Origin of the sequence: Azospirillum humicireducens, from assembly GCF_001639105.2 — a bacterium.
Lineage (GTDB): Bacteria > Pseudomonadota > Alphaproteobacteria > Azospirillales > Azospirillaceae > Azospirillum > Azospirillum humicireducens.
Genome location: NZ_CP028906.1, coordinates 587,368 through 630,433, shown reverse-complemented (window position 1 = coordinate 630,433; position 43,066 = coordinate 587,368). Strand labels below are relative to the sequence as shown.

38 protein-coding genes and 4 pseudogenes (1 of these 42 cut by a window edge) are annotated in these 43,066 nt (G+C 67.8%); 26 read left to right on the top strand and 16 right to left on the bottom strand.

What is annotated here, in order from left to right:
- Together fliI and A6A40_RS27350 are read left to right on the top strand one after the other, a co-directional pair.
- A pseudogene (gene fliI / locus A6A40_RS27355) lies at positions 1–584 on the top strand (flagellum-specific ATP synthase FliI); the annotation flags it as partial.
- Complete coding sequence (locus A6A40_RS27350; protein ID WP_108548955.1) at positions 581–1,018, top strand: flagellar export protein FliJ; 438 nt, start codon at positions 581–583, stop codon at positions 1,016–1,018. The pseudogene fliI and the gene A6A40_RS27350, both read left to right, overlap by 4 nt.
- 41 nt (positions 1,019–1,059) lie before the next feature.
- Here the strand turns inward: A6A40_RS27350 and dnaE are convergent, their stop codons facing one another.
- A complete protein-coding gene (gene dnaE / locus A6A40_RS27345; protein WP_108548954.1) occupies positions 1,060–4,551 on the bottom strand; it encodes a DNA polymerase III subunit alpha in 3,492 nt (1,163 codons plus the stop codon).
- 134 nt (positions 4,552–4,685) lie between these two features.
- Between dnaE and A6A40_RS27340 the strand changes: the two genes are divergently transcribed.
- The 6 genes from A6A40_RS27340 to A6A40_RS27315 all read left to right on the top strand — a co-directional run bounded on the left by A6A40_RS27340 (position 4,686) and on the right by A6A40_RS27315 (position 9,925).
- Positions 4,686–5,327 (top strand): hypothetical protein, encoded by a 642-nt coding sequence (locus A6A40_RS27340; RefSeq protein ID WP_108548953.1) that lies wholly within the window; start codon positions 4,686–4,688, stop codon positions 5,325–5,327.
- 83 nt (positions 5,328–5,410) lie between these two features.
- A complete protein-coding gene (locus A6A40_RS27335; RefSeq protein ID WP_108548952.1) occupies positions 5,411–6,292 on the top strand; it encodes an EamA family transporter in 882 nt (293 codons plus the stop codon).
- Between the two features lie 112 nt (positions 6,293–6,404).
- Positions 6,405–6,719: a YgaP family membrane protein gene (locus tag A6A40_RS27330; RefSeq protein ID WP_108548951.1), complete on the top strand. Its 315-nt coding sequence runs from the start codon at positions 6,405–6,407 to the stop codon at positions 6,717–6,719.
- 208 nt (positions 6,720–6,927) lie between these two features.
- Complete coding sequence (gene ggt / locus A6A40_RS27325; protein WP_108548950.1) at positions 6,928–8,724, top strand: gamma-glutamyltransferase; 1,797 nt, start codon at positions 6,928–6,930, stop codon at positions 8,722–8,724.
- A gap of 242 nt (positions 8,725–8,966) precedes the next feature.
- Positions 8,967–9,362 (top strand): hypothetical protein, encoded by a 396-nt coding sequence (locus tag A6A40_RS27320; protein WP_108548949.1) that lies wholly within the window; start codon positions 8,967–8,969, stop codon positions 9,360–9,362.
- A 170-nt stretch (positions 9,363–9,532) separates the two neighbouring features.
- On the top strand, positions 9,533–9,925 hold the full coding sequence (locus tag A6A40_RS27315; RefSeq protein ID WP_236784081.1) for a hypothetical protein: 393 nt from the start codon (positions 9,533–9,535) through the stop codon (positions 9,923–9,925).
- Positions 9,926–9,960: 35 nt separating this feature from the next.
- Here the strand turns inward: A6A40_RS27315 and A6A40_RS27310 are convergent, their stop codons facing one another.
- Complete coding sequence (locus tag A6A40_RS27310; RefSeq protein ID WP_108548948.1) at positions 9,961–11,022, bottom strand: HD domain-containing phosphohydrolase; 1,062 nt, start codon at positions 11,020–11,022, stop codon at positions 9,961–9,963.
- Entirely contained in the window at positions 11,019–11,453 is a 435-nt protein-coding gene (locus tag A6A40_RS27305; RefSeq protein ID WP_108548947.1) for a response regulator, read from the bottom strand. The genes A6A40_RS27310 and A6A40_RS27305 overlap by 4 nt, the downstream gene beginning before the upstream one ends.
- A gap of 297 nt (positions 11,454–11,750) precedes the next feature.
- Here A6A40_RS27305 and A6A40_RS27300 point away from each other — a divergent pair, with 297 nt between their 5' ends.
- The 6 genes and pseudogenes from A6A40_RS27300 to A6A40_RS31915 all read left to right on the top strand — a co-directional run.
- Complete coding sequence (locus tag A6A40_RS27300; RefSeq protein WP_108548946.1) at positions 11,751–12,473, top strand: LuxR C-terminal-related transcriptional regulator; 723 nt, start codon at positions 11,751–11,753, stop codon at positions 12,471–12,473.
- A gap of 202 nt (positions 12,474–12,675) precedes the next feature.
- A complete protein-coding gene (locus A6A40_RS27295) occupies positions 12,676–14,370 on the top strand; it encodes a hypothetical protein (RefSeq protein WP_108548945.1) in 1,695 nt (564 codons plus the stop codon).
- A pseudogene (locus A6A40_RS31930) lies at positions 14,370–16,100 on the top strand (PAS domain S-box protein); the annotation flags it as partial. The gene A6A40_RS27295 and the pseudogene A6A40_RS31930, both read left to right, overlap by 1 nt.
- Before the next feature lie 12 nt (positions 16,101–16,112).
- Complete coding sequence (locus tag A6A40_RS31925; protein ID WP_257792311.1) at positions 16,113–17,768, top strand: ATP-binding protein; 1,656 nt, start codon at positions 16,113–16,115, stop codon at positions 17,766–17,768.
- 184 nt (positions 17,769–17,952) lie between these two features.
- Positions 17,953–19,261, top strand: a pseudogene (locus A6A40_RS32370) (HAMP domain-containing protein); the annotation flags it as partial.
- Position 19,262: 1 nt separating this feature from the next.
- Positions 19,263–19,790 (top strand): PilZ domain-containing protein (locus A6A40_RS31915; RefSeq protein ID WP_236784080.1); only part of this gene is annotated, 528 nt, incomplete at its 5' end.
- A 90-nt stretch (positions 19,791–19,880) separates the two neighbouring features.
- On the opposite strand, the gene A6A40_RS27280 is transcribed toward A6A40_RS31915, so the two are convergent.
- Entirely contained in the window at positions 19,881–20,621 is a 741-nt protein-coding gene (locus tag A6A40_RS27280; protein ID WP_108548943.1) for a ChrR family anti-sigma-E factor, read from the bottom strand.
- The gene (locus A6A40_RS27275) at positions 20,618–21,277 is read right to left on the bottom strand and encodes a sigma-70 family RNA polymerase sigma factor (RefSeq protein WP_108548942.1); all 660 of its coding nucleotides are present in this window, start codon (positions 21,275–21,277) and stop codon (positions 20,618–20,620) included. Before A6A40_RS27275 ends, A6A40_RS27280 begins: the two co-directional genes overlap by 4 nt.
- Positions 21,278–21,492: 215 nt before the next feature.
- On the opposite strand from A6A40_RS27275, the gene A6A40_RS27270 reads away from it, so the two are divergent.
- The 4 genes from A6A40_RS27270 to A6A40_RS27255 are packed head-to-tail and all read left to right on the top strand — an operon-like array spanning position 21,493 to position 25,515.
- Positions 21,493–22,875, top strand: a complete 1,383-nt coding sequence (locus A6A40_RS27270; protein ID WP_108548941.1) for an NAD(P)/FAD-dependent oxidoreductase — start codon at positions 21,493–21,495, stop codon at positions 22,873–22,875.
- On the top strand, positions 22,875–23,699 hold the full coding sequence (locus A6A40_RS27265; protein ID WP_108548940.1) for a DUF1365 domain-containing protein: 825 nt from the start codon (positions 22,875–22,877) through the stop codon (positions 23,697–23,699). Before A6A40_RS27270 ends, A6A40_RS27265 begins: the two co-directional genes overlap by 1 nt.
- A gap of 24 nt (positions 23,700–23,723) precedes the next feature.
- A complete protein-coding gene (locus tag A6A40_RS27260) occupies positions 23,724–24,971 on the top strand; it encodes an SAM-dependent methyltransferase (RefSeq protein ID WP_108548939.1) in 1,248 nt (415 codons plus the stop codon).
- A 16-nt stretch (positions 24,972–24,987) separates the two neighbouring features.
- Complete coding sequence (locus tag A6A40_RS27255) at positions 24,988–25,515, top strand: DUF3833 domain-containing protein (RefSeq protein WP_108548938.1); 528 nt, start codon at positions 24,988–24,990, stop codon at positions 25,513–25,515.
- Here A6A40_RS27255 and A6A40_RS27250 read toward each other — a convergent pair.
- The 3 genes from A6A40_RS27250 to A6A40_RS27240 form a co-directional block, all read right to left on the bottom strand.
- A complete protein-coding gene (locus tag A6A40_RS27250; RefSeq protein WP_236784079.1) occupies positions 25,478–25,921 on the bottom strand; it encodes a nuclear transport factor 2 family protein in 444 nt (147 codons plus the stop codon). The genes A6A40_RS27255 and A6A40_RS27250 overlap by 38 nt on opposite strands.
- 29 nt (positions 25,922–25,950) lie before the next feature.
- A complete protein-coding gene (locus A6A40_RS27245) occupies positions 25,951–26,739 on the bottom strand; it encodes an SDR family NAD(P)-dependent oxidoreductase (protein WP_108548936.1) in 789 nt (262 codons plus the stop codon).
- Between the two features lie 236 nt (positions 26,740–26,975).
- Positions 26,976–27,788 carry an aminotransferase class IV family protein gene (locus A6A40_RS27240; protein WP_108548935.1) on the bottom strand — a complete coding sequence of 271 codons (813 nt, stop codon included), beginning with the start codon at positions 27,786–27,788 and terminating at the stop codon, positions 26,976–26,978.
- A 79-nt stretch (positions 27,789–27,867) separates the two neighbouring features.
- Between A6A40_RS27240 and A6A40_RS27235 the strand changes: the two genes are divergently transcribed.
- From A6A40_RS27235 to A6A40_RS27220, 4 genes are all read left to right on the top strand, one after another.
- On the top strand, positions 27,868–28,242 hold the full coding sequence (locus tag A6A40_RS27235) for a MerR family transcriptional regulator (RefSeq protein WP_108548934.1): 375 nt from the start codon (positions 27,868–27,870) through the stop codon (positions 28,240–28,242).
- A 525-nt stretch (positions 28,243–28,767) separates the two neighbouring features.
- Positions 28,768–29,709, top strand: a complete 942-nt coding sequence (gene exbB, locus A6A40_RS27230; RefSeq protein WP_418208637.1) for a tonB-system energizer ExbB — start codon at positions 28,768–28,770, stop codon at positions 29,707–29,709.
- 5 nt (positions 29,710–29,714) lie between these two features.
- Positions 29,715–30,143, top strand: a complete 429-nt coding sequence (gene exbD / locus A6A40_RS27225) for a TonB system transport protein ExbD (RefSeq protein ID WP_108548933.1) — start codon at positions 29,715–29,717, stop codon at positions 30,141–30,143.
- Entirely contained in the window at positions 30,140–31,018 is an 879-nt protein-coding gene (locus A6A40_RS27220; RefSeq protein WP_108548932.1) for an energy transducer TonB family protein, read from the top strand. Before exbD ends, A6A40_RS27220 begins: the two co-directional genes overlap by 4 nt.
- Before the next feature lie 87 nt (positions 31,019–31,105).
- Here A6A40_RS27220 and A6A40_RS27215 read toward each other — a convergent pair whose 3' ends face one another.
- The gene (locus tag A6A40_RS27215) at positions 31,106–31,684 is read right to left on the bottom strand and encodes a hypothetical protein (RefSeq protein WP_236784078.1); all 579 of its coding nucleotides are present in this window, start codon (positions 31,682–31,684) and stop codon (positions 31,106–31,108) included.
- A 394-nt stretch (positions 31,685–32,078) separates the two neighbouring features.
- Here A6A40_RS27215 and A6A40_RS27210 point away from each other — a divergent pair, with 394 nt between their 5' ends.
- Entirely contained in the window at positions 32,079–32,825 is a 747-nt protein-coding gene (locus tag A6A40_RS27210) for an SDR family oxidoreductase (protein ID WP_108548930.1), read from the top strand.
- Between the two features lie 252 nt (positions 32,826–33,077).
- On the opposite strand, the pseudogene A6A40_RS31910 reads toward A6A40_RS27210, so the two are convergent.
- Positions 33,078–33,422, bottom strand: a pseudogene (locus A6A40_RS31910) (DUF3306 domain-containing protein); the annotation flags it as partial.
- Positions 33,415–33,981 (bottom strand): DUF3305 domain-containing protein, encoded by a 567-nt coding sequence (locus tag A6A40_RS27200; protein ID WP_108548929.1) that lies wholly within the window; start codon positions 33,979–33,981, stop codon positions 33,415–33,417. The pseudogene A6A40_RS31910 and the gene A6A40_RS27200, both read right to left, overlap by 8 nt.
- A gap of 122 nt (positions 33,982–34,103) precedes the next feature.
- Here A6A40_RS27200 and A6A40_RS27195 point away from each other — a divergent pair, with 122 nt between their 5' ends.
- A complete protein-coding gene (locus A6A40_RS27195) occupies positions 34,104–34,517 on the top strand; it encodes a hypothetical protein (protein WP_108548928.1) in 414 nt (137 codons plus the stop codon).
- 6 nt (positions 34,518–34,523) lie between these two features.
- On the opposite strand, the gene A6A40_RS27190 is transcribed toward A6A40_RS27195, so the two are convergent.
- Both A6A40_RS27190 and A6A40_RS27185 read right to left on the bottom strand, forming a co-directional pair.
- On the bottom strand, positions 34,524–35,297 hold the full coding sequence (locus tag A6A40_RS27190) for a phytochelatin synthase family protein (RefSeq protein WP_236784077.1): 774 nt from the start codon (positions 35,295–35,297) through the stop codon (positions 34,524–34,526).
- A 240-nt stretch (positions 35,298–35,537) separates the two neighbouring features.
- Positions 35,538–38,687 (bottom strand): carbohydrate-binding domain-containing protein, encoded by a 3,150-nt coding sequence (locus A6A40_RS27185; protein ID WP_108548927.1) that lies wholly within the window; start codon positions 38,685–38,687, stop codon positions 35,538–35,540.
- 517 nt (positions 38,688–39,204) lie between these two features.
- Here A6A40_RS27185 and A6A40_RS27180 point away from each other — a divergent pair.
- Positions 39,205–39,387: a hypothetical protein gene (locus A6A40_RS27180; protein WP_236784076.1), complete on the top strand. Its 183-nt coding sequence runs from the start codon at positions 39,205–39,207 to the stop codon at positions 39,385–39,387.
- 51 nt (positions 39,388–39,438) lie between these two features.
- On the opposite strand, the gene A6A40_RS27175 is transcribed toward A6A40_RS27180, so the two are convergent.
- Both A6A40_RS27175 and hppD read right to left on the bottom strand, forming a co-directional pair.
- A complete protein-coding gene (locus A6A40_RS27175) occupies positions 39,439–40,866 on the bottom strand; it encodes a PI-PLC domain-containing protein (protein ID WP_146191654.1) in 1,428 nt (475 codons plus the stop codon).
- A gap of 288 nt (positions 40,867–41,154) precedes the next feature.
- Entirely contained in the window at positions 41,155–42,228 is a 1,074-nt protein-coding gene (hppD, locus tag A6A40_RS27170; RefSeq protein WP_108549006.1) for a 4-hydroxyphenylpyruvate dioxygenase, read from the bottom strand.
- Positions 42,229–42,364: 136 nt separating this feature from the next.
- On the opposite strand from hppD, the gene A6A40_RS27165 reads away from it, so the two are divergent.
- Positions 42,365–42,841, top strand: a complete 477-nt coding sequence (locus A6A40_RS27165; RefSeq protein ID WP_108548925.1) for an Lrp/AsnC family transcriptional regulator — start codon at positions 42,365–42,367, stop codon at positions 42,839–42,841.
- A 22-nt stretch (positions 42,842–42,863) separates the two neighbouring features.
- Here the strand turns inward: A6A40_RS27165 and A6A40_RS27160 are convergent, their stop codons facing one another.
- On the bottom strand, positions 42,864–43,066 hold the end of the coding sequence (locus A6A40_RS27160; RefSeq protein WP_108548924.1) for a glycosyltransferase family 4 protein. 946 nt of this gene lie beyond the right edge of the window; only the last 203 of its 1,149 coding nucleotides appear in the window; its start codon lies beyond the right edge, outside the window; its stop codon occupies positions 42,864–42,866.

Below are 43,066 nucleotides of genomic sequence, written 5' to 3'. Positions count from 1 at the left end.
ACGTGCTGTGCATGATGGACAGCGTCACCCGCTTCGCCATGGCCCAGCGCGAGATCGGCCTGTCGGCCGGCGAGCCGCCGACGACCAAGGGCTATCCACCGACCGTCTTCGCCGAGCTGCCGCGCCTGCTGGAGCGCGCCGGGCCGGGGGTGGTCGGGGCGGGAACCATCACCGGCCTGTTCACCGTGCTGGTGGACGGCGACGACCACAACGAGCCCATCGCCGACGCCGTGCGCGGCATCCTGGACGGCCACATCGTGATGGAGCGCCAGATCGGCGAGCGCGGGCGCTATCCTGCCATCAACATCCTGCGCAGCGTGTCGCGCACCATGCCCGGCTGCAACACGCCGAACGAGAACGAGCTGGTCGGCCACGCCCGGCGCCTGCTGTCGTCCTACGACAACATGGCGGAAATGATCCGGCTCGGCGCCTACCGCCGCGGCTCCGACCCGCAGGTGGACGAGGCGATCCACTTTCAGCCGGCGCTGGAGGCTTTCCTGAAGCAGGGCAAGCGCGAAGCCACCGATCTGGAGACCAGCTACGCCATGCTGGCTGAAATCTTTGGGGTGCAGTGGCCGCAATGAGCCTGAAGACGATCATCCGCCTGCAGAAGCTGCAACTGGACGAGAAGCGTCGCGTCCTGGCGGAACTCCACACGCTGGCCGACCGGCTGCGCAACGAGATCGAGAAGGTGAAACAGGAGATCGCGCACGAACAGGAAACGGTTCGCGACGATTTTTCCGTCTCCTTCACCTATTCCAACTTTGCCCAGGCGGCGCTGGAGCGCGGCCGCAAGCTCGGCGAATCGCTGGCCCAGGTCGAGGCGCAGATCGAGATCGCCACCGACGAGATGGCCGAAGCCTTCCAGGAGCTGAAACGCTACGAACTGGCGGAGGAGGAACGGCAGAAGCGCGAACGCGACAAGCAGAAGCGCAAGGATGCCGCGATGCTGGACGAAACCGCCCTGGTCGGCTTCCGCCGCCGTCAGGCGGAGGAGGAGGAAGCGGCCGGCGGGTGAGGAGTCCCGCCGGCGCTGCTGTCGCTTCCGCCCGTCGATCCTTACAGCTCCGCCACCTCGACCACGCCCGGCACCGCCTTCAGGGCAGAGCGGCTCTGTGCGGTGATGGTGTAGCTGCCGGGCAGTTCGATCTCGACCTCCTTGAGCGGGTCGATCTCCACCAGCACGTTGATCCGGCTCTTGCCGCGCGACAGCCGGTCCAGCGTGGCGCGCAGATGCTCGATCGGGCCGGGGTCGCGCAGCACCACGCGCAGGCCGGCGCTGACCGAGGCGACGGCCTCCTCCAGCGGCTTGATCTCCTGGCAGGTCAGCCGGACCTCCTCGCCGTTCAGCTGGGCGTCCACCGTCATCAGCACCGGGCGGCCGGGTTCCAGCAGGTCGCGGTTGGCGGCCAGCACCTCGGAGAACAGCGTCACCTCATAGCCGCCGGTGGCGTCCGACAGCTCGACGAAGGCGAAGCGGTTGCCGGACTTGGAGGTCTTCTCCTTCTTCGAGACGACGATGCCGGCCATCTTGTAGCGGGTCGAGCCGCCCTTCGCGACGGCGGTCTGAAGTTCGGCCGAGCGCACCACCTTCATGCGGCCGAGCGGGCCGGAATAGGCGTCGAGCGGGTGGGCCGACAGGTAGAAGCCGATGGCCCCGAACTCGTGCTTCAGCTTCTCCAGCGGTTCCCAATCCTTGACCTTCGGCATTTCGGGTTCGGGCAGGCCGCCCCCACCGCCGCCGAACAGGTTGCCGATGCCGCTGTCGCGCTCCGCCGCCTCGGCCTGGGCATAGCGGATGATGGTCTCCAGCGCGGCATGAACCTGGGCGCGGTTGGGGTTCAGACCGTCGAAGGCGCCGGCACAGGCCAGATTCTCCAGCTGGCGCTTGTTGATGGTTTTCAAATCCAGCCGGCGGGCGAAGTCGAACAGGCTCTTGAACGGGCCGTTCTTGCGCCGCTCCTCCACCACCGCCTTCATGGCGGGCTGGCCGACGCCCTTGACGGCGGCGAGAGCGTAACGCACCGCCTTGCTGCCGTCGGGCAGCTGCTCAACCCCAAAGATCGAGTCGGATTTGTTGATGTCCGGCGTCAGCAGCCTGACGCGCAGGCGGGCCAGCTCCTGGCGGAAGACGTTCAGCTTGTCGGTGTTGCCGAGGTCGAGCGTCATCGACGCCGCCATGAACTCCACCGGGTGGTTCGCCTTGAGGTAGGCGGTGTGATAGGCGACCAGGGCATAGGCGGCGGCGTGGCTCTTGTTGAAGCCGTAGCCGGCGAACTTCATGACCTGATCGAAGATCAGGCTGGCCAGTTCCGCCTTCACGCCGCGCGCCTCGGCGCCGTCGCAGAAGATCTTGCGCTGGTTGTCCATCTCCTCCTTGATCTTCTTGCCCATGGCGCGGCGCAGAAGATCGGCGCCGCCCAGCGAATAGCCGGACAGCACCTGGGCGATCTGCATGACCTGTTCCTGGTAGATCATGATCCCGAAGGTCTCCTTCAGGATGCCTTCCAGGCTGTCATGCATGTAGTCGGCTTTTTCCTCGCCGTTCTTCACCCGGATGTATTTCGGGATGTTGTCCATCGGACCGGGACGGTAGAGCGACACCAGCGCGATGATGTCCTCCAGCCGGTTCGGCTTCAGCCGGCGCAGCACGTCGCGCATGCCCGAGCTTTCCAGCTGGAACACGCCGGTCGCCTCGGCGCGGCTGAGCAGCTGGTAGCTCTTCTCGTCGTCCAGCGGGACGGTGGTCAGGTCCGGCTTCTCGGGGATCAGGTCGACCGCCGTCTTCAGCACGGTCAGCGTCTTCAGACCCAGGAAGTCGAACTTCACCAGACCGGCCTGTTCGACATACTTCATGTTGAACTGGGTGACCGGCATGTCCGAGCGCGGGTCTCGGTAGAGCGGCACCAGCTCCTGCAAGGGCCGGTCGCCGATCACCACGCCGGCGGCGTGGGTCGAGGCGTGGCGGTAGAGACCCTCCAGCTTCAGCGCGATGTCGATCAGGTGGCGCACGGTGTCGTCGCTGTCGCGCGCCTGCCGCAGCATCTCCTCGCTGTCGAGCGCCTGCTGCAGCGTCACCGGGTTGGCCGGGTTGTTCGGCACCATCTTGCAGATCTTGTCGACCTGCCCGTAGGGCATCTGCAGGACGCGGCCGACGTCGCGCAGCACGGCGCGCGCCTGCAGCTTACCGAAGGTGATGATCTGGGCGACGCGGTCGTAGCCGTACTTGTTCTGGACGTAGCGGATGACCTCTTCGCGGCGGTCCTGGCAGAAGTCGATGTCGAAGTCGGGCATCGACACGCGTTCGGGGTTCAGGAACCGCTCGAACAGCAGGCCGAAGCGCAGCGGGTCGAGGTCGGTGATGGTCAGCGCCCAGGCGACGACCGAGCCCGCACCCGAACCGCGGCCCGGTCCGACGGGGATGTCGTGGTTCTTCGCCCATTTGATGAAGTCCGACACGATCAGGAAGTAGCCGGGGAACTTCATCTTGACGATGACGTCCAGCTCGAACTCCAGCCGCTCGAAATAGGTCTTCCGGGTCTCCTCCCGCTGTTCCGGCGTCATGTCGGGCGTGTAGACGACCTTCTCCAGCCGCATCTCCAGGCCGGCGCGCGACTGGGCGCGCAGCTCGTCGTCCTCGGTGCGGCCGCCTTCGCAGGCGAAGGGGGGCAGGATGGGCTTGATCGGCTTCAGCAGGTAGGAGCAGCGCCGGGCGATGGCCACCGTGTTGTCCAGCGCCTCCGGCAGGTCGGCGAACAGCTGCCGCATTTCCTCCGCCGACTTGAAGCGGTGGTCGGGCGTCAGGCGGCGGCGGTCCTCCTGGCTCAGATAGGCGCCCTCGGCGATGCAGAGCAGCGCGTCGTGCGCTTCGTACATGTCGGCGGTGGCGAAATAGCAGTCGTTGGTGGCGACCAGGGGCAGGTCATGGGCATAGGCGAGGTCGATCAGCGCCGGCTCGATGGCGTTCTCGATGGCGGCGAAATGGCCGCGCCCGCCCTCGTGCCGCTGCAGTTCGACATAGAGGCGGCCGGGGAACAGCCGCTTCAGCTTTTCCAGGACCTCCAGCGCCAGATCCTTCTGGCCCTCGTGCAGCAGCCGGCCGATGGAGCCGCCGGGGCCGCCGGTCAGCGCGATCAGCCCGGCGGATCGCCCCTCCAGCGCGTCGAGCGGCAGCTGCGGCCCGGCCAGCGGGTCCGATTCGAGGAAGGCCTTGGACACCAGCGCCGCGAGGTTGCGGTAGCCCTCCTCGTTCTGGCAGAGCAGGACGAGCTGGTCGGGGGTGGCCGCCGCCTTGCCGGGGAGGCCGGGCTTCGTCTGGGCAGGACCGACGCGGGTGATGCCCAGCACCGTGCCGATGATCGGCTGCACGCCGGCATCGGATGCCGCCAGCGCGAATTCCAGCGCGCCGAACAGGTTGCCGGTGTCGGTGACCGCGACGGCCGGCATCTGCTGCTTGAGGCAGAGCTTGACCAGCTCCTTCACCTTGATCGCACCTTCCGACAGCGAATAGGCGGAATGGACGCGCAGGTGGATGAAGTCGGCGTGGGGCATGGCAACCGCGGGCTTGCTGCAACAGGGCCCCTGGTTCTAGCACAGGCGGGGCCGTCGCCGCGACGGTCGCCGGATGCATGCGAACGTGGTATGCAGATCGCCGCATCACCTTCAGGGATGGGGAGGACGCCGCGATGGATCGGCCGCACCTTGCACCCGTCGTCCGACTGTGGCCGGCCTTTCCGGGCCGCCGCGCTGTCCGGGCGGCGACGCCGTTGGCCCTGCTGACCGGCCTTGCGCTGGCGCTTGCCGCCTGCGAGACGGTGCCTCCTCCTGCGGCCTCGCCGCCGCCCGCCGCCGGACTGCCGGACGGACCGGCGAAGCCCTTCAGTGCCGGCAAGGGTTGGACCGTCACCATCCACACGCCCCCCGGCGGCAAGGCCTTCTGCGTCGCCGAGCGTGGAATACCGATCGGCCAGGACGCCGCCCTGCGCCTGACCTTCCGCACCGCTTCCACCGAATCGGGCTTCATCCTGTCCGGTTTCACCCCGTCGGACAGCGGAGCGGCGGTGAAGCCCGGCGAGCGCTATGACCTGACGGCCAGCCTGGACCAGGGAACGCGGATGTCGCTCGGCGCCCGCGGCCTGCCCAACGGCAGCCTCTATGTCGCCATCCCGACCAAGAGCTACCTGGAGGATCTGGAGCCGCTCGCCCGTTCGCGCCGCGTCAGCTTCCGCAGCAGCGGTCTGGGGGATATCGGCGCGATGGTGCTCTCGGGATCGTCCTGGGCGATCAACGCGTCGGACGAATGCCGGATTCTGCACGGCGATCCGTGACGGGACCGCGCAGGTCAGCCCCGCGGCGGGGACGCCCTGCCGCCGATTGACCGGCCCGTCGGCGCCCGTTTAGCCTTCGCATCATGCGTGTCACCCATATTCTGCTCGCGGTGGCGGTCGCCGCCGTCTGGGGCTTCAACTTCGTCGCGATCAAGGTCGGATTGCGCGATTTCCCGCCGTTGCTCTTCTCCTGCCTGCGCTTTGCGCTGGCCGCCCTGCCGATCCTGGTGCTGGGCTGGGCCAAGGGGCCGCCGGTGCCCTGGCGCTTCGTGATCGGCATCGGCGTGATGCTGGGCGTGGTGAAGTTCCCGCTGCTGTTCCTGGGCATCGACGTCGGCATGCCGGCCGGACTCGCCTCGCTGGTGCTGCAGGCCCAGGCCTTCTTCACCGCCATCTTCGCCGCCCTGATGCTGGGCGACCGGCCGGGGCCGCGGCAGATCGCCGGCATGGTCGTCGCCTTCGCCGGAGTGGGGCTGATCGCGTTGGAGATGCCGGCGGGCGACTCACTGCTCGGCCTTGCCCTGACGCTGGCGGCGGCGGCGGCCTGGGGCGTGTCGAACATCGTGATGAAGCAGGCCAGGGCGCCCGACCTGTTCAGCCTGATGGTGTGGGTCAGCCTGATTCCGCCGTTGCCGCTGCTGGCGATGTCGCTGGCGCTGGAGGGGCCGGACCGCATCGTCCATGCCTTCGCCACCCTGACGGTCGTCGGCGTCGGCTCGCTGGTCTACATCGCGGTGGGGGCGACGCTGTTCGGCTTCGCCGCCTGGGGCTTCCTGATGCGGCATTATCCGGCCAGCCTCGTCGCTCCCTTCTCGCTGCTGGTGCCCATTTTCGGCATGAGTTCCAGCGCGCTTCTGCTGGGCGAGACCTTCACCGCGGCCAAGATGGCCGGCGGGCTGCTGGTCTTCGCCGGCCTCGCCCTGTCGGTGCTGAAGCTGCCGGGGGCCGTGCGGGCGCGCGCCTGATCCGGCGCCGCGGCGGCTTCGGCCGGCTTCGAGACGACGGCAGGGGAGGGAACAGACGGGGATGTTCCGCGTTGGAAGGGGCATCCCACCCCCATCGTCCCCCGGAGCAGCCATGAACGCCCAATCCTCGATCCGCCATGCCTATGACAGCGTCTTCGAAGGCCACGCCAACATGGGCATGGGCGAGCGCATCGTCTCGACCGGCCTCGGTCTCGCCGTCGCGGCGGGCGGCCTGCGCAAGGGCGCCAGCATTCCGGGCGCCATCATGGGGCTGGTCGGCGCCGCTCTGGTCGTCCGCGGCATGAGCGGCCACTGCCCGGTGAAGGAACGCCTGTCCGGCGGCCACCAGGATGCGCTGGGCCATCACGGTTCCGATGACGCCGGATCCGACAGCATCAGCCGGTCGCGGATGGCGGAGACCTACTGACGGGAACAATGGCCGCTCGAGGGGCCGCGTCGCAATCCATTCACCGGCCGTCACAGGCCAGTCATGGGAATGAGCGACGCCATTAACCCCGATGGTGAATTGTTGGGCAGACCAGCGACGGAGTGAAGACCGGGCGCCGCGGGTGTGACATCCTACGGGACCCGGGCTGCAGCCCCCGACCTGTCGTCCCGCTCAGGAGATTCACCGCATGTGGTTCCCCGCTTTCCGGTCCCGTCCCACCATCGCGGCGGTGGCGGCGCTCTGCGTCGGCTTGGCGATGCCGGCGCCGGTCCTTGCCCAGAAGGCTCCCCAACCGGCCCCGGCAGCCGCGCCCGCCAGCACCTCGGCCCCCGCATCGGTCCGCTACGACATCGGCTATGACATCTTCCATCCCGTCCGTTCGCAGAACGGGATGGTCGCCTCGGAACACCGGCTGGCGACGGAGATCGGCGTCGACATCCTCAAGCGCGGCGGCAATGCGGTCGATGCGGCGGTCGCCGTCGGCTTCGCGCTGGCGGTGGTGCTGCCCAACGCCGGCAATGTCGGCGGCGGCGGCTTCATGATCGTCCATGACGCGGCCAGCGGGAAGGACGTCGCCATCGACTTCCGCGAGATGGCGCCGGCCAAGGCCTTCCGCGACATGTATCTGGACGCGCAGGGCAAGGTGGTGCCCGACCGCTCGCTCTATACCCATCTGGCCGTGGGCATTCCCGGCACCGTCGCCGGGCTGGCCCATGCGCTGGAGACATACGGCACGATGACGCTGGCCGACGTGATGGCCCCGGCGATCAGGCTGGCGCGCGAAGGCTACACCGTCACCCCGCAGCTGGCCGGCCTGCTGGAGGTCGAACGCGACCATCTGGCCAAGTGGGAGGCCACCCGCGCCATCTTCTTCAAGGGCGACCGCCCGCTGACCGCCGGGGAGACGCTGGTCAATCCCGACCTCGCCAACTCGCTGGAGATGATCGCCCGCCAGGGGCCGAAAGCCTTCTACGAGGGCGAGATCGCCGAGAAGATCGCGGCGGAGATGGCCAAGCATGGCGGCGCCATCACCAAGGAGGATCTGAAGGCCTACAAGGTGGTGGAGCGCGAGCCGGTCAGCGGCAGCTATCGCGGCTATACGGTGAAGTCGATGCCGCCGCCCAGCTCCGGCGGGACGCACATCATCCAGATGCTGACCATGCTGGAACGCTGGCCGCTGAAGGAGTACGGCCCTGCCAGCGCGCGGTCGATCCATCTGATGGCTGAGTCGATGAAGCTCGCCTATGCCGACCGCTCCGAGTATCTGGGCGATCCCGACTTCACCAAGGTGCCGGTGAAGGGCCTGACCTCATGCAAATATGCCGACGAACTGGCGGCGAAGATCGATCCGGAGAAGGCGACCCCGGCCAGCAGCATCAAGCCCGGCAAGCCGGCGCCCTACGAAAGCGACCAGACCACCCACTATTCGGTGGCGGACAGCCGGGGCAACGTGGTCAGCACCACCTACACGCTGAACCTCAATTTCGGCAGCGGCATCGTCGCCGCGGGCACCGGCATCCTGCTGAACAACGAGATGGACGACTTCTCGGCCAAGCCGGGCGTGCCCAACGCCTTCGGGCTGATCGGCGGCGAGGCCAACGCCATCCAGCCCTACAAGCGGCCGCTCAGCTCGATGTCGCCGACCATCGTGCTGAAGGACGGCAAGCCCTGGCTGGTCACCGGCAGCCCCGGCGGCAGCCGCATCATCACCACCACCATGGAAACGGTGATCGACCACATCGACTTCGGCATGAACCCGGCCGAGGCCGCCGCCCTGCCGCGCGTCCATCACCAGTGGACCCCCGACGAGCTGCGGGTGGAGAAGGGCCTGAGTCCCGATACGATCCGGCTGCTTGAGCAGATGGGCCACAAGGTGGCGGTCAAGCCGACGATGGGCCGGACCCAGACCATCCAACTGCGCGAGGACGGGCTCTACGGCTATTCCGACCCGCGCAACCCCGACGGCATGACGCTGGGATATTGACGGGCCAGCGGCCGGTTGGCCGGACGGCATGAGCCGGAAGGAAAGAAGGGCGCCCGGCGGAGGCCGGGCGTTACAATTCCCGTGTACAAAGAAAAAGCGCCGTGCTTTGGTAACCTTTGATCCGCCGTGCCGAGGGGCACGGGGTCGCAGGGGCTCGGGCTCGTTCGGATAAGGCAACGGAACAGTTGGCTTAAGGCGGGCCGGTCGGTTAGCCTTTGCAGGAGTGAACCGGAGCATTTGCCGTGGACAAGGCCTTGGTCGAAAAGAACCGCGAGTGGACCTATCAGCGTGAGGGAAAGCAGCCCGTCACCATCCGGGTCGCCGATTTCGAGCGCGAAGGAAAGCGCATCGTCGCCTTCCTGGAACAGACCGACATCGCCAAGGCGGCCGGGTCGCCCCAGCCGGCCGTGAATGATTGGCCGGGCATCGCCGAAGCCTATGCGAAGGAACAGGGTGTGGCGCTCGGCGACATCTATTGGTACGAGCTGCACCCGCGCCGCTTCGCCAACGGCCGCCCCAACGTGTCGGAATACCGGCCGGGCATGGCCGAATGGCGCTTCGAGACCAGCATTCCGCTCGCCCGCGCCATCGTGGAGCAGTTGGGGTACGACCCCGACAACCTGCCGCTCGACATCTGATCGATTTGAACGGCCCGCATACGGTCCCGCGCGCGCAGCCCCTGTGATGCGCCGCGGGAGCGGTGTATGATGGCCTGCCGGGCATGTCGGCGGCGGGGCCGCCGCCGGATGCCGCGACCGGGAGACGGATGATGAAGACGGTGCGGAGGGCGTTTGCCCTGGGTGCTGTGATGCTGGCGACCGCGGCAGCCGCGGCGGTGGCCATGGTTCCTGGACCGGCGCAGGCGCGCACGTCGGTGTCGGTCGGTGTCGGTCTTGGCTTCGGGCCGGTCTATCCCGGCTATGGCTATTACCATCCCTACCGCTACTATGCGCCGCCCCCGCCGGTGGTGCAGTATTACGCGCCGCCGCCGGTGGTCTATGCCCCGCCGCCGCCGGTGGTTCAGTATTACAACTCGCCTCCGGCAGCCGTCGGCGTCGATCCGGCCGGCCCGGTCTATTACTCGCGCAGCGGTCAGCAATGCCGCGAGTATCAGAGCCGCGCCATGGTCGGCGGCCGGTCGCAGCCGGTCTACGGCACCGCCTGTCTCCAGTCCGACGGCACCTGGCGCATCGTCAACTGAGCAGTCGCGGTCAGCGGCTGGACGGCATCCCTGCTTCAATGCTCGGTCGGGCAGAGTGCCGGCAACTCGTCGGCATTCTCGTGGTGGATGGTGCAGACCTTGTCCCAGCACGACAGGAAGGCGTCGAGAAGGGCGGGATCGAAGTGGCGGCCGCGCTGTTCCACCATGTAGGCGCGCGCCTCCTCCAGCGTCCACGACCGCTTGTAGGGCCGGGTGGAGGTGAGCGCGTCGAACACGTCGGCGATGGCGACGATGCGGCCGGACAGCGGGATCGCCGTGCCTGCCAGCCCGTTGGGGTAGCCGCTGCCGTCGAACTTCTCATGATGGCTGAGCGCGATCTCCGCGGCCAGCCGCAGCAGCGGGATGTCGCTGTTGGCCAGGATGCGATGGCCGATGGTGGCGTGCTGGCGCATCACCGTCAATTCCTCCGAGGTCAGCCGTCCCGGCTTCAGCAGGATCATGTCGGGGATGCCGATCTTGCCGATGTCATGCATCGGCGCCGCCTTCATCAACTCCTGGGCATAGGCGCCGCCGCAGCCCGCCGCCTCAGCGACGAGGCGCGAATAGAGCGCCATCCGTTCGATATGGGCACCGGTTTCGGGGTCGCGGTATTCGGAGGCGCGCGACAGGCGGTTGACCAGCTCCTCCCCCTGGCGCTGGAGCGCGGCGGTCACCCGCTCCACCTCGGCGGCCAGCAGGGCGGCGCGGTCGCGCAGCAGGGCGCGGCTCTGGCGCAGGGCCAGCAGGTTGCGCAGGCGGGCCTGCACCTCCGGCACCACGATCGGCTTGGTCAGGAAATCGCTGCAGCCCTCGTCCAGCGCCCGCACCCGGATGTCCACCGCCGTGTTGGCGGTGATCATCACCACGGGAACATTCTCCAGCCGCGGATCCTCGCGGATGTGGCGCAGCAGGTCCATGCCGTCCATGTCCGGCATCATCTGGTCCAGCAGGATCAGGTCCGGCTCGTTCCCGCGCAGCCACTCCACGGCCTCCAGCGGGTTGTCCATGCCGATGGGCTCCGCATCGTCCAGACGGCGGACGATGGCGCCCATGATGAACAGGTTGGTGCGGTCGTCGTCGACGATGAGGATGTTCATCCGGTGCAATTCCCCTTGCGGGCCGCGATCAGCCGCCCGGCTTCCGCCAGCAGGGCCGACAGGTCGACCGGCTTTTCGAACGCCGCGTCGGCCCCCAGCAGGCGGGCCATTCCCGGCAGCTCCATGCGCAGCCGCAGGCTGCCGCCGGTGACCGCGATCAATGGCGGGCGGGACGGTTGCGCCTTCAGCCGCAGGATCACCTCGTATCCGTCGGCCTCGGGCATGATGATGTCGGTCACGACCAGATCCACCGAATGGCCGGCCAGGATCGCCAGGGCGGCGTTGCCGTTCTCGGCCTCATGGACGGTATAGCCGGCGCGCGCGAAGGCGATGCGGGTCATCCCGCGGAAGTCGGGATCGTCGTCGACCAGCAGGACGGTGCCGGCCAGTGTGCCGGGTTTGGCCCGCAGCTCGTAAAGGGTCATGTCCATGGTGGCCGCTTCCGTCCTCCGCCATCACGCCGGCGGCTGCTCTGGATAAGGATCGCTGAGCATCACAATACCCGGTTGAGGCCCTCCACGGCGGTCCAGTCTGGGATAGCGGGATCGGGAAATGGGATAGTGGGGATATTATCCCGCTGACGGGAAGGAGTCGGTTCGTTGAATCATGTTCCAATGTGACCGAGGTGAAATATACGGAGGCCACGAAAACTTAAGATTTCGGCATGCATAAGGGGGAATGCTGATACAATGGACTGGGCGGTTGCCGAGGGTGGCGGAGGCTGTTTGATGAAGATCTTGGTGGCAGACGACCATCCCCTGTTCCGGGATGCGCTTGAGCTGTCGGTCCGGCAGGCCTGGCCGGATGCCGAGGTTGGCTGCATCGGGTCGTTGCTGGAATTGCCCGCGGTGCGGCAGTTTCCCGACGGCGCGTCTCCCCTGGCTCTCCGTTACGACCTGATCGTCCTTGATTGGCGCATGCCGGGTGCCGAGGGAAGCAATCCGGTCAGCGTGCTCCGCCAAGCCGGGATCCAGGGGCCGGTCGCGGTCGTGACCGGGGCGGAGGACCCTGTGACGGCGTTAGAGGTGCTGCGTTGTGGCGCCGAGGCCTATCTGCCGAAGACCACGCCGCGCCGCGTCCTGGCGCAGGCGCTCCGGCTGGTGGCGGAGGGCGGCAGCTTCGTGCCGAAATGCGTCGCGCTCGACCTGATGCAGATGACCGACCTGTCGCTCGACATCGAAGAGGCGGAGGATGTCGAGGATCCCGTGGCGGAGGGGGAGGGAGCGCTGTCGTCCCCCCTGACCGACCGGGAGCAGCAGGTGCTGTCCATGCTTGCCACCGGGGCGACCAACAAGGAGATCGGCCGTCACCTGAGCCTTCAGGAGGTGACGGTCAAGCTGCACACCCGCCGCATCCTGCGCAAGCTGGGGGCCCGCAACCGCACCGATGCCGTCCGGCGGGCCCAGCAGGCCGGGCTGCTGTCGCGCAGCCTTGACGAAGCGTCGTCCTGACCGGCCGGTTCGTCGGCAGCGGCGACGTCGGGGCCGCTTTCGAAACGGGGGCCAAGGTGACGCATAGGGCTGGTCCCAGCAGCGCGACCGCAACCCTTCTGGTATAGTCCCTCCCCATCCGGTCGAGTTTCCTGCCCCGCTTGCCGTCAGGTCCGCCGCAAGGTGGGGCACAATCGCAAATGGCCGCACTCCCGAGTCGCCGATGAGCTCATCCGACCATTTCCCGCCACGGCCTGCCGCTCCGCCGGTCCCTGCTCCTGCCGGTCGCGACGCGCCCGGCAATGCCGTCGCTGCGCCGTCGCTGGCTGCGCTGGCGGGTGCGGCGGTGCTGCTCCTGCCCGTGCTCGACCCGCTGGGCGGAGCCCCCCCCTGGGTGCTTCCCCTGGTTGCCGCCGGCACCGGAGCGGCTGCCGGGCTGGCGCTGTTCCGTTCCTGGGCCGCGCACCGCGGGCATGCGGCTCCGGAGCTGCAAAACCAGGCGCCCGCCACCTCGCCGGCCGATTCCCCGCCCGCGGATTCCCCGTCGGCCGGGCACGGGGGCGGAGAGGCAGGAAGCGCCGCGGACACCGCCCGGATCGCCGCGTTGGAGGAAGCGCTGCGCGAGTCGCAACGCCGGATGTCGGTCCGGCTGCGCGCCCAGCAGATGGCGGCGATGGACGCCCGTGCAGAACTGGTCCGCAGCATCGTCCACGATTTCAACAATGCGCTGGGGACCGTTGCCGGCTATGCCGATTTCCTTGCGGCCGACCTGCCGGCCGACTCGCCCCAGGCCGACTATGCCGAGAGAATTCTCATTGCCGTTCGTCGCGCCCGACCGGATTTCCATCGTCTGGTGATGGCGGCAAGGATGGACCCGGCCGCCGTCGTCCAGGAACAGGCGGCCGGCGTGCTTGACCAGGCTGCGGCCCTTCTGTGCACCGCGTCCGCGACGGCGGCCAGTCTTGCGGTCAGGCACGACCCCGCCACACCGGATCCCCTCTGCGATGCCGGGCTGCTGGCGCGGACGCTGGCCGGGCTGGTGGCGGAAATCGTTCTGGCGACCGGCAGAGGCTCCGAACTCCGGTTCTGCCTGTGTGCCGGCCCCTCCGGCTTCGCTTGCGGAGGGGCCACCGGCGAGGGTGGCGGCGGAGATCCGGACGAGGATGCGGCGGGCGCCGGCTGGCATGTGCATCGGCTTCTGCAGCCGCGTGAAGGCCCGCACACCCTGTTCGAACTGCGCGTCAACGGCGCGCCGCTGGCCGACGACCTTCTGTTCACCCTGGTCGACCCGCTGCTGTCCGTCCGCACGCGCTACCGGCGCGGACAGCCGGCGCGGGAGGATGCCGACTGGCCGACGGCCCTTTCGACGGCGCGGCGCCATGACGGTGGTCTCAGCCTGCTGACACACCCTGTCGACGGGACGGCCGTCCGCCTCTACATTCCCGCCGCCTCGGCTTCCCGGCCGGCGCCGGCGCCGGCGCCGGCGCCGGCAGAGCCTTCACTTCCACCGCAGCAGCGCAAGGTTCCGGTGCTCCAGGTTCTGGTCGTAGAGGCCGACCAGGCGTCGGGCGACCGCTTCCAGGCCGGTCTGGAGCAGCAGGGCTTCGAGGTGTCGGTCTGCGACGACCTGCGCGATGCGCTGGACGTGGTCGCCGAGGAGCCCGGCTTTTTCAATGCGGTGGTGATCGGGCCGGGCTTGAGCGCGCTGCCCGCCGGCATGGCGCTTGCCGCCCGCCTCAAGGAACTGCGCGGGGATCTGCCTTGCGTGCTCTATGGCGGGGAAGCCGGTCGCGGACCTGACGGGGCTGCCGACCTTGTGCTGCCGACACCGGTGGACCTGCCGCGGCTGGCGCGCGGGGTGGCCGCACTGGCCGCGGGAGGGCCAGGTGGAGGCCGGTCCGACGGAGAGCGCGGCTGATGGGGGAACGGCTTCAGCAGCATGGCTTCATCGCCGCCGTCTGGGCGGCGACCCTGGTGATCGCCGCCGGTCTGTGGGCTGCGTCCCTGATGCTCGTGCGGTACGACGATGCGGAGGCCATGGAGCGCGCCGAGCGCGATAGCGGCAATCTTGCCCGTGTCGTGGCGGAGCAGGCGAACAGAACCATCGCCGAGGCCGACCAGATCCTTCTGTTCCTGATCGACGACTTCCGCGAGCATGGCGACGTCTGGAGCCATGGCGTTTCCCGGATGCTGCGGCAGGCGGTGGAACGGTCGGCGATCCTGGTCCAGCTCGCGATCATCGACGAACGTGGCGACCTCATCCACACCAGCGTGGAGGACGCACCCGCCCGCGTCCATCTGGCCGACCGCGAGCATTTCCGTGTCCACGCCAACAATCCCAAAAGCGGCCTGTTCATCGGCAAGCCGGTGTTCGGCCGGGCGTCCGGCAAATGGTCGATCCAGCTGACGCGCCGGATCGACCGCGAGGACGGCAGCTTCGCCGGCGTGCTGGTCGCCTCCATGGATCCCTTCTTTTTCAGCCGCTCGCTGGAGGAGCTGGACGTCGGTCCGAACGGTGCCGTGGCGATCATCGGCACGGACGGCATTCTGCGCGCCCGCTCCCTGATGAACGACCGCATCATCGGCCGTGACCTCAACGACTCGGTGACGCTCGCGATGGCGCGTCGCCAGCCCACCGGCTTCCTGCGCAACGTCAGCATGATCGACGGCATTCTGCGCCTGCAATCCTACCGCACCCTGTCCTCCTATCCGCTGATCGTCACCGCCGCCTTCGACGAGGCGTCCTTCATGGCCGACACCCGGCGTCGGCAGCGGATCTATCTGCTGGGGGCGACGGCCTGCAGCGTCGGTCTGTTCGGGCTGGCGCTGCTGGCGTCCCGGCAGGCGGCGCGGCTCACCGCGCTTGCCCGGCGCCTCGCCCAGAGCGAGGAGCGGTTCCGCGACCAGGCCGAGACCGCCTCTGACTGGTTCTGGGAAATGGATGCGGATCTGCGCTTCTCCGGTCTGGCCGGGCCGCTGGTTCCGCACATCGCCAACGGCTCCCTGCCCATCGGCATGCGGCGGGAGGATGTCGCCCTGCGCGAGCCGGGGGATGCCGCCAAGTGGGAGGAGCATTGCCGCGTCGTGGAGCGGCGGGAACCGTTCCGGAACTTCCGCTACCGGGTGATGACGGCGACCGGACCGCGCTATTTCAGCGTCAGCGGCAGGCCGGTCTTCGACCGGCGCGGCGAATTCCGCGGCTATCGCGGTTCCGCCACCGACATCACCGAGCGGGAGACGGCCGCCAACCGCCTTGCCTCCAGCGAGGCGCGCTACCGCGCCATGTTCGAGGCCGTCGGCCAGCCGATCGTCACCATCGACGAGCGCGGCACCATCGACGCCTTCAACCGGGCGGCGGAGCGGCTTTTCGGCTACCGGGCGGCGGAGGTGCTTGGAGGGCCGATGACCCGGCTGATGCCGGCAGCGGTCGGCGCGGTCCATGACGGTCTGCTGGCCACATATCGCGACGGCGGCGGCGACACCCCGCGGTCGGAGGTGCAGGAACTGACGGGGCGGCGCAAGGACGGCAGCGAGTTCCCCTTGGAGGCGTCGCTGGCCGGCTGGCGGGAAGGAGACCGCCGCTATGTCACCGGTGCGCTCCGCGACGTCACCGCCCAACGCGAGATCGAGGCCAGCCTGCGCCGCGCCNCAGGCCACGAGATCCGCACGCCGATGAACGGTGTCCTCGGCGCGCTCGCCCTGGTGGACGGACCCAACCTGGACGAGGAGCAGCGCCAGCTGCTGGAGGTCGCCAACCGGTCGGGCAAGGCGCTGCTGCAGATCATCGACGACATCCTCGACCTGTCCAAGCTGGAGGCCGGCAAGGCGGAGGTGGAACCGGTGGATTTCGAACTGCGCGCGGTGATGCGCGACTGCATCGATCTGCTGGAACCGACGGCCGGCGGACGCGGCCTGATCCTGACGCAGGAGGTGGCCCCGGCGGTGCCGGACCGCGTGCGCGCCGACCTGCGGCGTATCCGGCAAGTGCTGGTCAATCTGGTCGGCAATGCGCTGAAATTCACCCAACGCGGCGGGGTCGCCGTGCGGGTCGGGCTGGAGGGGGAGGCCGTGCCAGGCCGGCGCTTCTTCCTGCGGTTCGAGGTGGCCGACACCGGCATCGGAATTCCGGAGGATGTGCAGCCGACCCTGTTCCGCCGCTTCACCCAGGGCGACAGTTCAACCACCCGGCGCTTCGGGGGAACCGGGCTGGGGCTGGCGATCAGCCGCGAGCTGGTGACGCTGATGGGCGGGCGGATCGGCGTCGCCAGCGCCGAGGGCAAGGGCAGCACCTTCTGGTTCACCGTGCACTGCGAACCGGCCGCCGACCCGTGCGACGGCATCCCGACCGCGTCTTGCGCGCTGGAATCGGCGCCGCGGGGAGGGCAGGGGAGGGAGGACGCCGGCGGCCTGCGCGTGCTGGTGGCCGAGGACAACGAAATCAACCGCGACATCGTCGTCACCATGCTGCGCCGCGCCGGCCACCGGGTGACGGCGGTGGAGGATGGGCTGCAGGCCGTGCGGCTGGTGGAGGAGGATCGATTCGATCTGGTTCTGATGGACGTGCAGATGCCGGTGATGGATGGCGTCACCGCCACCCGCCATATCCGCGCCATGTCCGGTCCGGCGTCCCGCCTGCCCATCGTGGCGCTGACCGGGAACGTCATGCCGGGCCACCGCGCCGAATATCTTGCCGCCGGCATGACCGCCTACCTGACGAAGCCCATCGTATCGGGCGACCTGTTCGAGATACTGAGCGGTGTGTCGGCATCCCGGACGGACCCATCCGGCCTGGTCGTCGCCGGTTCGCAACAATTGTCGTCCGATGCAAAAGCGAGGCGGAGCGTTCCCGCGCCGCCGGGGCCATCGCGGGGGCATGCTCCGGCCGATGCCGAACTGTGGCGGACCGCACCGCTTCTCGACACCGGGCAGGCGGAGTCCCTGCGCGCGGTGATCGGTGAAGAGACCTGGACGAGAACGGTGAGCGCCTTCCGGCAGACGGTGGATGACAGCATTGGCGCGATCCGGGAAGCCAACCGGCTGGCGGAGCCGGGCGGGGCCGGACAGACATCCGGCAATTCCCCAGCCCCTCTCCCACGCATCGCCCACACGCTGAAGGGGACGGCTGCCAACATCGGAGCCGTACGCTTGAGCCGACTGGCCTCGCTGTTGGAGCAGCGGCTGCAGACGCCCGGCTCCTGCCCACCCGACGACCCGCTGTTCGAGGCGTTGGGGGAGGTCGCCGCCGCCACCAAGGAGGCGCTCGCGTCGCTCCAGCCGTCCGTGGAAAGCCCCGAAAGCAGAAACGAGATGGCCTGAAGAAACGGAAGGCGATAGTCTTGTAATTTTATTACTCAAGAAGAAAAATCAAGTAACCCAAGAGTGATTTTGAACGATTTCATCAATAAAGTGCATCGTTTCAGTTGTTTGCCGTGACGAATCCGGCGAAGCCGTTTAGGGTGGCCATACGTCCAAGAACGTAAACCGTTCGTATTCTAAATGTATGAAGTGCATGATCATGGCTGCTTCCGGCAACATTCTCCACGTCATTTCCATCCGGGCGAAGGTTGTGGCGGTCGCGGTGTTCGTATTCGCCGCGGTCGGCTTGTCCTCGGTCCTCACCATGCGCGACATGGGACGCCAGACCGAGCATCTGGCCGACGTTCGGCGGGAAACCGGCGAGGTGGTCGGCCGGGTCATACCCCTTCTGTCCCTGGTGGATGAAATCCGGTACGACGTGGTGCAGATCCAGCAATGGCTGACCGACCTGTCGGCCACGCGCGGTCTGGACGGTCTGGATGACGGCAGCGCGAAGGCGGCCGATTTCGCCCGCCGCTTCGGGGAGCACACCGCCAGGGCCGCCGATCTGGCGCGCGAACTGAAGCTTCCGCAGGTGGCCGCGGAGATCGAGAAGACCCAGACCGCCTTCGGCCCCTTCTATGAGATGGGCCAGCGCATGGCGAATGCCTATGTCGCCGGCGGGCCGGCGGCCGGCAACCCGATGATGGGCCAGTTCGACGGCGTCGCCGAGACGATGGGCGACAGTCTGGAGGCGCTGGGCGCCAGCGTCGTCGCCGTCAGTTCCGACCGGTTGACGGAGCTGACCGCGGGCATCGAGGAGGTGCAGGCGACGGCGAACGGTCTGCGCCTGACGCTGATCGGTGCCGGTCTGGTCATCCTGCTGATGGCGTCCGCCTGCGTGCTGTTCATGGAGGCGGCGATGATCCGGCCGATGGAGCGGTTGAGGCGCGTCATGGTGGCGCTGGCCGGCGGCTCTCTGGATGTCGAGATCGGACTGACGGAACGCCGGGACGAGATCGGCCATATGGCCGACACCGTGCGTGTCTTCCAGCGGAACGCACAGGAGAATGCCCGCCTGCGTGCCGAGCAGGAGGAGACCCGCCGCCGCGGCGAGGAGGATCGGCGCCATGCGCTGGAGGCGATGGCGGAGAAGGTGGAGCAGGAGACCCGTGTCGCCGTCGACCATGTCGCGGAGCGCACCAACCGCATGCGCGCCAATGCCGGTGCCATGGCTGAATCGGCGGTGCAGGTCAGCGGCAATGCCCAGACCGTCGCGGCCGCGGCGCAGCAGGCGCTGAGCAATGCCGAAGCCGTCGCCGCGGCGACCGAGGAACTGTCGGCCGCCATCGCCGACATCGGCATGCAGGTGTCCACCGCCGCCGATGTCACCGGCCGGGCGGTGGACCGTGCCGGTCTCGCCCGCTCCACCATCGAACGGTTGTCGGCCTCGGTGGAGCGCATCGGCGCCGTCGCCCGGTTGATCGGCGACATCGCCAGCCAGACCAATCTCCNGCGGCGACCCAGGAGATCGCCCGGTCCGTCGGCCAGACCAGTGAGGCCGCCAAGGAGGTGTCGCTGCGCATCCGCCATGTTTCCGCCGAGGCGAGCTCCACCCAGGACCGCGCCGGCGAGATGCGGACCGTCGCCGTCGATGTGGCCGGCGGCATCGACACGCTGCGCAACGTGCTGATCCGTGTCGTCCGCACCGCCACCACCGACGTCGACCGCCGCCGGCGCCCGCGTTTCGCCGTGTCGGTCGACTGCACGGTCGAGAGTGGCGGTAGGCCCCCGGTCCGCGCCACCGTCGCCAACCTGTCGTCGGGCGGCGCCATGCTGACCGGTGCTCCCGACCTGTCGGCCGGTGCGCCGCTTGTCCTGCGCATCGATGGCGTCGACCGGGCGCTTTCCGGCCGCATCAAATCCAGCGGACGGGGCCGTCTGCATGTGAAGTTCGACCTGTCGGACGCCGATCAGGCTGGGTTCGACCGCGAGGTCGAATGGCTGACCCGTGGGCTGAGGCCGCTGGAAGCCGTGGCGTGAGAGGCCGGCGGTTCGACCTTGATGTCCGCCGCCACAGGGCTTCCGGGTCTGAAGCTCCCGCCCCTATGGCCCCCGCCTATAGCCCCCCGCCTATAGCCCGATGAAGGGCTGCATCAGCCGTCCCATCAGTCCGGTGAAGCGCAGGGGCGCGTCGGTCGCGATCAGGCAGATGCAGTCGCGGTGGCTGTCGGCGATGGGCTGGTGGTCGGTATCCCCGTCCACCTCGGCCAGATCGCCGGGACCGTAGCGGCCGAGCTCATCGGCGAAATGGCCGCTCAGCACCACGGTCAGCTCCAGTCCGCCATGGCTGTGGTGGGGCAGGGCTGTGCCGGGGGCGATGCGCAGAAGCTGGGCGGCGCCGCCCGCCGCGCTGCGCGGCATCAGCTCCACCCGCCGGACGCCGGGCGCCAGACGCTGCCATGCCAGCCCGTCCAGGTCGGTGGCCTGGGATACATAGGGCAGCAACGGTGACGGAAGCGCCTTGCCGTCCCGCACTCCCGGACGGGACGGCCGACGGTTGCCCCACGGCAGGCCGGCGCACCCGGCCTTGCACGGGTTGACGGGTGCCTCCTCCAGATCCAGGCGGGCCAGCGTGGCGGACAGTGACAGGGTTTCGAGCGGGGCGGGCGGCAGCTCCTCCAGCAGGGCGCCGCCCAGGGCCTCGACCTCCGCCAGGGCGGCGCGGCAGTCGGGGCAGTGGGCGAGATGGACGGCCACGGCCAGCGACAGCCCCTCCGCGAGGCTGCCGGCGCCATAGGCCACCAGCAAGGCATCGCTGGGGTGGTGGTTCGGCAGGAGCGGGCGGGCAGAGGTCGGTTCGCGGGCGGTCATCGGTCGTCGTCTCCCAGCGCCTTGCGGATCTTGGCCATGGCCAGACGCAGACGCGATTTCACTGTGCCCAGGGGCACGTCCAGCCGTTCGGCGATGGCCGGGTGGGCGAGGTCGGCGAAGAAGGACAGCTGCACCACCTCCGCCTGTTCCGGCGTCAGCGAGGCCAGCGCGCCGCGCAGGCGGCTGGCGCGGCGGTCGCCGTCCAGCAGTTCGTCGGCGCGGGGGCGGTCGTCCTCATGCTCCAGCAACTCGTCGTCCGACACCTCCGGGTGGCGTTCACGGCGCAGCGCGTCGATGCGCAGGTTGCGCGCGATGGTGAAGACCCAGGTCGCCGCCTCCGCCTTCGCCGGATCGTAGAGCGAGGCCTTGCGCCACACCGACAGCATGGTGTCCTGCGCCAGATCCTCCGCCCGCTGCGCCGGCATGCCCAGCTTCAGCATGTAGGCCTTCACCCGCGGGGCGAAATGGCCGAACAGCCGGGCGAAAGCCGCCCGGTCGCCGGAAGCCACCGCGACCAGATCGTCCGACAGCCGTGCCGCCAGCGCATCGTCCGGACATCGGGCGGGAGGCCGGGCAGGCAGGAGCCGGGCAGGCCCGGTCCTGGTCCGGTCCGGGCCGGTGGCATGCGAAAGAAGTGAGGCCAGCGGTGCGATCATGGCCAGGATACGCCGACGCTGGCGCTTCGGATCACTGCCCGTGAGACATTTGTCGGTGCGCGTATCATCCACTCGACCGGAGCGCCGGAAAGCGCGAGCGTGGCATGATCCAACCGCGGCCGAGCGCCGTATCAGGTTCACTTGCGCCTGACCTACCCAATTCGGCTAGGATCCGGTCCCGATCATGTCCAAGACCCCGAGAAGGGCCGTCCGCCATGCCGCTTTCCGACCCTGCCCTGCCGCCATCGGCCCCGCTCGACATCGCCGTGATCGGCGCCGGCATTTCCGGGCTGTCGGCGGCCTGGCTGCTGGCGAAGTCGCACCACGTCACCCTGTACGAGAAGGAGGACCGGCCGGGCGGCCATGCCAACACGGTGGAGGCCGACGGCGCCGGCCCGGTCGACACCGGCTTCATCGTCTACAACGAGCCCTGCTATCCCAATCTTGTCGCCCTGTTCGACCGGCTGGGCGTGCGGACCCGCGAAACGGACATGAGCTTCGCCGCCTCGCTCGACGGCGGGCGGGTGGAGTATGCCGGCAGTTCCCTCGGCACGCTGTTCGCCCAGAAGAGCAACCTGCTGCGTCCCCGTTTCTGGCGCATGCTGACCGACCTGCTGCGCTTCTACCGCGAAGCGCTGGGGCTGCTGGCCGATCCCCTGGCGGAGACGCGGACGCTGGGCGACGTGCTGGACCGCGGCGGCTATTCCGACGCCTTCGTCCGCGACCATCTGCTGCCGATGGCCGCCGCCATCTGGTCGAGCCCGGCCGAGGCGATGCGCGACCATCCGGCCGCCGCCTTCATCCGCTTCTGCGACAACCATGGCCTGCTGAAGATCAAGGGCCGTCCGGTCTGGCGCACGGTGGAGGGCGGGAGCCGCAGCTATGTCGACCGCATCCTGGCGGACATGCCCGGCGCGCTGCGCCTGAATTGCGCGGTCGAGGGGATCGCCCGCGAGGAGGGGCGGGTCCTGGTGCGCGACCGCCGCGGCGCCGTCCGCGCCCATGACCATGTCGTGATCGCCACCCACGCCGATCAGGCGCTCGCCCTGCTGGAGGATGCGGGCGAGGAGGAGCGCCGGTTGCTGGGCGCGTTCGGTTACGAGCGAAACCTTGCGATCCTGCACACCGACGCCGCCCTGATGCCGAAGCGCCGGGCCGTGTGGTCGAGCTGGAACTATCTCAGCCGGCGGAATGGCGGCGGCAAGGACGGCGACGCCGTCTGCGTCACCTACTGGATGAACCGGCTGCAGGGCTTCCTGCCGCGGGAGCGCGACCTGTTCGTCACGCTGAACCCGTGCCATCCGCCGCGCGAGGGCAGCATCCTGCGCAGCGTCCTCTACGACCACCCCATCTTCGGGGTGGAGGCGCTTGCGGCGCAGAAGCGGCTGTGGACGCTTCAGGGCCAGCGGCGGACCTGGTTCGCCGGCTCCTATTTCGGCGCCGGGTTCCACGAGGACGGCGTGCAGGCGGGGCTGGCGGCGGCGGAGGCGCTGGGCGGCCTGCGCCGTCCCTGGAGCGTGCCGAACGAGTCCGGCCGCATCCATCTCGGGCCATCGCCCGTTCCGGCCCCCGGTGCCGCCCGGCTGGAGGCCGTGTGATGGAACGCCATCGGGAAGGCTTCGCCTCCGGCCTCTATCTCGGCACGGTGATGCACCACCGGGTGAAGCCGGTGCGCCACCGCCTGTCCTACCGTGTGTTCAGCCTGCTGGCCGATCTGGACGAGCTTCCCCGGATGGACCGCGAACTGCGGCTGTTCGCCCACAACCGGTTCGGACTGACCGCTTTCCACGACCGCGATTTCGGGCCGCTGGGCGAGAACGGCACCGCGTTGAAAGCCTGGGCGCAGGCCCAGCTTGCGGCGGCCGGGATCGAGGCGGGCGGACCGGTTCGGCTGCTGTGCTTCCCGCGGGTGCTGGGCTTCGTCTTCAACCCGCTCTGCGTCTGGTTCTGCCACCGGCCGGACGGGACGCTCGCCGCCATCATCCACGAGGTCAGCAACACCTTCGGCCAGCGTCACGCCTATCTGATCCCGGCGGAGCGCGGAGCGGACGGGCTGGTGCGACAGAGCTGCGACAAGCGGTTCTACGTGTCGCCCTTCATGGACATGGAGACCGCCTATCACTTCCGCATCCGTCCGCCCTCGGGCGAGGAGGCGGAACCGCTGGCCGTCTCGATCCGCCAGACCGATGCGGCGGGGCCGGTCCTGCATGCGTCGCTCGCCCTGCGGCGGGTGGAGCTGACCGACGGCGCCATCCTGCATGCCTGGGCCCGGCACCCGCTGATGACCGCCAAGGTGGTCGCCGGCATCCATTGGGAGGCGCTGCATCTCTGGCGCAAGGGGCTGGGGATCCGGCCGCGCCCGCCGGCACCCGCCCATCCGGTGACCGTGGTCGCCGGTAGCCCCGCTTCGACCCGCTTCTGACCGTTCCTGAGAAGGCTTCCCCGCATGACCGACATCGCTGCGCCCGCGCTTCGCCGTCAACCCCGGTGGCTGCGGCTGGTGACCGGAAACGATTTGTGGACCGGCGCGCTGCTGAGGATGGCCGCCCGCATCCGCGTCGGCGAGCTGACCTTGCGCCTGCCGGACGGGCGGACGCTGCGGTTCGGCGACGGGACGACCGGTCCCCGCGCCGATCTCGCCCTGCTCGACGGTTCGGCGGCGAGGCGGCTGCTGCTGGGGGGCGGGATCGGCATGGCGGAGGCCTATGGCGACGGGCTATGGAACAGCGCCGACCTGCCGGCCCTGATCGAACTGGCGATCCGCAACGAGGCGGCGCTGAAGGGGGTGCTGAAGGGCACCTTGGCGGCGTCCGCGATCAACCGGCTGTTCCACCGCAGCCGCGCCAACTCCCGCCGCGGCAGCCGCCGCAACATCGCCTTCCATTACGACCTCGGCAACGACTTCTACCGGCTGTGGCTCGACCCCGGCATGACCTATTCCTCCGCCCTTTACCAGGATGAGGGGCAGAGCCTGGAGGACGCGCAGGAGGCCAAGATCCGCCGCGTCGCCGAACTTCTGCAGCTGCGTCCCGGCGACCGCGTGCTGGAGATCGGCTGCGGCTGGGGAGGCATGGCGGAGCATCTGGCCGGTCGCGCCGGCGCTTCCGTCGTCGGGCTCACCCTGTCGGCGGAACAGCTGTCCTTTGCCCGCCGCCGCATGGAGGAATCCGGACTGGCCGGAACGGTGGATCTGCGGCTGATGGACTATCGCGATGCCGGCGGCAGCTTCGACCGCATCGTCTCCATCGAGATGATCGAGGCTGTGGGGGAGGAGCATTGGCCGCGTTATTTCGCCAGCCTGCGCGACCGGCTGGTTCCCGGCGGCGCCGCGGTGATCCAGGCGATCACCATCGACGATGCCCGTTTCCCGCAGTACCGCCGCAACTGCGATTTCATCCAGCGCCACATCTTCCCCGGCGGCCTGCTGCCCTGCCCGTCGGCCCTGCGCGCCGAGGCGGAGCGGGCCGGGCTGACGGTGGAACATGTCGAGACCTTCGGCGCCTCCTATGCCCGCACCTGTGCCGAATGGCGCCGCCGCTTCCACGAGGCCGCGCCGCGGGTCGCCGCCATGGGCTTCGATCCGCGCTTCCGCCGGCTGTGGGACTATTACCTCGCCTACTGCGAGGCGGGGTTCCGTGCCGGCACCATCGATGTCGGGCTCTGGCGCTTCCGCCGGCCCGCACCGGCGGCCTGAGCGGAGGCAGCCTGCCATGAAGGTCGAGGATTTCGCCGGAAATGGCCCGGAGCTGCGGATCGAGCGCTACTTCGCCGGCCGCACCCATGCCTGGGGCCTGTTCGAGGACCGGTTCGGCACCTTGCGCCGCAGCTTCACCGTCGTCATCGACGGGCATTGGGACGGGCGGGAGCTGACGCTGGACGAACGCTTCGACTATGCGGACGGCGAGACCGACCGCCGGATCTGGCGCATCGTCAGGACCGGGGAGGGCCTGTATGAGGGGAGGGCCGACGATGTGATCGGCAAGGCGGTCGGCCGGTCGGCCGGCAATGCCCTGAACTGGACCTACGAGATGGCGCTGAAGGTCGGGGGCGGCCGTTGGCGCGTGCGGTTCGACGACTGGATGTGGCTGCAGCCGGGGGACGCGCTGATCAACCGCGCCAACGTCTATCGCTGGGGGGTGTGGATCGGCACCGTCAGCCTGTTCTTCCTGCCCGAAGGGCGGATGATCCAGCCGGGCGCCGTCAACGCGGCGGTGCCGCCCCCAGCCGCCGCCGAATGAGGCGCAGCGGAGCGCCCAGCACCGGCAGGCGCAGATAGACATGTTCGCCGGAATCCCAATGGTCGATGTGCTCGGCCACCCGGCCGTCGGGGGCCTGCCGCACCTCGCTGGTGCCGATGACGTCCATCCGGCCGATGCCGGTCACCGTCGCCTCGAACCGCCAGCGCAGGATCGCCAGATCGTCGGCGGGCAGCCGGTGCGTGACGGTGAAGCGCAAATCCCGGCAGCCGTTCAGCGTGTGGAGCAGCGCCGCGCGCACCGCGTCGCGCCCATGGGCATCGTTGAAGGGGTCGCGGAAGCGCACCTCCGGCACCGTCAGTCCGGTCAGCCGGTCGAGCGTGCCGTGGCTCAGCGTCTCGAAAAAAGCGACCCAGGCGTCGAGCCCGGCGCTTTTCGCATCGTCCATTGTGATCCCTGCCGTCATGTTTCCCGCCATCATGCCCCCGTCACCTTGCGGACCAGCGGGAAGTAGGCCCGATAGGGCAGCAGTCGCGCCAGCTTCAGCTTGCGCACGAAGCGTTTGGGGAAGCCGATCTCGAAACCGTTCTGCTCCAGCCCGTCGGCCAGTTCCCGCGCCGCGTCCTCCACCGGCATCAGGTCCGGCATGGCGAAGCCGTTGCGGGCGGTCAGCGGCGTATCGACGAAACCGGGGCAGACCAGCTGGAGCCGGATCCCGGCGCGGTCGCAGTCGGGTTTCAGCGATTCGCACAGGTTGATCAGCGCCGCCTTGGTCGGGCCATAGGCCGCGGCGGTCGGCAGTCCGCGGTATCCGGCGACGGAGGCCACCACGGCCACATGCCCGCGCCCGCGGGCGCGCATCCGCGGCAACAGCGCCTCCAGCCCATGGACGACGCCCATGTAGTTGACCTCCATCAGCCGGCGGGCGGTGTCGGCGGAGAAATCCTCCAGCGACATCGGCATGTGGGTGCCGGCATTCAGCACCGCCCGGTCGATCGGACCCAGCCAGCGTTCGATGGCGGCGACGGTTGCGGCGGTCGCCTTGCGGTCGGTGACGTCCAACGGGAAGATCCGCATGCGATCCGCCGACATTTGGGCGGTCGCGGCCAGTTCCTCGGCGTTGCGGGCGGACAGCGCCACCCGTTCGCCCGCGTTGGCGAGATGGATCGCCAGCGCCCGGCCGATGCCGCTGCTGGCGCCGGTGATCCAGGTCAATGGCAGTCCGCCATTGGGATCGCCCTCTTCGCCGCTTGCCTTGCCGTCCATGATGCGCTCCGTAGCTTTCCGCACTCACACCTACGCAGCCAGCGACTTGGCGGATCAGAGGCGGCGGCGGGAGCAATGGGGGGAGGAAACCGGCACAAGACCCATTCAGGGCCCGGAACCGTGTCTTTCGCGGCGGGCTTTTGCAACATCGCACCTGCTTTGGCAACCGCCCGCCGCCTTCCCACGTTCAAGCCATTGGGATCACGCAAGAGGTCGCCGGAAGCGGCCCCCTTCGTTCAGATTTCGACCAGCGGTTCGCGCTCGTAGGCAGCCCGAAGGATCTCGATGAAGGTCGGCGATAGGGGGACAGCGATGGAGCCCAGGGCGCTGACAGGAACGCCTGGCGTCCAGGAGTTCATAACCGCCGCGCCCTTCATTTCGATCGCACGAGCGAGACCGATCGGTTCCTCCCGCTGAGCGATGCCAAGCGCATCGAGGCGACGGCGAACGATCTGCATCGTAACACCGGCAAGGAGCGCTGCCTTTGGCCAAACCACTGCTTCGCCGTCCCAGAAGGCCAGGTTCCAGATGGTGGCTTCGCTCATATGTCCATGGGTGTCGATAAATGCCGCGTCGTCATACCCCTCTTTCACGGCCTGCCGGAGGTAGTGGGTCTTCGATGCTTCGCCGACATGTTTGATCGTCGGGAAGGGCCTCTCATGCTGGACGATGGCCAAGCGCAAAGGCCCGTCGGGACCATCGGATGGAGGTGCCGTGCGCACCAGAATGGCAGGATCGTCCTCTGCCCCTGTCGAGGTGAACTCCCCGTTGCTCGAGAACATCGTCGCCGTCAGGGATAGAGCCGAAGTCCCGGCATCGATCGCGCTTCGCAGACGTTCGCGCACCACCGCGTCGGGAAGAGCCTGACCGAAAAACTCATTCGACGCCGACCTCAACCTCGATAGGTGAAGATCGAGCCCGCGTACGGCGCCCTTTCGAACCTGCATGGCAGTAAAGTGCGCAAATCCTGCGAAGGCGAGAGAGGAGAGGTCCTCAGCTGTCGCCGGTCGCCCATTGATCTGGGTCCGAAAGTCGGGTTTGCCGGTCATCGTTACGCTCCCTTGGGTGTTTACAGTGTGGAGCGTCCTTCCTACAGTCTGACAGCACTGTCAGAGTCAAGGGCCTCGAATGAAGATCGGCGAACTTTCCCGGAAAACCGGCGTCAGCGTTCGAATGCTCCGCTATTATGAAGCTGAGGGGCTCCTGGCGCCGGTCCGCAGCCAAACGGGATATCGGGACTACGGCCCTTCCAGCGTCGATACGGTCGAGCGCATCCGTTTGCTCGGGAACGCTGGCATGACGTTGGCGACCATTCGGGATTTCCTGCCCTGTTCCCTTGATCGCAGGCATTCGTTCGAACCATGCGACGAATTGCAATCCAAGTTGCGCATGCAGATCGAGGCGATCGATGAGCAAAGCCGAAAACTATCGGAGAGCAGGAAGCTGCTGACCGAGCTTCTCGAAGCGTTCGAAGCGTCCAAACCCACCACAGCGCTGGTGTAAGGGCATCGATTCTCCGCTGCTACGTCGGCAAACCGCTGATCCGAACGAAAAGCGGACCATCGCGTTCCTGCCTGGGCTCCACCCCGAAACGCCGGAGATCCGGGAGGCAGATCGTCCGGCCCGCGTCTCCACCTCGGATTGCTCCTGGGGACTGCGCCCCCCTGCCGGCTCAACCTGGGGCGGCGCCCGATTGTTGCGTGGCGCCAGTTCATTTCAGCCTGTCCTGCTGGTTGATAATTTCGCGATTTCCCCGCGACAGGGCGGCAGTTTGGTGGTACTGGGACTTGTTCGCAGCATCGAATCTGTACCGTTTGCGGCCCTTGAACGGTTCGCGAGACAAACGGAGCGACGCCCAAGCAGTTTGAAATCCCCACAAAAAATGGCCCGATCGCGTGCGGCGGAGGTCGATTTTCCGTGCGAGTGCGACTCATTCGCACTATAACCGCGGTGGGGGCTTTGCTCTGGAGTGTCATCGGGTTTTAGCATCGCGCGTGCCGGACACGCGTCGAGGGGAGTTGGACCGCCATGCCGACATCGTTTCGCCACCGTCCTGTTCTGGCTGCCGTCCTTGCCGGCGCCGGGACGCTGATGGCCGGCGCCGCCGCCCGCGCGCAGGAGGCTGCCGCACCCGCCACCACCGCGCCGGCGGTGCAGGGTGCGGTGCCGCATGTGGCTCAGGGTGTGACGCAGGGCGTGGCTCCCGCCGCCCAGGGTGCTTCGGACGCGGCCGCCGCACTGGCCACTCTTCCGCACGACCTGTCGCCCTGGGGCATGTTCGTCGCCGCCAGCCCGGTGGTGCAGGCGGTGATGGTGGGTCTGGCTCTCGCCTCCGTCGTCACCTGGACCATCGCCATCGCCAAGGCGGTCGAGCTGTCCTCGGCCAAGCGCAAGGCGCGCGGCGCCCTGGCGATGCTGGAGGAGGCGCGGTCGCTGTCCCAGGCGGCGGAGCGGGTCGGCTTCAGCCAGGGCACGGCGGCGGCGCTGGTCCGCGCGGTGATCGCCGAGACCCATCTGTCGGCCGATGCGCCGTCGCGCGACGGGCTGATGGACCGCGCAGCCTCGCGGCTGGAGCGGATCGAGGCTGCGGCCGGACGGCGCATGGCGCGCGGCACCGGCATCCTTGCCACCATCGGGTCGACCGGGCCTTTCATCGGCCTGTTCGGTACGGTGTGGGGCATCATGACCAGCTTCATCGGCATCTCGAAGGCGCAGACCACCAACCTCGCCGTGGTGGCGCCGGGCATCGCCGAGGCGCTGCTGGCGACCGCCATCGGTCTCGTCGCCGCCATCCCGGCGGTGGTGGTCTACAACGCCTGCACCCGCGCCATCGGCGGCCACAAGGCCCAGCTGACCGACGCGTCGGCGGCGGTGCTGCGCCTGCTGAGCCGCGACATCGACCGCCATGCGCTGCCGCGGGCACAAGCCCATGCCGCGCAGGGCCACGGCAATTCCCGCGCGGCGGAGTAACGGCGATGGGTGCGCGCCTCGGCTCCGGAAACGACGACGAACTGACCGAAACGCATGAGATCAACGTCACGCCCTTCATCGACGTCGTTCTCGTCCTTCTGATCATCTTCATGGTGGCCGCACCGCTGGCGACGGTGGATGTGCCGGTGGACCTGCCGGCTTCCACGGCCATGCCGACGCCGCGGCCGGACAAGCCGCTGTTCCTGACCATCCAGGCCGACAAGACGCTGTCGCTGGGCGACACCCAGACCACCAGGGAGTCGCTGGGTGCGGCACTCGATGCCGCCACCCACGGCGACAAGAGCCAGCGCGTCTTCCTGCGCGCCGACAAGACGGTGGATTACGGTGCCCTGACCGAGGTGATGAACAGCCTGCGCGGCGCCGGCTATCTGAAGATCGGCCTCGTCGGCCTGGAAACGGCCCCCGCCCCATGAGTGCGGCCTCCGATTACGGTGCGGCGGACTGGTCCGCCGCCCTTTCCGACGACGGCAGCGAGCGGCCGGCCCGCGGCGTCGCCCGTTGGAGCGGCAGCCTGATGCTGGCGCTGGGCGTCCATGCCGCGGCCGGCGTCGCGATGGTGGCGTGGCATGTGCCGATCACGCCATCGGAAGCGGAACCGCCCGCCGTGCTGCTGGAACTGGCCCCGCTGCCGGTCGCGCCGCCCGAGCCGGCTCCGGCCATCGACATCCCCTTGCCGGAACCGATGCCCGAACCGGTCATCGAACCGCTTCCCGAACCGCCGCCGCCGGAACCGGAACCGGTGGTCGAGGAGCCGCCCCCGCCGCCGGAGCCGCCGCCCGTGGTCGAGCCGGAGGTTGTCCTGCCCAAGCCGCCGCCCGAACCGCCCAAGCCCAAGCCCGAGGTCAAGAAGGAGGCACCGAAGCCCCGGCCGGAGAAACCCAAGCCGGAGACGCCGAAGCCGGTGGCCCAGCCGGTCCAGCAGGCCCCAGTCGCCGCTCCGCCGGCCCCGGCCGTGGCACCCGTCCCGGCGGCCCCGGCGCCGTCAGCCGCCCCCAGCCGGGCGGTGCCGACCTGGCAGGGCCGCGTGCTCGGCCATCTGGAACGGCACAAGCGCTATCCGCGATCCGCCCAGGCCCGCCGGCAGGAAGGGGTTGCCCAGGTCCGCTTCACCATCGACCGCGAGGGGCGCGTCCTGTCGGTCCAACTCGACCGCAGTTCCGGCCACAGCGCGCTGGACGAGGAAACGGTGGAAATGGTCCGCCGCGCCTCCCCGCTGCCGGCCCCGCCGGAGGAGATGGCCCAGGACCGCATCGAACTGGTCGTTCCGGTCCAGTTCTTCATCCGATAGGCCTGCCGCCGGATCCGATCGGCAGGTCCCTCCCGGCGGCGGCGGACGCGGAGCGTGGAGAGTGTCGGCGACGATCTTCCCCGCCCGTCACCGCCGCGCCGGCACCGCGCGCTTCACCAGCCGGCGGTCCATGTCCGCACCGGTGACCGTCGGTTCACCCTGGCTGCGCATGACGAAGGCGAAGGTGTCCATCACCCGGTCCAGCACGATCTCCTGGTCGTCGGGGCGGCGGCTGACCGCCACCACCGCATAGCCGGCGGCACGGGCGACGGCCGGGTCGCCGCGCAGACCGCGCACGCCCCAGCCGGCCAGCGCGTCCTTGCAGCGGAACAGCTCGGCGGCGAAACCGCCCGCCGACTGGTTGCGGCCAACCACATAGGCGGCGGCGACCGCCAGCGGCGCCAGCAGCCCGTCCCAATCCAGGCAATCCTCCCGGCTGACCCAGACGCCGCCGACCGAGCAGGCGGCTGCCCCGATCGCCTCGCCGAGCCCGGCGCGGAAGGCGCGCAGCGAGCCCACCGCGTCGGCGGCCGGCATCGGCTCCACCCGTCGTCCGTCCGGCATCAACATCAGCCGGCCCGCCCATTCCGACGAGGGCGGCAGCTGTTCGGTCAGGCGCGCGAGCAGCGCCTCGCGGGCGGCGGCGAAGGGGACGACCTCGGACATCGGGGCCTGCGGCAATGGTGGGGAGGGGAGGGCGAGAAAAAGCCTGAGATGGTCCGAACTGTCAAGAGCAAGCCTGCGGTGCAGCAACCGAAAGCTGTGTCAAATGGGAATTGCTACAGTCAAACGGCGTGAAAGCGGTCTTCTCCAGAAAAAATGCGTCACATTGCATTTTTCCGCTTGCCAGGGTCCGTNGCGGGTTCAAGTCCCGTCACTCGCGCCATTCTCCTTTGTATCTCCTCAAATCGATATAGCGGATGATGGCGACTGCCCTGCCGGGCGGCTTCGCGCTATCATGCAGTCTTCGCCGTGTTCACGATGCGGCCGAAAGCGCCGGTTCCCTGTTGTCCGGAGTCCGCGCGCCGAACGGCCGCGCACAGCCGGGGAGGAACCGCTCATGCGTTTGTCAGGGAAAGTCGCCGTCGTCACCGGTGGCGGATCGGGCTTCGGCGAGGGCATCGCCCGACGCTTCGCCGCCGAAGGCGCCCGCGTCATCGTCGCCGACCTGGACGAGGCGGCGGCCGGCCGCGTCGCCGACAGCCTGGGTGAGACGGCGCTCGCCGTGCGCGCCGACGTGGCGGTGGGGGAGGATTACGAGGCCATCGTCTCCGCGGCGCTCGGCGCGTTCGGCCGGCTCGACATCCTGGTCAACAATGCCGGCTACACCCACCGCTACGGCTCGATGCTGGAAGTGGACGAGGCCACCTTCGACCGCATCTATGCCGTCAACGTGAAGTCGATCTACCACGGCGCCATCCATGCCGTGCCGGTGTTCCGCGCCCAGGGCGGCGGCGTGATCCTGAACATCGCCTCCACCGCCGGCCTGCGGCCGCGGCCGAACCTGACCTGGTACAACGGCTCCAAGGGAGCGGTCATCACCCTGACCAAGTCGATGGCGGCGGAACTGGCGCCCGACCGCATCCGCGTCTGCGCCATCGCACCCGTCGCCGGCGAGACCGGCATGCTGCACCGCTTCATGGGGCAGGACACGCCGGAACGCCGCGAGCAGTTCCTGCGCAGCATCCCGCTCGGCCGGCTGTCGACGCCCGACGACATCGCCAATTCGGCGCTCTACCTCTGTTCCGACGAGGCGGATTTCCTGACCGGCGTGTGTCTGGAGGTGGATGGCGGCCGGTGCGTCTGAGGGAATGGATTTTTTTGGGGCGTCACAGCCCCCCACCGACCCTTCCCTGCTGGGCGGGGTCGGGGCGGGGCCGGGGCAAGTGGCTTCCACAGGCAACACGCCGTCCCCCGGCTCCTCCTCCGCCTGAGCTTCAGCCACCGCCACCTCCTCCTCTGCCACCTTCTCCTCCCGCGTCCTGTCAGGCAGCACGGCGTCGAGCAGGCGGGCGATGTCGTCGGTGGGCAGCAGGGCGCCATAGCCGGGCGCGTTGTAGTCCCAGTCATAGTCGGCAAAGCCGCGGAAGCCGGCGATGGACGGATCGCTGGTCCAGGCCTTGCGCAGGGCTTGGCGGCGCAGTTCCTCCGGCACCTCCTTGCGCAGGAAGCCGGTGTAGTCGCTGCCGGCGTCCAGGCTGTCGAGCGGGGGCAGGTCGGATAGGTCCGGCGCCTCCTCCTCGGCCGGAGAAACGGCCGATACGTCCACCGGGACCGCGACCGGCGCGTCGTCCACCCCCTCCGGCCGCGGCACCTCGTCCGGCGCCTCCTCCGGCCGCGTCTTCCGCTTCAGCCGCGACCAGCGACCGAGGAAGCCTTCGTCCGTGCCAGCGGGGTCAGCCATGCCGCGGCCGCTCCGCCCCGCGGTGCCGGGCCAGGGCTTCGGTGTCGGCGCGGTCGCGCTTGCGCTTGTGGAAGGGGCGTTCGACATGATGCCGGGCGACGAAGCCGTCCATCCACAGCACCAGGGGGATCGGCAGAGCCAATGGCTCGATCACGTCGTCGCCGGCTTCGGCATGGGTGTCGATCTCGCCGGGGTCCACCGTGACGGCCAGCAGCCGCATCCCCGGCGTCGGGCCGCCCGGCCGCAGGATGACGTAGGCACAGGGCTTGCCGCCGTCGAGATTGTGCTTGTAGTTCTCCGCCTCGGTCGGGAACAGGGCGATCTCGGCGGTGCCGGCATAGTGGCGGCTCCAGTCCGGCCCCTCCGCCACCACGCTCCAGTCGGGCCGTTCCGGCTCGGGTGGGACCAGAAGGACCGGCTGCCAGCGCGCTTCGATCCAGGGGTTGTCGACACGCCGCCGCTCCACCACGACGCCGACCGTCCGCCGTTCGGCGCGGTCGGGCGGGGAGGCCGGGTGGGCTGCGGGCAAGTCGGAGGCTGACGGGAACCGGGTGGGCATGGACGGTGTTCCTGATGGGCTGGAGGCGGGCTCCGTCCCCGCTACAACGCTCCGGCGGGCGAATGGTGCCGCCGGCTCGCCAAAAGCCCCCGAACCTGAGCCCCCGAACCTGAGGAAGCGCCATGCGCAAGTCCGCCGCCGCCCTGCTGCTGTCCGTCCTTCTCGCCGGCCTGCCGCTCACCGCCATCGCCCAGCAGCCGGCCCGGCATGAACCAGCTCAGCAGCAACCCGCCCCGTCGATCGATTCCGGAGCGAAGGAGTCGGCGGGCGACGCGCTCGCCCGCGACAACGGCGTCCAGAAGAGCCAGGACCCGCTCCCCAGCCAGCAGGGCAACAAGCCGCCCAGTCCGTCCAGTTCCGCCGCCACAGGAAGCGGCGAACTTCAGCAGGCACTCGCCGATGTCCGCCGGGCGCCGCCCGACCTGAACGGCACCCCGGTCCCGCGGCCGAACCGGTGGGCGAGCGAACCCAACCAGATCAACGAGCCCACACGCTCGCAGAGTCCCTCCGACCTCACCAGCCGGGACGTGAAGTAGCGCCGGCTATCCCGAAACCCGGCGGGCGCGGACGCGGATCAGACCGCTGCCCTCCGGATCGGCGCGGTCCGGCTTCAGCATGGCGTCCAGCAGCCGGGCGTCGCTGGTCCAATAGGGCACATACCACAGCCGGTCGGGATCCATCACCAGCGCGCGCCGCGTTGCCGGATCGTAGGCGCCCAGCGGCGCGACGTGGCCGAGACCGACATCCCCGGTCAGCGTTCCCTGGTCGAAGGCCAGCAGGATGATGTCGTCGGCGCTGCGCTCGTTCTCGGTCAGGATGCGGCGCAGTTCCGTCAGCGTGGCCGGGGAGGCGTCGCGCGGGCGCCAGACCTCCACCTCCGCGTCGATGCCGTAGGCGGCGAGGCTGCGGCGGACATAGGCGATCAGTTCGCCGAAGGAAACGCCCTCGCCATCGTCGGCGGTGGCGGCGCGCCAATGATCGTCGTCCACGCGGTCGAGCAGTTGCCGCCCGGTCACCAACCGTTCCGACGCCAGGGCGGGCAGTCCGCGCAGCGCATTCAGCATCATCGTCACGCTGGCCAGCGAACAGGAGGCGCTGGTCGTCTGCGGCACGTAGAAGGGGCTGAGCGCCCAGTAATCCGGTGCCGGAGTGTTGCGCAGATAGTCGGCGGCACGGGTGATCGGCACCGCGTCGGGCCCGAATTTCGGCTTCTGGTCTTCCTGCGCCCAGGCCGGCACCGTGCCGGCGATGCACATCAGGAGGCCGGCCACCATCGCCGCCACCATCCCGCCTGCTGTTCCTGCGGTCCTGCTCATCTGCGTCATCAATGGAAACGGTCTCTGTCCGTCCGGTCTCGATCGGGACTCCGCATATGGTGCGCGGCAAGGCTGGAGCCAAGCCGGTGCAACAGCCCGCGCCGGAAACGCCTGTGGACGAACGCCGAAGGGCGGAGCCCACCGCTGCCCGACATCGTCGAACAGGACAGGATCCGCCCACTGCGAAGCTCGGCACACCGGAGGGATCGGCCCCCGGAGCCGCCGTGCGGGATCGGGCGATCAGACGCCGTCCCAGAACTGCTCCATCCCGGCCGCCGCCGTGCCGACGATACCCATCTTCGCCCAGGCCAGGTCATGGATGCCCATCGCGAAGGCCGGCGAGGACGCCTGCAGCGAGTAGTCGCCCCAGTAGGGGTTGGTGAACATCGGCTTGGCGCTGACGTCGCGGTCGCCATAGGTCGGCACGTTGTAGACCAGATTCTGGTCGATGACGAAGTCGTTGGCGCTCAGCAGTTCGATGTAGTCGTCGAGCGGCAGGGTCCCCATCACCACGTTCTTGGTGATCGTGTTGTTGTGCGGATCGCCGGCCGCGCCGTGCACCGGCTGCCATTCGATGCGGATGAAGTCCTCCTTGTTGCTGGCGATGACCGAGAAGTTGTTGGTCACCACGTTGTTGTCGCCGCCATGGATCTGTACCGAGGCCCAGTCGGCATCCCTGATGAAGTTGTCCTTGACGGTGACGCCGCCGGCCATGTCGTCCAGATAGATTCCGAAGCCCTTCTGGCCGAACATCCAGCTGTCCTGGGCGCTGGTGGCGAGGCCGTTGGCATGCTCGATCCGGTTGCCCTGGATGATCAGGCCGGTGTTGGTGCTGGAGCGGCCCAGGATCTCGATGGCGCCGCCGTCGGCGGTCTCCAGCCCGGTGTAGGAGACGTTGTTGTACTGGATGACGTTGTTGTGGTTGGCCGTGTTGGTGCTGCCGCCGTAATCCTTGAACGAGATGCCGTAGCGGGCGCTGTGGTCGATGTCGTTGTTGGAGATGATGTTGTTGTCGACGCCGGTCCCGAAGATGCCGGACACCGCCTTGCGCACTTCGCCGATGTTGCTGATGCTGTTGGCGTAGATGGTGTTGCCGTTGCTGCGGCCGTCCATCTCGATGCCGTTTTCCGCCAGATGGTTCAGCGTGTTGTGGGCGATCTGGTTGTTCGACGAGCCCGAGCTGAGCCGGATCGCCGTGCCGACATTCAGGAAGCTGTTGTCGCTGATGTGGTTGCCGTCGGCATTGGTCAGCAGCAGGGCGTCGCCGCCGGTGGTGGTGTTCTTGAAGGTCAGCCCGTCGATGGTGACGTCGCTGGCGCCGGTCAGCTTGATCAGCGTGCCGAGCCGCGGCACCTCCACGCCGGTCGAGGCGAAGCCGGAGCTGGCGGCCTTGTAGAGCAGCTTGCCGTCCGACGCGCGCCAGGCGAACTCGCCCGCCTGATCGACGTATGCGGCGTTGTTCAGCAGCTTGTAGGTGGTGCCTTCCGCAAACGGCAGCGATGCGCCGTTCTTCAGCTTGATGGTGCGGGTGGCGGCGTTGAAGCTCTCGATGCCGGTCAGCGTGTCGCCCAGCCGTTCTGCGTCCATCACCTGGATCATCGTGCCCGGCTGGATGTCGGCGGCGGTCACCTCGCTGCCGTGGGAGCGGATGTACCAGCCGCTGGGGCCGCCCGACGCCGCATCGGCGAAACGCCAGCCGCTGGTGACGTCGGCGGCGTCATAGGCGTATTTCTCGGCCAGATGCTGGCGCACGTCGCCGACGATCAGGTCGAGGCTGCTGGCGGTGCCGAGCTTGGCCGAATAGAGGCCGTTGCCCTCGCTGGTGAAGCCCTTCACCACCTCGCCGCCGCTCAGCACCGGCGTCTCGCCGGGATAGTTCTTGAAGCTGTGGCCGTTGTCGAGCGAGGTCAGCTCCAGCGTCTTGGTCAGGTGGTAGGTGCCCTCGCGGACATAGGTGGTGTCGATGGTCGAGCTGGCCCGCATGGCAGCCTGCGCCTTTTCCAGCGAGGCGAAGGGACCGTCGGTGCCGTCGGCGTTCGGGGCCGCCAGCTTGCCGGACCAGCTGTCCTTGCCGTTGGCGGCGACGTAGAAGGCCGGCTTGGTCGGCGGGGTCGGGACCGGATTCTGCGGGACGGGCGTGTCGCCGAACATCTCGGCACCGGCCTTGATGTTGAGGGCGCCGCCCCAATACAGCCCCTCCTGCCCCTTGACCACGTCCTTGCCGTCGACCGCACCCTTGTCGTAGGTGACGATGCTGTCGGTGACGGGGACGGTCTTGCCGTTGATGACCACCGACTTGACGAACAGGTTGCGGTCGACGCCGTTCACCGTGGCGTCGTTGTCGTACCAGACCTGGACCGTGTGGGCCTTGGTCGGATCGATGTCGGCGGTGAACTTGTAGCCCGCGGCGGTGGCCGACGCCTTGGCGTCGCCGATCACCTGCCCGTCGACCAGCAGCTTGAAATGCGCCGCCTGTCCGCCGGCCGAGGTGCCGTAGGCGTTGACGACGATGTCGACCGGCTTGGTGGGCGGCGGCGGCGGCGGCGGGACATAGGCGCCGCCGAAATACTCCTCCGGCACGCCGAAGGACAGGGCGCCGCCCCAGAACAGGCCTTCCTGGCCGGCGACCACGAACTTGCCGTCGACCGGTCCCTTGTCGTAGGAGGCCATCTCGGAGGTGGCGGAGATGGTCTTGCCGTCGATGTTGATCGACTTGACATAGAGGTTGCGGTCTACGCCGTTCACGGTCGCGTCATTGTCGTACCAGACCTGGATTTTGTGCGCTTCGTTGGGATCCACCTTGGCGGCGAAGGTGTAGTCGGTGGCCGAGGTCGCGTTGACCCAGGCGTCGCCCACCACCTCGCCGTCGACCAGCAGCTTGAAATGCGGGGCCTGGCCGCCGGCGCCGATGCCATAGGCCTTCACCTTGATGGTGGTGGTCATGGTCGCGGTGTCGCTGCCGGTGTCGACCGGCGCCGTCGAGAACAGCGTGGCGGGCAGCGCGACATTCAGCGCGCCCGGCCAGTACATTTCGCTCTGCCCGGCGATGACGTGCAGTCCGTCGATCTTGCCAGTGTCGTATTTCACCGAGGGATCGATGGCGAGGATGGTCTTGCCGTTCACCTCGAAGGACTTGACGAACAGGTTGCGGTCGACGCCGTTCACCGTGTCGTCGTTGTCGTAGACCAGTTGGAGGGCATGCGCCTTGTCGGCCGGTACGTTGGCGGTGAAGACATAGCGCGACTGGGTGGCGGAGGCGACGGTGGCGTCGCCGATGACCTTTCCATCGACAAGCAACTGAAAATGCGGCCATTTCCCGCCAGCCACGGTGCCCCAGGCATTGACCGCGAAGGTGACCTGGATCGTGCCGTCGGTGTTGGTGGTAGCCATTTTGGAACTCCGCTTTATGGGTATCGCCTTGTTCCGCAGGCTCGTCTGTCAGACTTAATCGGGTACTAACACTTATGGTTAGAAAATTATGAATGAGGCGGTTTCCCGTGGCATGAATGAGACAAAAAACGGACGGTTGTTTTTTTAGGCGAATCAGTGGGAAATGGAACTCCGCCATCCATGGCGGTCTGGCAGAAATTGATCGGCAAATTTTACCAGGTTGCCTCGGGCTTGAGGGTTTCTATTTGATGGAAGCCTTATGAATGAAGGATGCTTTACCGTTTTTGGGCGTCCCGACTTGTGAATGAAGGTTGTGAGCGTCGTCCGGATATCGCGCTTAAAGAATGGAACCGGACTCCCTGTTTCCGCGTCTAGCTTGGGCGTCCCTGCGGCGCATCGGCAGGGGGACGGACGGCATGGACGGCGGACTGAACGGCGGACTGGGCGGCAACGGAGAGGGCAGGGCCGCCGACGGCGGACGCATCGACCGCGTGCAGCTTGTCATTTCTCGCCCCTGGTGGTGATCGCGCTTCTGCTGTGGAGCTGGCTGTGGGGGGCGGCCGGCACCTTGCTGGCCGCCCCGATGGCGGTGCTGATCGCCATCACACTGAACCACGCCGACGCCCTGCGTCCCTTCGCCATCTTCATGAGCGACAAGACCGACCGCGAGCGCTTCGACGCCCATACCCATCCGGAATGAGGGGTGTGGTTTCCCCTCACCGCTTGGCGGGGACGGGACGGGCGGTGGAGATCAGGCTGACAGCCCCATGCGCTGAAGCGTGATGGCTGACGCTGTCTGCGCCAGGGCGTTGTCGACGAAGTCGTTGAGGAACACGACCAGTTGGTTCTTCAACAGGTTCTTGTTCACATTCGCCAACAGCCACGGATAGGTGGCGCTGTCGAAAAAGGCCTTGGTCGACATCAGCGGAGACGAGGCATTGCTTTGCGACAGGGCACAGGATGTAACCACTGCGGCACCGGTGGAGGTCGCCGTACCTTGAAGCTGAAGCACGGTATAATTGCTTCCGCTCTGGCCGGCGGCGGTCATCGCGGACAGGGCGGCAATGATGTTGCCGGGCTGGGTCGTCGCATAGGAATCGTCGTTATAGGAGTCGTATTTGGCAGCCTGCATCCAGTTCGAGATCTGATTCAAGAAGATCAGGCGCTTGTTGGCAGCAATCAGGGTGCCGTAGGTACTGGACAGATCGCCGGCGTCGCCGATGGCGATCTTCGACTGTGTCGATTGCTGCGCCGAGGACAGAATACCGGCAAGGGTCGCCTCGTCAGGCGTCATCGACGGGTCGTAGAAACCCTGGTTGTTGGCCGACACAACAACGATCTCCGATGGATTGGCGGCGAGCCAATTCAGGACGTCGTTGAGAAAGCTGGCGAACGGATAACCGGGGATCACGGTATGCTCATGGTAGATGCCGCCGTCGAAGGGCCGAATCTGAGGCGGCAGATAACCCGGACGGAAGTCGAAGTAACGGCACCCCATGTTGAGCATGGAAATAACGTTGTCCTTCTGCGTAACCGCCAGATTGGTGATCGCTGTCAGCGCCTGGCTTGCGGCGAGTTTGACGACTACACCGAACGCCGCCGATCCGAGAATGGAAAGGAGAGCGCTTGCCGCATTGCTGTTGGCAAGCAGGTTCCGTACGCATGTCAGATCGAAGGTTCCGGCATCATGGGCGCCGGGCAGGCAGAAGCTGCTGAAAGGCTGATCGGCGGCGGCTGGATTGGCCGTCACCAGCTGGCCCATCCAATTGAAAACCGGCGGCGTCAGATATGCGTAGGCTTGGTCCTGGTTGGTCAGATCGCCGAAGCCGGGCCCGGAATCGTAGAAACCATAAGAAAGGGCGAAGCCGGGAGCGCTCAGCGACGGCGTGGCCATCATTGTGGACAGGTTTCCGCCATCCATGTTTCCCGTGATTGGGTCAATGACTGCAAGCCCGCTGAAACCAGGAGCAGTGCCGACTGTTTGCCATCCAAAACTTCCATCGATGCCCGTGAATGCGAAGGAATAATTGACTTGCACATTGCCGGTCTGAAAGTTGGGGCTGGCCGTGAAAGACTTGCTCCAAGTCTGAGAATTCTTCAGATTGTCATACTCTGTTGCGGCAATTGATGCTGAAGGATTATTAACAAAGAAATAATAATCGACCCCTTTGCTTGGCATGACACCCTCCGGCAGAATGAACGGTTCGAAAATACTCCTAATGCGTGCTTTTTAATTATAGCTCACGCTTTTAAAGAGCGTTATAACGCAAATGACTCCTTTTGAGTCATTTGCGTTCAAAGGAAATCAATTAATAATGCAGGAACAACATCAAGATTACATCCATGTAAAACACATAAGTTGAATTATGGAAATATTGGTCTTAAACCCGCTTTCCAGAACGCACGAACGCCGCCCGCTCTCACGACCGGACGGCATTCGGAATCTGCCTGTGGAATTGGCTGGGGGTCAGGCCGCATCCTCGCTCAGCACGCCGCGGCGAATCTGGTCGAGTTCGATGGATTCGAACAGCGCCTTGAAGTTGCCCTCGCCGAAGCCCTCGTTGCCGATGCGCTGGATGATCTCGAAGAAGATCGGGCCGATGACGGTCTGGGTGAAGATCTGCAACAGCAGGCCCTGGCCCTCGGTCGGCGCGCCGTCGACCAGGATGCGGTTGGCGCGCAGGCGCTCCAGATCCTGGTTGTGGCCGGGAATGCGGGCGTCGATGCCCTCATAATAGGTGTCGGGCGTGTCCTGGAAGGGAGTGCCCAGGCCGCGCATCGTCTCCACGGTGTGGACGATGTCATTGGTGCCCAGCGCGACGTGCTGGATGCCTTCGCCCTTGTAGTCGCGCAGATATTCGACGATCTGCGACTTGTTGTCGGCGGATTCGTTGATCGGGATGCGGATCTTGCCGCAGGGGCTGGTCATCGCCTTCGAGCGCAGGCCGGTCAGCTTGCCCTCGATGTCGAAGTAACGGATTTCGCGGAAGCCGAACAGGCGGGTGTAGAACTCGGCCCACTCCTCCATCCGCCCGGTGTGGACGTTGTGGGTCAGATGGTCGATGTAGGTCAGGCCGGCGCCCTGCGGATGCTGGTCCACCCCCGGCAACGGCACGAAATCGACCTCATAGATGTTGCCGCGGTCGGCATAGCGGTCGACGAGGTAGATCAGTGAATCGCCGATGCCCTTGATGGCAGGAATGTTCAGCTCCATCGCGCCGACCCGGTTCTCGACGCCCCAGGCGCCGAGGTCGACGGCGCGGCGGTAGGCGAAGGCGGCGTCGGCGACGCGGAAGGCGATGGCGCAGATCGACGGGCCGTGCTGGGCGGCGAAATTGCGCGGGAAGCCCGACGGCTCGGCATTGACGATGAAGTTCACGTCGCCCTGCCGGTAGAGCGTCACGTCCTTGGACCGGTGGCGGGCGATTGCCGAGAAACCCAGCTGCTCGAACAGGCGACCCAGCGCCACGGTGTCCGGCGCGGTGAATTCGATGAACTCGAACCCATCGGTCTTCATCGGGTTTTCCCACATGTCGGCCATGATCGCCTCTCCCTTTGATTGCTCTGCGATCAGCATGCCGGATTGTCCGTGGAAAGAGCTTTCAAAGTGGGGCGGGCACACCTATGATCTTGGCAGGATTTTTCGAAATGACATTTTATATCGGAGAGTTTAACCGGTGCCCGCCGCTCTATCGGAAATCGACGTCAAAATCCTGATCGCCCTGCAGGAGGACTCGCGCCTGACGGTGCAGGAACTGGCCGACCGGGTCGGCACCTCGCCGTCATCCTGCTGGCGCCGTCTGAAGTCGCTGGAGGAAACCGGGGTGATCCGCCGCTACACGGCGCTGGTCGATCCCAAGGCGGCGTCGGTCGGCGAATGCGTCTTCGCCCATGTCACTCTGGACCGCCATTCCGCGGAGACCGCCGCCATCTTCATCGACACGGTGCGCAAAAGGCCGGAGGTTCTGGAATGCTATGCGGTGTCGGGCGACGCCGACTATCTGCTGCGGGTCGCGGTGCGGGCCATCGCCGACTACAACCGTTTTCTGGAGGAGTTCGTCTTTCAGCTGCCCTTCCAGGTCCGCATCCGCTCCAACTTCGCCCTGAAGGAAATCAAGTTCGAGACGGCGCTGCCGCTGGGGGGCGGGGCGTAGCGCCCCCACCCTGCTTCGCGCCCTACCCCGCCACGCGGCGCTTGGCCGGCACGGCAGCGGCGGCGGTCGCGGGATGCGGTCCGGCGATGCGGTCCAGCAGCAGGTCCAGGCCGATGCGGCTGGTCTCGTAGGCGACCCGCGCGCGGGTCAGCGTCTGGGCGGACGCGGCGGCGAGCGCCTCGCGGTCGTCGGCCCAGGCCGCCAGGATCGGCAGCGCCGCCTTCA

What these genes read in the sequence shown, in the direction of transcription:
- A6A40_RS27190 (WP_236784077.1), bottom strand. Translation starts at nt 35,297, where the DNA reads ATGAGCAGGACCGCAGGAACAGCAGGCGGGATGGTGGCGGCGATGGTG.
- ggt (WP_108548950.1), top strand. Translation starts at nt 6,928, where the DNA reads ATGTGGTTCCCCGCTTTCCGGTCCCGTCCCACCATCGCGGCGGTGGCG.
- A6A40_RS27330 (WP_108548951.1), top strand. Translation starts at nt 6,405, where the DNA reads ATGAACGCCCAATCCTCGATCCGCCATGCCTATGACAGCGTCTTCGAA.
- A6A40_RS27270 (WP_108548941.1), top strand. Translation starts at nt 21,493, where the DNA reads ATGCCGCTTTCCGACCCTGCCCTGCCGCCATCGGCCCCGCTCGACATC.
- A6A40_RS27335 (WP_108548952.1), top strand. Translation starts at nt 5,411, where the DNA reads ATGCGTGTCACCCATATTCTGCTCGCGGTGGCGGTCGCCGCCGTCTGG.
- A6A40_RS27240 (WP_108548935.1), bottom strand. Translation starts at nt 27,788, where the DNA reads ATGACCGGCAAACCCGACTTTCGGACCCAGATCAATGGGCGACCGGCG.
- A6A40_RS27260 (WP_108548939.1), top strand. Translation starts at nt 23,724, where the DNA reads ATGACCGACATCGCTGCGCCCGCGCTTCGCCGTCAACCCCGGTGGCTG.
- A6A40_RS27265 (WP_108548940.1), top strand. Translation starts at nt 22,875, where the DNA reads ATGGAACGCCATCGGGAAGGCTTCGCCTCCGGCCTCTATCTCGGCACG.
- A6A40_RS27275 (WP_108548942.1), bottom strand. Translation starts at nt 21,277, where the DNA reads ATGATCGCACCGCTGGCCTCACTTCTTTCGCATGCCACCGGCCCGGAC.
- A6A40_RS27175 (WP_146191654.1), bottom strand. Translation starts at nt 40,866, where the DNA reads ATGCCAAGCAAAGGGGTCGATTATTATTTCTTTGTTAATAATCCTTCA.
- A6A40_RS27295 (WP_108548945.1), top strand. Translation starts at nt 12,676, where the DNA reads ATGAGCTCATCCGACCATTTCCCGCCACGGCCTGCCGCTCCGCCGGTC.
- hppD (WP_108549006.1), bottom strand. Translation starts at nt 42,228, where the DNA reads ATGGCCGACATGTGGGAAAACCCGATGAAGACCGATGGGTTCGAGTTC.
- exbB (WP_418208637.1), top strand. Translation starts at nt 28,768, where the DNA reads ATGCCGACATCGTTTCGCCACCGTCCTGTTCTGGCTGCCGTCCTTGCC.
- A6A40_RS27195 (WP_108548928.1), top strand. Translation starts at nt 34,104, where the DNA reads ATGCGCAAGTCCGCCGCCGCCCTGCTGCTGTCCGTCCTTCTCGCCGGC.
- exbD (WP_108548933.1), top strand. Translation starts at nt 29,715, where the DNA reads ATGGGTGCGCGCCTCGGCTCCGGAAACGACGACGAACTGACCGAAACG.
- A6A40_RS27200 (WP_108548929.1), bottom strand. Translation starts at nt 33,981, where the DNA reads ATGCCCACCCGGTTCCCGTCAGCCTCCGACTTGCCCGCAGCCCACCCG.
- A6A40_RS27255 (WP_108548938.1), top strand. Translation starts at nt 24,988, where the DNA reads ATGAAGGTCGAGGATTTCGCCGGAAATGGCCCGGAGCTGCGGATCGAG.
- A6A40_RS27340 (WP_108548953.1), top strand. Translation starts at nt 4,686, where the DNA reads ATGGATCGGCCGCACCTTGCACCCGTCGTCCGACTGTGGCCGGCCTTT.
- A6A40_RS27315 (WP_236784081.1), top strand. Translation starts at nt 9,533, where the DNA reads ATGCTGGCGACCGCGGCAGCCGCGGCGGTGGCCATGGTTCCTGGACCG.
- A6A40_RS27245 (WP_108548936.1), bottom strand. Translation starts at nt 26,739, where the DNA reads ATGGACGGCAAGGCAAGCGGCGAAGAGGGCGATCCCAATGGCGGACTG.
- A6A40_RS27235 (WP_108548934.1), top strand. Translation starts at nt 27,868, where the DNA reads ATGAAGATCGGCGAACTTTCCCGGAAAACCGGCGTCAGCGTTCGAATG.
- A6A40_RS27305 (WP_108548947.1), bottom strand. Translation starts at nt 11,453, where the DNA reads ATGGACATGACCCTTTACGAGCTGCGGGCCAAACCCGGCACACTGGCC.
- A6A40_RS27215 (WP_236784078.1), bottom strand. Translation starts at nt 31,684, where the DNA reads ATGTCCGAGGTCGTCCCCTTCGCCGCCGCCCGCGAGGCGCTGCTCGCG.
- A6A40_RS27220 (WP_108548932.1), top strand. Translation starts at nt 30,140, where the DNA reads ATGAGTGCGGCCTCCGATTACGGTGCGGCGGACTGGTCCGCCGCCCTT.
- A6A40_RS27280 (WP_108548943.1), bottom strand. Translation starts at nt 20,621, where the DNA reads ATGACCGCCCGCGAACCGACCTCTGCCCGCCCGCTCCTGCCGAACCAC.
- A6A40_RS27250 (WP_236784079.1), bottom strand. Translation starts at nt 25,921, where the DNA reads ATGGACGATGCGAAAAGCGCCGGGCTCGACGCCTGGGTCGCTTTTTTC.
- A6A40_RS27350 (WP_108548955.1), top strand. Translation starts at nt 581, where the DNA reads ATGAGCCTGAAGACGATCATCCGCCTGCAGAAGCTGCAACTGGACGAG.
- A6A40_RS27300 (WP_108548946.1), top strand. Translation starts at nt 11,751, where the DNA reads ATGAAGATCTTGGTGGCAGACGACCATCCCCTGTTCCGGGATGCGCTT.
- A6A40_RS27310 (WP_108548948.1), bottom strand. Translation starts at nt 11,022, where the DNA reads ATGAACATCCTCATCGTCGACGACGACCGCACCAACCTGTTCATCATG.
- A6A40_RS27185 (WP_108548927.1), bottom strand. Translation starts at nt 38,687, where the DNA reads ATGGCTACCACCAACACCGACGGCACGATCCAGGTCACCTTCGCGGTC.
- dnaE (WP_108548954.1), bottom strand. Translation starts at nt 4,551, where the DNA reads ATGCCCCACGCCGACTTCATCCACCTGCGCGTCCATTCCGCCTATTCG.
- A6A40_RS27210 (WP_108548930.1), top strand. Translation starts at nt 32,079, where the DNA reads ATGCGTTTGTCAGGGAAAGTCGCCGTCGTCACCGGTGGCGGATCGGGC.